This is a genomic window from Paenarthrobacter sp. NPDC090522 (assembly GCF_044769225.1).
Classification (GTDB): Bacteria; Actinomycetota; Actinomycetes; order Actinomycetales; family Micrococcaceae; genus Arthrobacter.
Genome location: NZ_JBIVXL010000008.1, coordinates 1 through 56,290, shown reverse-complemented (window position 1 = coordinate 56,290; position 56,290 = coordinate 1). Strand labels below are relative to the sequence as shown.

Below are 56,290 nucleotides of genomic sequence, written 5' to 3'. Positions count from 1 at the left end.
GAAGGATGGCTTCGTCGACCATGTTTCCTGCTGAGTCGCGGTAGGCGCCGTGGTTGGTGGCTGCGGCCGCGAGGATGTCCGCGGCCCAGTTGATTTCATCCGGTGTTGGAGCGAACACTTCGGCGGTGATTGTCACTTGGACAGGGTGGATGCAGTCCCGGCCGATGTAACCCATGCGTTTGAGATGTTCGGTGGAGTTGCGGAAGGTTTCCTGGTTGTTGATCTCGGCGCTGACCGGCCCGGCGGGTCGGACGAGTCCGGCGTGTCTGCTGGCGATGACGAGCAGGGACCGGGCGCAGAGCAATTCGGACTCATCTGATCCGGGGGTAAGTCCCAGGTCGGCGGCGAGATCCATTTCACCAATGTGGAGTTGGAAGACGGCTGAAGCGGCGGCGATCTGGTGGATGTTGACCAGGGCTGTGGCTGATTCAATCATTGGTGCCAGCGGGGTTGGGTGGCCCAGGCTTTGAAGGAGTTCATGGGCGTCGTTGACGTCCGTGGCGGTGTCGGCTTTGGGGAGGAAGAACCCGGTCAGGTGGCGGTGACCTGCCAGGGAACGGAGTTCGTGTTCCCTTCGTGGGCCGGTGTTCACCCGGACCCAGACGGGTATGTGGGTTCCGGTGAGGGAATCCAGCCAGGCGATGACGGATGCCAGTGCCTGGTCCTTGTTCTCTTCGGTCACGGCATCTTCGAGGTCGGCGATGATGGCTCCGGCGCCGCGGTTGAAGGCTTTGGCAAGGCGTTCGGGCCGGTCGCCGGGGACGTAGAGGTAGGTGGTAGGGGTGTTCATTGCTGCTCCCGCGTGGCCTTGAAGTGCGCGTCCAGGCGCAGGGCTCGATTCATTTCGTTAGTGACGATCATGAGGCCTTCGTCCACTCCCATGCCGGGTTTGGCGAGCATTTGGGTGACGCCGGTGGCGATGCCAATGTGGGTGGTGGTCCGGGCAGAACGGTCGGTTTCGGCGCAGGTTCCGCCAAGGACCGGTCCGATGCCGTGGGCGTGGCAGTCCAGGATCGCGTCCACGGTGTGGTGGATGGAGCCCAAGTCCGGGGTTTTAATCTGGATCAGGTCTGTGGCACCGGCCACGGCGAAAGCATGGATGTCTTCTGCGGTATTGGCCCATTCGTCCGCGATGAGCTGCACCCGGGATCCGCGGGAACGCAGCTCGCTGCGCAGGGCAGACATCATGCAGATTTGTTCGTCCCTGTTACCGGCGTGGATGGGGTGTTCGATACGCAGTTGGTGCGGCCCGGCAGCACGTTCGAGGCGCTGCAGGATGTCGGCGGTTCCATAGATCGTTCCCCCGGACTCGGCGCCGACCATCCCGTAAACGTCCAGATGAATCACCGGAAGATAGGAGGGCGCAGATGAAAGCTGCTTAACCCGGTCTTTGATCCACGAGACATAAACAGCGAGGACCCGCCCGCCGGGGCCTACGAGGTCGGGGGTGTTGATGAGTCCGTGGGGTATGACTGGGACTTGTTTGAGGATCATTTTGTCGACGTTGTCGTATCGGTCTTCGCCGGTTTGGGCGTAGACGGGCACTGGTGCGAGGTCGTCGGCCAGCTGCCATTCGTCCTTAATAACGCGAGCCATGATGTGGTGGCCAGCGCTGTGTGCTGCGGCGTCGAGCAGTGCCTGGGAAATGCCGTAGGCTGCGGCGCGGCCGAGTCCTTCGATGCTGTTGATTGCGGCTTCTGCCTTTTCGGCGGCGGCCCGGAAGGACGTGACTTCCAGGCCGTGCAGTAGCGGGCCGAGGTGGGTTTCGATGGTTTCGGCGAGGTCGGTGGCATGGAAGCGTGGTTCGCGGCCGCCGACGCCGGAGTACTGGACGCTGGCGCAATCACCGCTGGCGATGTAACCGTCGTCGAGGACGAGCTGGATGGAGACGGACTCGGCTGGTTCGCGCACGGCGGTGTAGCCGGGCGTGAGGGTGGTGCCGTCGTAGGCAGCTCCGTCGCGACGGGCGCCGGCTTTGATGGCTGCTTGGTCGTCAAAGAAGAAGCCGCCGAATCCTGGGGATGCGATGACGTCAACGATGGTGCGTGGTGTCTGTGGTGTGGTCATGGCCGTCGCGTTTCCGGGGTCAGGACCGCCGTGGCGGTCATGGTTTGTTTGCCGTTGCTGAAAGCTGCGAGTTCGGCAACGCCTGGTTCGTTGGTGCTGCGGTAGCGCAACTCAAGAGGGCAGTTGTCGAAGGCAGGTGCGGTGGAGCGGAAGGTGAAGCTGGTGGGCCGGTGATTGGGCAGGACCAGTGTCAGGGCGTCGGCGAGCAGGATGGCCTGCAGGGGCCCATGGACAACCAGTCCGGGGTAGCCTTCAGCGTTGACAGCGTAGTCACGGTCGTAGTGGATGCGGTGGGCGTTGTAGGTCAGGGCCGAAAACCGGAACAGCAAGGCTGGTTCGATGTCCACGGAGCGGTCCCATTCCCAAGCGGTGTCGGTTTCATCGGCCGCGGGGCGCGGCGAGGACGTTCCCGCGTTCGTCGGGGTTCGGGCCGGGGCCGGACTCTTGTAGACGATGTCATTGCGGTCACCGAGTTCACCGGTGGGGCTGGTGATGGTGTGTTCAACGGTGACGAACATCAGCTCACCGGACCGGCCGGATTTGTGCTGGACGTCGGTTACGGTTGATTTCCGGGTCAGCGGGTCCCCGATCCGTGGCGGCTTGGTCACGGTGACATGTCCTCCGGCGTACATGCGCTGCCTGCCATCAGTTGGTGGCAGGAACGAGCCGGTGACCGGGTGGCCGTCGGGGCCAAGATCGGACTGACGGGCCTGGGGCAGGAACGCGAGCCAATGCCACAGCATCGGCAGCCGGTCCCCCAGCCGTGGCGGCGTCCCGCCGGTGTCCAACAGGTCATGTAAAGCAGTAGCTGCTGCGACACTCACCGTGTCACGGCGCTCCACCATGCTTGGCATCCACTCACCGGTCACAACTGATCCAGATTGGGTTGATGTCGTAGCCATAGGCGTCTCCGAACTCATCGATGAACCGGAGTTGTCGATGTAACGTGCTCTGGACTTCATGGCTCTCCCTCACCAGCCGCGTTCTGCGAGGCGGTGGGGTTCGGGGATTTCGTCGACGTTGATGCCGACCATGGCTTCGCCGAGCCCGCGGGAGACCTTCGCGATCACGTCCGGGTCATCGTGGAACGTGGTGGCCTTGACGACGGCGGCGGCGCGCTGGGCCGGGTTGCCGGACTTGAAGATCCCGGACCCGACGAAGACACCGTCGGCGCCGAGCTGCATCATCATCGCAGCATCGGCCGGGGTCGCGATCCCACCGGCGGTGAACAGCACCACCGGAAGCTTGCCGGTCGCGGCGACTTCCTTGACCAGCTCGTACGGGGCCTGCAGTTCCTTGGCCGCGACGTACAGTTCGTCCTCGGGCAGGGAGGAGAGCTTGGCGATCTCGGCGCGGATCTTGCGCATGTGCCCTGTGGCGTTGGACACATCTCCGGTACCGGCCTCGCCCTTGGAACGGATCATCGCCGCACCCTCGTTGATGCGGCGCAGGGCCTCACCGAGGTTGGTGGCACCACAGACGAACGGGACGGTGAAGTTCCACTTGTCGATGTGGTTGATGTAGTCCGCCGGAGTCAGGACCTCGGACTCGTCGATGTAGTCCACACCGAGGGATTGCAGGACCTGGGCTTCGACGAAGTGGCCGATGCGGGCCTTCGCCATGACCGGGATCGACACCGCGGCGATGATCTGATCGATCATGTCCGGATCGGACATCCGGGACACGCCGCCCTGGGCGCGGATATCGGCCGGGACACGCTCAAGCGCCATCACGGCAACAGCACCGGCATCTTCAGCGATGCGGGCCTGCTCGACGTTAACGACGTCCATGATGACGCCGCCCTTGAGCATCTCCGCCATGCCCCGCTTCACACGGCTCGAGCCGGTTTCGGTGCGGGCCGCTTTGCTGAGGCCAGCATGTTGATTGTCTTCACTGAAGCTAAACACAGGGACTCCCGTCGAGATTCAAAAAGCCGGGCATCGTAAGCCGCCGGGCCGCTGCTGAAGGCGGGCGAGGTGCGTCCTTGGCTCGCCCGTACGCCGCGTGGACTCCCTTGTCCGGGACTTCACAGCAGCCCTCCAGTCAGCAATACATAATTCATAATACATCACATCTATTTGTTTGAGAAGGAATGCGCTCATGAAAAGCGCACCCGTCCTGTAGCGCGGCGGGCGCCGGACGGGTGCGTCATTTCGTCGGGGTTGCTGTACTCAAAACCCAAGTGGTCGCTAAGCCCGGGTGGTCGCTAGGAACGGGTAAAGACCTTGCCCGGGCTTCCTAGGGCTTCTTGGCCAGCGGTCGGTCCGCCAGGACCGGGTGTGGTCCTGTCACGCCGTTGCGCTCCGCCGCCAGTGCGAAAATGCGTTTCCTGCAGGCAAACCAGCCGATCACCAGCAGCGGTACGGCCACGGCAAGGGATCCGACCGTGATCGTCCCGGCAGGGTAGTCGAAGGCAATCAGAACCAGAATGACTGCAAGGAAGGCCAGAACGGCATAGGAGGTGTAGGGAGCACCGAACAGCCTATAAGTGGGGCGTTGGAGGAGGCCCTTCTTGGACAATGCCACCAATCGCATCTGGCAGAGGATGATCGTGCCCCAGGTGCACAGAACACAGAGGGCTGTGAAGTTCAGGACAATCTCGAAAGCCTGGTTTGGCAGTGCGGCGTTCAAAACCACCCCTAGCAGCGTCACGACGGCCGTGATCGCGATGCCGCCATAGGGAACGCCGGCTTTGTTCATGCGACCGGCGAAGCGTGGGGCGGATCCCGAAGCGGCCATTGAATGCATGATGCGCCCGACGGAATAAAGGCCGGCGTTCAGTGAGGACATGGAGGACGTCAAAACCACCAGGGTCATGATGGTGTCTGCACCATCCCAGCCGATGGAGCCGAAGAAGGTCACGAAAGGGCTGACGCCCGCCTTGTAGGCCGTGTACGGGAGCAGGAGGCTGAGGAGGAGGACCGATCCGACATAGAACACCGCGACGCGGAAGATGACGGCGTTGATGGATTTGGCAATGATCTTCGCGGGGTTTTCCGTTTCTCCGGCGGTCGTTCCGATGAGTTCGACCCCCGCGTAGGCAAAGACAACGCCCTGGATCATGATGACTGCGGGCAGGACGCCATTGGGGAACCATCCACCGTTGTCCTGAATCAGTGAGAAGCCCACGGTGTGGCCATCTACGGGTGTCCCGAAAATGACGAAGAACACCCCGACGATGAGGAACCCGACCAGCGCCACCACCTTGATCAGAGCAAACCAGAACTCCAACTCACCAAAGACCTTGACTGATACAAGGTTCAGGGCGAGCACGACTACGAGTGCTGCCAGTGCAAAGACCCATTGCGGTACGTCGCTGATCGGCGCCCAGTACCGGCCAAAAAAGTTCATGTATAGCGCAACGGCCGTGACGTCCGCAATGGCTGACATGGCCCAAGAGAACCAGTAGAGCCAGCCGGATACGAAGGCCATCTTCTCGCCATAGAATTCCCGGGCGTAAGAAACGAACGATCCTGACGATGGCCGGTGCAGGATCAGTTCGCCCAGTGCGCGGAGAATGAGAAAGACGAAAAATCCGCAAAGGGCGTAAAGAAAGGCCAGGGACGGGCCGGCTCCAAGAAGGCGGCCGCCGGCGCCCATGAACAGCCCGGTGCCGATAGCCCCTCCCAGAGCCATCATTTGAATCTGCCGAGGCTTCAAGTTCTTTTTGAATCCACTATCTTCGGCGCTGGTGGCGCCATCGGCGTCTTCCGCGTGCGTTGATCCTGCGAGCGTGCCGCTGGCCGGTTGGCTCGTTTGGCGAGTTGTCATGGGAATGGTTCCTTCAGTGATGCGTATGTTGCCGGTCGTCAGCCCGAGAGGGCCGCATCGTGCATGGCAGGGCGGAGGACCGTGAAGCGATATCGGCGGCTGCGCCCACTTCCTCATGGACCCAATAGCTGCCGGAGATCTTTCGACCCGGGTGCGTCCACGCCGCACCGTAGGACTCAGCAGTGAGTCCGCGCGCCGACGAATGAGCTGCGTTATGTTCCTTTGCCGTCGTCGATAACCAAGGATTTTCATTTGAAAGACGAACGATGGGTATCTGTGACTCACTGCACAAGACATTGCGTGTTCCATCTTACATTTTCAAACCACCAGGTCAAGCTTTCGGTAATACGTATGATCTTCAGGAGCGCGCGACACAATCTAAGATGATATGTATTATGTGAGTAACATTACAGAGCGAACCGGGGCCTTCCGGTTCGTGTTCCACGGTTGTGACCAAAAGGAGCCTGCATGGTCCAGACCACTCAGCAGCAGTTTTCGGGCGGTCAGCCCTCCTGCCTGACACGTCATGTGTGGAGTGGAGGTTGGCAATGAGCTTCTTCTCCCCCTCGCCCATGCCACGGATGGATAACTGGTTGAAGTCGGAAGAAAGACGACGGGCCTGGAGGCAAATGGTCCCCGGCGCAACCGTGAGAGTCCGGGGCTCTCAATCACCAAACGGAGTCGGAGTTGTGAAAAACAGGACTCCCAGAGGTGATGTCATTTGGATCTCCTTTGCCGATTCAACAAGCACAGAACTGTTCCTCTGTTCCGATGACGTCGACCTAGAACTCGCATAGAAAGCTCTCCGCTGCCCTGAGCCGCGTGGATAATAAGAGAGCTCTAATCCAGACGCCATTCGGCTCCGTCAGTTCGTACCCGCGCCTGTCCCTGCCCCTTGAAGCAAGAGGCAGGGAAGGCCGAATTGGCGTTAAGAACCCAGCACCGACCGGCATTCGCGGCAGGACGTGAGCAGCAAACGCAATTCCATTTGTCGGACATGAGCCATCAGGTTTCCTGCGAGGGCCGAGTGCTCATTCGAGGTGTCTCCAGGGCGGCTCCCGGACAGTGCTGGCTCGGGTCAGTGGCCGCCGAGATAGGCGGCGGTCACTTCCGGTTCGTCCAGCAGCCGGTTTGCGTCACCTTGAATCGTCAGGCGGCCGGATTCCATGACATAGGCGTAGTCGGCGATTTCAAGTGCCGCAACAGCGTTCTGTTCGACAAGCAGCACGGTAACCCCCTGCTCACGGATGCGTTCAATGGTCTCGAAGATGACATCAACGAGAACCGGTGCAAGACCCATGGAGGGTTCGTCCAGCAGGAGCAGTGTGGGATTGCCGAGCAAGGCCCGGGCAACTGCCAGCATCTGTTGCTCTCCGCCGGACATGGTGCCGGCCTTTTGGTTGACCCGTTCGCGAAGCCGGGGGAACAATTCCAGGACCCGTTCACGGTCTTCGCCGATGCTGGTGGTGTCCTTCCTGGTGAATGCCCCGAGGTCCAGGTTCTCCAGGACGGTCATCTTCTGAAAGATTTTGCGCCCTTCCGGCGAGTGGCAGATACCGAGTTTGACCACGTCGTGGCCGGGAGTTCCATTGATCGTGTTGCCTTTATAGATCACTTCCCCGTGCCTGGGCCGGAGGAGCCCGGAGATGGTGCGGAGCGTGGTTGACTTGCCTGCGCCGTTGGAGCCGATCAGCGTGACGATCTCTCCGGCGTAGACGGTCATCGAAAGATCCTGCACTGCGGCGATGTTCCCGTAGTAAACGGACAGTTCCTTTAGATCAAGGACGACGTCTTTGCCCTTCCCACGTTGGTTCGTCGGGTCAACGATTGTGCTCATGCTGGCTTGCTCCTTTTGCCTTCGCGGGTACCGGTTTTGCCCAGATAGGCTTCGATGACGGTCTGGTTGTTCCTGATGTCGTCCGGGGTTCCCTCCGCGATCTTGGCTCCGCGGTCGAGGACCGTGATCCGCTCGCTGATCTTCATGATGACGCTCATGTCATGCTCGATCAGCAGCACCGATATTCCACGCTCGTCCCGGACCCGGTAGACAAACTCGTTGAAAGTGGCTGATTCCTGGGGGTTCATTCCCGCTGTCGGTTCATCGAGCAGCAGTACCTTGGGTTGCAAGGCCAAGGCCCTGGCGATCTCCAAGCGCCGCTGGTCGCCGTAGGAGAGGTTGCGGGCCAGTTCGCCCTCCGCGTGCGGGATCCCCACGTACTCCAACAGCTCACGTGCGGTGTCCCGGGCTTGCTTCTCCTCCCGGCGCTGCTGGGGCAGACGGAGCACCGTTGAGAAGACCCCTGCCTTAAGGTGCGGATGCATTGCCACCATGATGTTCTCTTCGGCAGTCATCAGGTTGAACAGCCGGATGTTCTGAAAGGTGCGCGCGAGGCCGATTGACGCCCGGATGTGGGGCTTGGTGAGCGTGATGTCCTTGCCATCTAGGAAGACCGATCCATGGGTGGCCCGATAGAGTCCGGTAATCACGTTGAAGAAGGTCGTCTTCCCCGCACCGTTGGGACCAATAAGGCTCACGATTGACCGGGGCGGGATGGAGAACGAGACATCGTCGATTGCGACCAAGCCGCCGAATTTGATTGAGATGTGATCGGCGTACAGCACGTTCTCGGTGATGGGTCCCCCCATGCCAGGCGGGGCGGCATCGCCAGTGTCAGAGCCGGCAGCGCCTAAAATGGCGGGCCGCTCCCCAAGCTGGGTTACGTCAGGCAACGGCTGGTTCATCGGCCTTCATCCTTCGTTATATGGCCAGGGTCCTGGCTTGGCTCAGCGGCTAAAGCCGGGGTGACTGCGGCAGCGGCAGCAGCGATCTTCGCGTCTGCCTCAGGGTTTGACTGTGCAACCGCCTCGGTTTCCGCTTCGGCCTCAAGACTCTCAGCGCCCAAATCCTCGGCTTCGGTACGGCTGGGTGTACTCATCAAAGCTTTCGTTCTCTGTTCCGGCAGAAGACCTTCCCGCCTGAACAGCATCATGAGGACTAGCAGTAGGCCCAGAATCATGTAGTTGTATCGGGGAAGCACCCCGGCGAGATCCGTCCCGAACCACGTGTCGATCTGGACACCGATTTGCTTGAGCCCGTTGCTGTTCAGCCATGCGAGAAGGAAGGCCCCAACCGTGACTCCCCAGACGTTCCCCATGCCACCGAGAACGACCATGAGCAGAACCAGAACAGATTTGCCGAAGTCAAAACCGGACGGGGACACTGCGGTCGTGATTGCCGCAGCATTGGCAACGCCGCCGATTCCGCCAAAGATTGCCCCGACGGCATAGGCCAGCAGCTTTACGCGCACCAGGGGAACACCCATCATGGAGGCGGCCAGTTCGTCTTCACGCAACGCCAGCCATGCCCTTCCGAGGCGTCCCTCTCGGATCCTCAGTGAGACGAAGATGCACAAGGCGACCAGCGAACCTAGAACGAGGATCTTCCAGGTGTTCCCGGCTGCTGAGTTGGTCAGCAGATCCGGCGCGATATTGAGCGCCCCGAGGGGGCCGGTGCCAATGGGGTCGATTGAAGTGATCCCCGAATCGCCGTTGGCGACGTTCATGCCGGCGATATCGTTGGAATTCCGGAAAAACTGGGTAATTACTTCGCCAAAGCCCAAGGTGACCAAGGCGAGATAGTCACCGCGCAGACGCAGTGTCGGGGCACCGATAATCAGACCGAGGACGGCACAGACCAATCCGGCGACGAGCAGGACTAACCAGAAGTTGATATGGGTGCCGGGCGCGGAGTCCGGCACGGGAGAAAACAAGTGAAAGTCCCACTGCCAGTTGAAGGGGTAGGCCATGAGCCAGCCGGCCGTATAGCCGCCGACTGCCCAGAAGGCCACGTAGCCCAGATCCAACAGTCCGGCATAACCGACGACGATGTTCAGGCCAAGTGCCATGATCGCCCACATCAGGCATTCGTTGATGGTTGCCACGGGCAGCCATGCAATGACCGGTCCCGAGACCGACTTTCCGAGGCCTGGCAGGATCGCTTGGTAAACGAGGAACAGAAATACGATGGTCACACCGTAGCCGACGGGCCACTTATACCGTTGGAAAGAGTTCATGTCACACCTTTTCCGTCGTCGGTCGACCGAAGAGACCCTCGGGCTTGAAGACCATCAGCACGATGAGAATCAGGAAGACGACTGACTGGGACCAAGTTGAGCCCAAGCCATAAGCGCCTCCTTCATTGACCGCCTGAACGATGCCGATAGACAGCCCGCCAACTACGGCACCACTTAGACTCCCGATGCCGCCGAGCACGGCGGCCGTGAACGCTATCAGGCCGAGCTGCGTACCGGTGTCGTAGTAAGTCTGCGTTTGGCACAGGAAGTACAACACCGCTGCCGCTCCTGCCAGGCCCCCTCCTAGGGCAAAAGTAAACGAGATGGTTCTGTTGACATTGATGCCCATCAACCGCGCTCCGTCTTGGTCCTGGGCGACCGCGCGCATGGCCTTGCCCATCTTGGTGCGGGTCACAATATAGGTCATTGCCAGCAGGAGCGGGACCGTGATCACCACGACCATCAGCAGTTTGTAGACGAAGACGCCCTCCACGATTGGGCCGTGCCATACGACCGGCCAGTTCTTTTGGGCCGAGCCGTTGACATAATCCTGCTGGGCGATCCCCCGAAACAGGAACGAAAGCCCGACGGCGGTCATCAGCGGGGCAAGCTTGGGCGCTGACCGCAGCCGCCGGTAGGCAACGAATTCTGCTGTGACGTTGATCAAACTCCCGAACGCGATACACACGATCAGCGCCACGAGCAGGGGCACAATCGTGGCGACCGTTATGTCGCTGACGCCCATGACCCCAACCAACAGGCCTGCCGAAACGATGGTTGCGAGCATGAACAGGTCACCATGGGCAAAGTTGATCAGTTCAATGATGCCGTACACCATGGTGTAACCGAGTGCCACCAGTGCGTACAACAGACCATTCTGCAGACCCACCAGCAGGGAACCGAGAAACCGGTCAGGGTCCGCAGCCAAATTGGCAAACACCCAGATTCCTCCCGCCAGCACAACCACCGCTCCGAGGACACGGGACACCAACGGGCTGATCCAGGCCGTTCTTCGACGCCTGACCGCTCCCATCGTCAGGGAAACTATGGACATGGGGACTTCCTCTTCTTCTTTGACGTTGGTAATCAGCGTGCGCTTAGTCGGGCGTCAACGCTGGCTCTGCCAGGGCAGGAGTAAAACTGGAATGTGTTTGGTGAAGGTGCCGGGCCCCGGGGAACGGGGCCCGGCACCGCACGGTCACTGAACCGATTGGGTTTTCACGAAGGTTTCCTGGCCATCCTTGACCACCTCGACAGTGATGTCCCGCGCCGTCGTGTCGCCCGTGCTCGGGTCAATCTTGACTTCCCGCCCGGTGACTGACTGGTCTGCCGGAATAGCGATGCCTCCCCCGGTGAACACCGCGTCATTGACGCTCTTCCTTGTGCCGTCAGACTTGGCGATAGCGGCCAGGATGACCTGCACGGCTGCCACTCCATACAGTGGGTAGCTGCCTTCGGGGTCCTTACCGTACTTGGCCTTATAGGCCGCCAGGAGCTTGGCGCCGGCGCCGCCGTCCTTGATCAGTTGTTCCTGGGTCAGCCCGGCGAAAGTGATGTTCATGCCCGCCGACTGTGGAAGTTTGAGCAGATCGGGGAAGCCGCTGAAACCATCGGGGGCCAGCAGCTTGATCGATCCATCGTTGGCCCCAAGGACCGACACCTTATCCTTGACCAGTTGCCCGCCATTGCTCTCGTAGCTGCCGCCGAGGTAGACCATGTCCGCTCCGGAAGCCTTGACGGACTGGAACAGGGCTGTGTAGTTGGGTTGCTTAGCGTCCCAGGACTGCTGTCCCACAACCTCAATACCAAGCTTGGAAGCCGCTTCGGCAAAGGACTTCGCCACGCCCAGACCATACGTCTGGTTATCGTTCAACACGTACGCCTTCTTGACCTTCAAGTCGTTATAGGCGAACGCCGCTGCGGCCTGGCCTTGATAATCGTCCGTTGTCACGATCCGTGCAAAGTTCCGGGTGCTGGTCGGATAGTACTTGTTGGGCTCGCCTGTCTCCCAGGCTTTGGTCAGGCCAGGGTTGGTGTTTGAGTGGCTAACGATCAGCATCGGCCCGTCCGAGTCCTGGTTCAACGTCGGAACTTCGATTTTTGTGCAGCCCGAATTGAACGTGCCCATCACCGCGACTTCGTTGGTGTTCGCGACGTGGTCTGTTGCGTTCTTCGCGCAAGCAGCATCGTCCCAGTTGCCCTTGGCGGCGGTAGCGTCGTCATAGGTCTTTAGCGTGATCTCGTAGTCGCCAGCCTTATTGCCGACCTGGTCGAGGTAGAGCTGGATCATCTTATTCGTCGAGTCGCTAAGGGTTGCACTCGTTCCCTGTAGGGGCAAGTCGGTCGAGATCGTGAGCTTCTTGCTGCCAGCTTCATTGCCGCCTCCCGTGCCGCCGCCATTGCCACCGCAAGCCGTGAGTGCCAGTGTCGCCGCGATACCTATGGCGGTCGCGCGTGCGAGGGATCCTCTTGCCATCGCTTCTCCTTCTCCTGGGAAGTACGTTCTGCGCACGGTGCGCAAACGGAGTGATACGGCATGTGCGAGAGTTGCAGGCCCCGCGCCGAACGATCGCAGGTTGATCCACAGACTGGATCAAATGTGAAACTCATCACACAGAACATCATTAATAATACATAACATCAATGACGGCAAGACTCTTGATTGCGTTCCGTCACATCGACGTTCCAGCGCGTCATGGAAGAAGTCGGGGCAAACTGAGCGCGCCAAGGCTGGGTGCTGCCGGCGCAGAATGATCGCGTCGTTATTCTTGGGGGCTCCAGGTTGCCGCCGCCATGCGCGAGCTCGGGGTTCCACGCTGACTGGAGGGCCTGCTAGCCGCATGCGCGGCTGGCCCGCTCCACAATCACGTGCCCTGGCGAAGCATCCGCTACCCGAGGTGATTGAACTGGTCCACACCCCCAGCGGGAACCCGCGAGTGCGTGGATGGGCAGGCAGGATTCCGGGGGCCGGCCAGTGGGGAAGGTCGTTAGTCTGGTTACCGCGGTCAGCGGGCGCCTGCGCCCTGCCTCGGCGTCCACTACGAGAGGCTTTGGGCTGGTTTTGGCAAATGGGCGCGTTGGTCGCAGCGGACCTGTTCGGTTCCCTGTTTTGAGCACTGAGCGATGGTAAAGTCACATACTAGATATCATGTATTCAGCGTCGGAGGGACGGCCATGGCAACTGCGGACCTAGCGAGAGAGCAATGGAGCGGTATCGCCGGCCAGGTCGGCGTGCTCAAAAGCGACCGCGTCGTCGCTGTTCTGGAGCAACAGATACTTAGCGGGGCCCTGCCCACAGGCACGGTACTTCCCAAGGAAAATGATCTCTGTGAGTCGCTGGGCGTCAGCAGGACCGTTTTACGGGACGCCGTACGTGTTTTGGTAGCCCGGGGCCTTTTGTCGGTACGTCAGGGCCGGGGAACTGTTGTGACCGAGCCGAGCGACGACGCCTTTTCCGGCGCAATGGTAGCCCTTCTTGCACGTGCGAACCTCTCCATGCGTGAGGTTATGGAGTCCCGGGAAATGTTGGAGACTCTGATTGTCGGCATAGCAGCGGAGACCGGCACTGAGGACGACTGGGTTCGTCTTGAGAAGGCCTACGACGCACTCAGCGACGCCGTGGCGCAGCCCGATTCGGAAGCGGCCAACCAGGCCCACGCTGAATTCCACACGGGAATCATGGAGGCAACGCACCGCCCAGCGCTGACGTTGATGCTGTCTCCGATGAGCAAGATTGCTGTGCTCACCGGCCTTGCCTCAGTCCAAGCCGGCCCGACCGGCGGCTGGGAGGTAGAGGCACACCTGCCCATTCTGGAGGCACTTCGGAAGGGCGATGCTGCTGCCGCCCGGGAAGCCATGCGCGCACACTTTGTTGCATCGACACGGCCGGCGAGCTATCAGGACTTCCTCGATCAGCCGTTCGCCTCGACATACTTCAGCCAAAACCCGTCAGTTCTCTAACCACTACAGCCAAGGTGTGGCCCTGAAAGGATATTGCCATCCCGTCAGGGCCACACCTTTATCCGCCCGCTACTTCATCGCTTCAGTGGAAAAACCCTTGTCCAGACTTCTCGTTCCGGTCCCGCGCACCCAGTTGGAACTCACCGAACGCACAAGCGAAGGGCGTCCTTACGATTGAGCCACGAGGCCGTGGCTTGATGCACTGCCGAAAGCACCTGCCTCGGCTGCGGCCTCGTACGCGGAGTCATCGACCCCGATGACTTCCGCGAGGACGGAACGAGTGTGCTCGCCCCGCTGCGGAGCGCGGGTTGGTGTCCGCGTTGCGTTCCCGACTTTGACTGGTGAGGCAATGGTTTTTACTGTGCCATAGAGTGGGTGCTCGGCCTCGAGAACCATGCCGCGGGCATCGGTCTGAGGATCCTTGAAGGCTTGTTCGACCGTGTTCACCTCACCCACGGGAACGGCTGCGGCCTTCAGGCAGGTAACCCAGTGGTCCACGGGCCGTTCCAGGAACGTCTCGTTAAGGATGGCCAGAAGAGATTCTGAGTTTTTCTGCCGGTCGGACAGCGACTTGAAGTCGGGGTGCTCGGCCAGTTCCGGCCGACCGATGGCCTCCGCAATCCGCGTCCAGAACTTAGGTTTGGCGGCGGCGATCACAAACCAACCGTCCGAAGCCTGGAATGCCTGGAAGGGAACAATCGAGGGATGCGCAGAGTGACGGGTCCGCTTTGGTTCGAACCCGGCATTGAGGTGCCACACTCCGGGATAGGTCAACATGGCGATGCCCGTGTCGAACAAGCTGACGTCGCAGTCCATGCCGACACCGTCTCGTTTGGCCGCCCAGAGTCCGGACATCAACGCCAGCGCAGCGACGTACCCGGTTGAGAAGTCCACGATTGAAAGGCCTGACTTAGTGGGTGGGCCGTCCGGTTCGCCAGTGATGTCCATCCACCCTGTGAGACCCTGGATTACATAGTCATAGCCAGGCTCGTTCTTGCGAGGTCCTGTCATGCCGTAGCCGCTTAGAGAGCAGCAAACGATGGCCGGGTTAAGGTGTTTGAGCTGGTCGTAGGTAATGCCGATTTTCTCCGGCACATCGCCACGCATGTTTGAATAAACAGCATCGCTCTCCTGGACGAGCCGCTCGAAGATCTCCCGTCCGGCTCCGCTGTTGAGATCGAGGCTGATCGACTTCTTCCCGCGGTTGAACGACTCGAAGAACAGGGAGTCCTCACCTTGGAAGTACGGGGGAATATAGCGTCCGATGTCCCCGCGAATAGAAGGGTCCTCGATCTTGATGACCTCGGCTCCGAGGTCCGCCAGGTGGGAGGACCCGAACGGTCCTGCTCCGTACTGTTCAAGTGAGAGAATTCGGATACCTTCCAAAGGCAGTGTCACGTTCTGTTTCCTTTCACGCAGAGTTAGTTGGCCGTCTGACTGACCAGGCGAAGTTGCGTATAGGCGAGGATTCCTTCGAGGCCACCTTCGTAACCGACGCCACTGTTGCCCATGCCTCCGAGGGGAACATCGGGCAGCGAAGGTGCAAGCTGATTGATGCCGATGTTGGAGACGTTCAGCTCCGCCGTGACGCGATCCTGCACCGAAAGGGAATCCGTGAACAGATATCCCGTGAAGGAGTACGGGTTCGCGTTCGCAAGTTCCAGAGCTTCGTCGAGACCACCGACCGGAATCACCGCAGCAATCGGACCAAAGGGCTCCTCGGTCACGATGTCAGCATTCTGAGGCACATCGGCGAGGATCGTCGGTTCGAAGAAGAACCCATCCCTCTTTACCTGGTGGCCGCCCGTCACCAGGCGCGCTCCCTTCGCAACTGCGTCCTCGGTGAGCCGGACAAGGGCATCTACGCGGCCTTGATGGGCGACGGCGCCCATGGTGACGCCGTCCTCGTTGCCATGTCCGAGGACATAGGACTGTGCCTTCTTGGCGAAGGCTTCGACGAAGTCCGAATAGAGTGACTCGTGCACGTAGTAACGGCTCGGAGCCACGCAGGACTGACCGGCGCTGCCAAACTTCGCCCCGGCAGTCGTGGCAATGACGTGTTCGACATCAGCATCGTCCCACACGATTACAGGCGCATGCCCGCCGAGTTCAAGGACATGGCGGGTCAACGTCGGAGCGGCCTGTTCTGCAAGCAGTTTTCCTACATGCGTCGATCCCGTGAAGCTAAGAATCTTAACCTCAGGGCTGCTCAGCAGTTGCTGGCTCAGGGCTGCTGGGTCTCCAAACACCAAATTGATGACGCCTTCAGGCAGGCCGGCTTCCGCGAAGATCTCAACGATCAGGCGCGCAGTTGCGGGTGTGTACTCGGCAGCCTTCAAAACCACCGTGCAACCTGCAGCAAGGGCTGCACCCAACTTGCGGGTGGCAAGGACGGCAGGGAAGTTCCACGCATTGATCAGAGCAGCAACGCCGAGCGGTGCCGGTGTTGAGCTGCGCCGGCTACCAACGGCGATGCCGGGGAAGCTTCGGCCTTGGATCCGTCCTGCGGCTTCTCCGTTCCATCGCAGGGTGTCGATGGAACGCTGGATCTCACCCCGGGCATCTGCCTGTGTCTTGCCGGTTTCCAGCAGGATCGTGGCTGCGGCTTCATCAATGCGATCGCTGAGGATTTGGGAGGCTCGCTTGATGATGTCGCCGCGTGCAGACGGCAGAGTCCTGCTCCAGGACGCGAACGCCGCGTCTGCTGCGGCGATGGCTTCGGCTACCTGATGTGCCGAGGCAAGTGACACCTGACCCACAATCGAACCTGTGCCGGGGTCGACATTGTCGAGTATGCCGGCTTCTCCGGTGACCCAAGCGCCATTGATGAAAAGATCAGCACTCATTCGAGGCTCAACTGTTGACATTTCGGTGTTTTCCGTCCTGTTGCTTCGAGTATTCGTAGGTAGGCCCTTGAGGGCCAGGGATGGCCTTACCCATGTAGGCCGGCTGCGTCCGAAACTCCGTAGGCTTGCCGTTGGAACGGAAAGCCGGGAAGTCAGCACAAGTGCGGCCGACGTGATCAAACGCGTGCCCGTGCACTTCCCGGGCTCCGCAGTCGGAAGGAACAGCCCAGGACTCGGCAGATTGGCGGCACTGTCGCTGGTTAGCACAGTGTTCTAATGAGCTCTTGGGCAATATCTTCCTTGATCGGAATGATCAAAAGGGCCAGTGACCTTTCTGACCGAGCGACCTACATCTAAATCATAGATGTTATGTATGATGACTGCAATGGATGGCCAGCGGGAGAATGTCTCCCCTCACTGCTCTCTGATTCGTGACCGAACCAGGCCCTGGGGAGTGCTCAGGTATCTGACGCCTGCAGGCACCATCACCCGGGACGGACTCAGCAACGTGAAGACTCGTCCCGGATGGCTGGAAGTGTTGAGGGTAGTCCCAGGATTCTTGGCCGTCTCAGAGAAGGAATCTGACAACAATCTCACTGCTGGCGTCCCGGCAGCTCCGTGCGGATGCCCAGCTGTGGATCGCTGAGCACCCGCCCATGCCTCCGGCATCCCACTTCCGTGGCCCCGTCAGGGGATTCCCGTCCAACGCCTCGTGTAAGGAAGGAGGATTGCCTATGTCAGACTGTCTGCTCCGGAGATGTCCGCTAGGGCTCCGTGAATCAAGGGTCTGACCAGGCTATAGTTTTCGGCTACTGGGAAATGGCCGATGTCTGCGAGGATGCCGCCCCGTATCCCGGAGTTTTCCTTAAGGGTGCGCCAAGTGTCCTCGGGTGTGCAAGCGTGGTCGTATTCGCCAGTCCAAAGGTATACGGGGCAGGCTTCAGTGTCGATTTCGCCGATCCTTCCCCGAAGGTCAGAGTCCTCGGAGTAAAAGTAGGTGTCGCCGCGGTACATGCCCGGACCCCCTTGGGCGTAATGCCACCACACCGAACGCTTCGAATGCTCCGGACTCTGCGGCGCCATCAAACCATACGTCCAGGACGGGATGGACTGGTGAGCGTTGACGTCTGCATGCAATGACCAGTCCGCAAAACGTCCAGTCACCTTTGCTGCACCCGAGAAGCCGATGACGCCAGTGAACTCGTCAGGGTGGTCCAGCGCCAGATGAAGTACCAAAGAACCGGCCATCGAGCAGCCAACTACCGTGGGAGCATCGAGGTGAAGGGCCCTGCAAAACGCCCGCACGGTCTCAATGTAGAGCGACCGGGTAAGTCGGTACTCTCGAAGCCACCACTTGTCGGCGGGCATGCTCTTGCCATGACCAGGGAGGTCGAACGCGATCACCCGATACCTGCCGGTTAGCTCCGGATCCGCCATCATATCGTGGTATTGGCGGGAATCTGACCCAGCGGTGTGGAGGCAGACGACGGCGGGACCCTCTCCGGCGGATTCGTAATAGATCGTTTGGCGTTCTCCAGCGATCTCACACGTCACGTAGCGGCCCACAGGCCCGTTGTTCAGATCCGGCAGTTCCGCGCGGATATCAGCCCCTGTGCTGACACCTTCCCCTTCGAGACCCTCCCGGGCTGCGCCGCACCACCGGTTGAGCGTCCGCAGATGACGGATCGCAGCCTCGAGGTCACTGTCAATGGTGAACGTGCTGCTGTACTTGTTCAGGGCAAGCAGGCCGTTGTACTGCGGTCGGGGGGAAAGCTGAAGCAGCCCGGACCAGTCCCCCAGGCTTCCGCTCAGCGTCACCTCCTCGACATCCTGCTCCGTCTTCCCCAAATCGATGACGAACTGTTCGGCATCGATGTTGAACACCAGCCGAACCGGTGAGAAGCGTGCCAGGAGTTTGAGTTCCTCGTCTTCCTCAAGGTTCAGATCTTCGAGTCCTTGGATAAGTTGATGGGCACTGGCGAAGCTCATACTGCCTCCTTGGGTGAAAGTACGACAGCGAACGGGGCGCTCTTGAGATCAACGGGAGGATAGTTGGTCGCAACAACTGGATCGTGACCGGTTACTACATCCACGTAGGTGCCCGACTTCAGTCTGCTTTCAATCATGTCGAATACTTCGAAGCCCGTCGGGAGGTCTGTCATTGAGCAGAACGGCATCCGCTTCTCAAGGGTGTCATTGAAATGGACTGCGTCGGAGGTGAGCAGCAGAACCCCATCCTTTGTGTCGATCTCGACAATCGCTTGACCGGGCGAGTGGCCGCCAACTTCAAGGACCCGGACACCGGGTACCGGTTCGGCCGCGCCGGTAAAGAGGCGCAGTCTGCCTTGAGATTCCAAAATGTCCAAGTCCCGTCCTGCCTCGGGGTCGAAATAGGCAGAGAAGAGCTTGTTCCTGGCCAGGTCGCTGTTCCAGAACTCACGCTCGGACTTTGCGAGAATGAAGTCGGCGTTGGGGAAATCCAACAGGTTGCCGGCGTGATCCCAGTGAAGGTGGGTCATGATTACGAGGACCACGTCCTTGGCATCAACCCCCAAAGCTTCAAGGGCGGCGACGGGATGGCGGTGCATCTGCCGGTTCCGCCGTTTGCCGCCCTCGGGATAGAAACCGGTGTCGACCAGAATCGGGCCCAGCACATGTTCGATAAGCCAGAAATAGTACGTAGTGTGCTGGTCGCCGTCGGGCTCACCGTAGAGCTGGTAGCTCATGTGCACCTCGCTCTTGAGCGACTCGCGAAGGCCGAATTCAATCGCAATTACTCTTCGCACCGGGGATTGAGATTCACTCATCTCAAGAGCTCCTCTATCTCGCTGGTTGCTTTCAGCCGTTCGATCCACTGCCGCCGTCGTGGGCCTGGACGCTGGGCTCCAGGCCTTCGGCGCCAACGACTTCCTTCCAAGCGTCGAAGCCTGTCTGGAACGCCACAACGCCAGCTTCAGGAATGGCGATTTCGATTGCTTCGAGGATTTCCCGAGGGCTCAGACCAAGGTCGAGCGCCACTCGAATGTGAGACTGAATCTGGCCCTTGGATGCCCGCATCACCGTCAGCGAAACAATGAAGATCAGCTCTTTCGTTTTGCGGTCAAGCAGTCGTTGGTTCAGATAAGCGGCGGAAACGATTCCGTTGGCGGCCTTGAGAACCTCGAAATCATGCAGGGCCATCACCTTGTGGTAGTCCAGCACATAGCCGCGCTTTGCGACCATGTCGTCGACGTAAGCCTTTGCTTCAGGGTGGATTTCAACCGTGTGATCAGTCATTTCTATGTTCCTCAGTTCTGACGCAGTTTGGATGGATTTGTTCTCGTTGTCTCGCTCAGATTGCAGCGTTTACGGGAGCGCCGTCGTACCTCGCGTGCAGCGGGCGTGAGGCGACTCAACCCCTCATACATCATAGATAGTATCTATGATGTGCTTTCAAAACATGGTTCTATTGCAAAACCGGAGATGTTACGCCCGATGATTTGGGTGGTGTATGCTCCTGACGACCAATGCAGGACGGAACTACACCGGACAAGTCCGGCTAGTTAGTTTTGACAGGAGCAATCAAGCGCAGACAGGGGTGCAAGGACTAGCGATTGCGGTACCTGGGGGCGAGAAACCTATTGGGTACTTGCTGCTGCTCCCGGTGTTCTGGCCGCGGAACTGCTTGCGCGACTTTGGCGCGAAATGCCACGCGGAGGGAACGTTCGGTGGCTGCTTGGAGAGCGGGAAAGCTGTTCAGCTAGACGCGTCGCAAGAAGTCGGAGAGGACATCGACCCCGAAGGTAAGCGACTCCAGTGGGACCCGTTCATCGACATTGTGGAACATGTCCGCAAAGTTGAACTCGGGCGGCAGCATCATCGGAGCAAATCCGTAGCCGTCGATGCCGATCTGGGAGAACATTTTATTGTCGGTGCCAGCGGGCAGTATGTACGGAAGAACCATCGCATCAGGATCCTTTCCCCGCACGGATTCCGTCATTGCCGCCATAACCGATCCGGTAGCCGGTGAGCTGATACCAGGGAGGTTTGTGACTACCTCGACTTCGATGTCGGCTCCCACCAACCGCCGAACCTCAGCTATGGCCTCGAGTTCCCCTCCTGGCAAGGCGCGAACATCCACTAGTGCTTCGGCAAGTGCGGGCACGACGTTTTGCTTCATCCCGGCGCGAAGCACCGTGGTGTTGGCTGTCACGCTCAGCCCACCCTCTATAAACCCGGCAGCATGACCTAGTGAGGCCAGGGCCTCGTGGGGACCTACTGTCTCAGGAGCCCCTAACTGCTCGCGGATGGCCCTAATGAGCACGTCAGTTGCCTCAAGCATTTGAACTGGCCAAGAATGAGCCGACAAACGCGCGACGGCTTCTGCCAGGCGGGCTATGGCTGTGGCGCCGTAGGCGCGTGAGCCGTGGCCTGCAGGGCCTCTGGCGATGAGACGGAGCCATGTGAGACTCTTCTCCCCGGTCTGAACCATGTACGCGCGACGCCCGTCGATGTCCACCGAGTAGCCGCCAACTTCGCCGATCGCAGCGATCGCACCAGAAAAGAGTTCCGGCTTGGAATCCACGAGATACTGTGCACCGAGGCGTCCTCTGTCTTCTTCGTCTGCAAGGAAAGCCAGGATTACGTCACGTTGTGGCTGCTCCCCCATGGACAGCATCTCATGCGCCGATGCGAGCATCATGGCGACCATGTTCTTCATGTCCACAGCACCACGGCCCCACAGGCATCCGTCAGCGATGACGCCACCATAGGGGTCATGGGTCCATCCCGCATCATCGGCAGGAACGACGTCAAGATGTCCATGGACGAGGATCGGCGGAAGACTACTGTCTTTCCCGGGAATTCGGCTTACCAGTGATGCCCGTCCTGCTTCTGGGGTGAACATTGTCGATGAGAGCCCCATTTGGGTCAGTTGCGACTCCACGTACTGGGCGGCGACTTCTTCCCCGCGTGATTCTCCATTGCCGTAGTTGGTAGTGTCGATTTGAATCAGATCTCGTGCAAGTGCGGCCGCGTGGGAAAGTTCTGAAGGATAGTTGCTCACTGCGGTCTCCTATCCCTGGACGTATTGATGTCCGCGGCGCACGGCAAGCCAGTAGAAGACGACGCTGAGGGCAGACAGCACAGAAATGTAAACGGGGAACACCCAATAGAGGTCATTGACCCTGAAGAACAGCAGCAAGTAGGAGGCCGTGCCTCCGAATACCGCTGCGGCGATGCCTGTCCCCAGGGATACCCCGGTGGTTCGTGCTGATTTTGGCATCAGCGACGTGGCTATGTAGTTATAGAGACCCATGTTCGAGGCCACCACTGTTCCTCCTACGAACATGACCATCGCATAGCTCCAGATTCCGGGCTGTGAATACAGGAGCATTACGAAAGAAGCTGGCACCAGCAAAACACGCAGAACAGTAAACACCCGCCCCGCTCCGTAGACATCCGCCATACGTCCGACTACGGGCCCTGCGATGATGAACAAGACCCCCATGCCCACAAGGATCAGAAAGACGAGGGCGGGGTCCTCCTTGTAGACAGTATTGGCGAGATTTGGCAGGCCCACGTTCCACGAATACGTCGCCACGGTCACGCCTGCAATCACGAAGATCACCGCGAGCAGTGCGAGCCTGACTTTCCAAACGGAGGCCCAGACCAGACCAATGCGGTCGGTTACGATGTCGAGTTCACTCGTTTCGTCCTCCGCCTTCTGAGTAAGCGTCTCCGGCAGAGTGCGCCGCAACAAAATGACGACGACGCCGAAGATACCCCCAAGAATAAAGGGAATTCTCCAACCCCAGGAAGCCAGAGCGTCGGCCGGTATAGCCAGGCTGGCCACATATGAGATGACTGCGGAACCGACGATGCCGAATTGAATAAAAGTACCGGCGACGAGGCCCAAATAGCGACCGCGTTCCCCCCGTGGTGCCAGTTGTATTGCGACCGCGTTTGCTACACCAGCTTCGACACCGGTCGACAGTCCCTGAATCAGGCGTAAGCCAACCAGAATGAAGCCTGCTGCAATGCCTATGGTCTCGGCTGTGGGCAAAATGCCCATCAGGAACGAGGTCACACACATCGTGGTGACCGAAAGGATCATCACTTTCCGATGGCTGAACCGATCCGCAAGTGGCCCTAGAAGCACCGCGCCAAGAGGCCGGGCGATAAACCCCACACCAAACACAGCCAAAGCGCTCAGCGTCGACGTGACTGGGTTGTCAGAAGGGAAGAAATGAGGACCGAGGAACGCCGCCATCAAGCCATAAATATTCCAGTCATACCATTCAAGGGCGACACCACCGCCCAATCCTGCGGTTACCCGCTTAGGAGGCCGTTCTACCTTCTGTTCGGACCCAACGGAGCTCAGTGACATGACTTCCCTAACCTGTTATGTATTAGATATTATGTTTCAGATCACATCCAAACTCATTACCGCATCCGGTGTCAATACAGGTTCTGGTTTTGGTCAAGCCGATCCGCCTTCGGCAGTCTGTATACATACTTGAGCCAGGGCAGGCTCAGACGCTCCTGTCTCTGGAAGCCTGACCGTAGCGACACACACGGAGGAAGAGCGAACCCGCCCCACGCAGCAGTCATACCGCTGACTCTGTCCGGGTTTGGAGTCGTCGGCCTGCAATTCACGGAGCCGGTCCGGGCCGGGGCCTACGGGTCCACGTTGCATCAGTCCGGGGACACCACACCGAAACACTTACCACCCACGACCAGTCCCTGCCCGACAGTAACGATTGGCGACCTCGTAAGCCCATTGGGACACCTTCGAACGGACCCAAGCGCAGGTTATCGTTCAGGCGCTGCAGTCGACCACGGCAGCCCGGGAACGGTCCGTCCCGAAGCGACAGCAGTCCTCCGTAGTGACCTCGACGTCGTAACGGCCACCAAAAGCCACCTTCTAAGTCACTGGACAGAGCTGCAATAAGCGGCAGAAGCTGGCCGAAGCCGGATACGCATTTCAGCAGCCACTGGCGCGGCACTGCCCGCCGCGGATCTTATTCAAACCGGTGTCCAGGGGGTTGGGGTGTGAAACGATCAGAGCCTGCCCCAACGGCACATCAACCTTCATCCTGGACCTCCTTGCCCGAGGGATGGGACTGGATGCCGCCATCCTCGAAGTCCAGGGCCGCGGCATAGCAGAAGCAGACCCTCAGGCAGACCTCAGCGGATCGACGCTGCAACCAAAATCCGCTTACTGAGCTGTCAGCGCTGGTCGAATGTCAGCCATTTCGTGGGCGGCGGAATTCAGCGGTCGTCGCAACAATTTATGGTTCGGTCGAGGGTGAAGCCAGTGTACTCAGGTACTCGAGCGGGCTATGCCATCCGAGGACTTCTCGTGGACGCTGGTTGATCTCGGCGGCCACCATAGCGAGGTGCTCGCGGGAATGGACGCCCAGCTCCGTTCCCTTCGGGAAATTTTGCCGAAGCAAGCCATTGGTGTTCTCGTTCGAGCCGCGCTGCCAAGGACTCGCGGGGTGGCAGAAGTACACAGGGATGAGTGTCTGCCGCGTGAAATCCTGATGGCAGGCCATCTCAGTGCCCTGATCCCATGTCAGGGATCGGCGTAGGTGGGCTGGCAGCGGGTTCATGGCTTCGGCCAGTCGGTCTCGCAGGTTCTCGGCTCCGCGGTTCCCGGCCAGATGCACGAGGAGGATGAACCTGGTGGTCCGTTCGACCAGGGTGGCAATTGCAGAGCGTCCGCCCTTTCCAATGATTAAATCGCCCTCCTTACGGTGTTGTTGTGGGTGATTTCGGAGCTGTCGTAGTGTTTCGATCACCCTCGGGTGGCGGGTATGGCACTAGGTCGCCCTGCCGCTTGGACGGCTCACTGGGAATGGCCGCCCGCTGCCCGCCGATGGCTCGACCGCTGATTGAGAATTACGACATTGATCGTTGGGTAAGGACGTGCCGGCGTAGTTATCGACAGGGCCACCGTATTGGAGCTGATCGAAGGGGCCTGAACATGCCGGCATTCTGGGTAGGAATCGACTCGGGCAAAAGAGCACATCATTGCGTCGTGATCGATCAGACGGGGACCGTGCTGCTCTCGAAACGGGTCGAGAACGACGAAAACGCACTCCTCGAACTCATAGCCGCGGTCGCGGAGATCGCGGCTGACGGTGAGGCCTGTTGGGCCACTGATCTGAACTCCGGCGGAGCGGCCCTGTTGATCGAGTTGTTGGCCGCGCACGCCCAGCAGTTGCTCTATATCCCCGGGCGGATCGTGCATCACGCCGCAGCGACATATCGCGGGGATGGCAAGACCGACGCGAAAGACGCCAGGATCATCGCGGACCAGGCGCGGATGCGCACCGATCTGCAGCCCGTCCGTGGTGCGGATCAGATCAGCGCTGACCTGCGGCTCCTGAAGGCCCGCCGCACGGATCTGATCTGCGACCGGGTCCGGGCAATCAACAGGCTCCGCGCCACTTTGCTGGAATACTTTCCGGCGCTCGAGCGTGCGTTCGACTACTCCAAGAAAGCACCCCTCATCCTTCTGAGCGGCTACCAAACCCCGAGGGCATCCGGCGGGCAGGGCTGACCCGGCTCGCCAGCTGGCTCAGAAAACGCGGCTGTCGTAACAGTGCCAAGATGGCCGAGAAAGCCCTGCAAGCCGCGAACTCCCAGCACACGGTCCTGCCCACACAGGCCACAGGCTCCGCCTTGGTCGTCCGGTTGGCCGAGCAGATCAGCGCACTCGATGCAGAAATCGCGGGCATCGATGCCCAGATCACTGAGCTGTTTCGGCAGCATGACAGCGCCGATATTCTGCTCACCATGCCCGGGTTCGGCCCTGTGCTCGCAGCAACGTTCCTCGCTAACATCGGCGGCAACCTGGACACGTTCGACTCCGTCGACCGGCTCGCAAGCGTCGCGGGCCTGGCACCGGTCCCACGTGATTCCGGACGCATTAGCGGGAACCTGCACCGGCCACGTCGCTTCAACCGCAGACTCTTGCGAACCTGTTACCTCGCCGCCCTCTCCAGCCTGAAAAACAGCCCCGCCTCGCGAATCTACTACGACCGGAAGCGCGGAGAAGGAAAGTCACATAAACAAGCCCTCATCGCCCTGGCCAGGCGCCGCATCAACGTCCTCTGGGCCATGCTCCGCGACCATACGGCCTACCAGGAACCAATCACAAGAATCAGCGCTCAAGCGGCTTGACAGAAACATTGAGATTCCCAATGCCCGGGAACTAACCTGCCGGCGACTTCTGCAGGCCTGTCCCGAATCATGACCATGTCCGGGAAGCGCCTGGTCCGGTATTCCTTCCGGCGACGGGGGCGGCGTCCGGTCCTTCCGCTGCGCAGAGAGGCTGCGGGATCAAAGGCTAGATCCAGGCTTCCGTTGCTCTTGACGAAGTTCCCGTGCACGATCCCCTCCATCAAATCGTGGGACCAGAAAGGGCAATGGTATTCGCTTCCTCCGAGACAGGAAACATTGTCATTCAGGGAGGACGCTTCAGTCCGTTAGGGGCTGCTAGTTCGTTGCTGACGGACGTCTCGAACCTCGTACAGGCAAACGCGGTTGGCTTCATCTGAATCAAGTCGGACTGACCTCGCGCAGCGAGGCGCCAGCTATCCGCACCGCCAGCTGCCCTGATGAGCTGTCGAGCTAGGGTGGAGATGGCGCTGGGACTACGTCTGGCTTGGAAATCTCGATTGGGTCGGCGCAGAGATACCTTACGCGGCTGCCCTTGAGAATCAGTCCTGCGTCCATACCGGCAGGCATGACTCCTGGGAAAGGAGTACATCCTTCGCTCGGCATACGGGGATTGGGTTGGCGTCCGAGGGAAACCAACGATCACGATTGCTGCGGCACCGACGTCATGCGACGACAACCTCCAGAGAGATGCTCGTGTGCAGCGCCCGGCACAACCGCATGCTCATCTGACCTACACCCCCAACCTGACGTGTAGGCAGTTTGACGAGGGACGACTCAATCAGTGAACATGGCTCCGACCTTGCTCTCGAAGCGCACATCTTGCCGTGTGCCGGTGTCGGCATCAAAGGACACACGGATGGAGTGGGCACCTATCGTCACCCTTGGTCTTGGCACTGTCCGCGTTTTGTGAACACGCCAGGTCATTAGCTGGCGCGGTCGCCAAGTCACTTCGGAGCAGCCTCGTGACGATCTCCCTCCCAAGAGCTAATGCGTCTGATCAGGCATATGTGGGCGACCGGGCCGGTGCTGGGCAGTCGTGGCCATTGTCGCCGCTCACGAAGGTTCCTTGGGATGTGTGTGGGGCGGGCTGACGGGGACGGCCTCCGGGCCGTGAGGACTGGTTTGCTGGGCTTTACGCGGGAGTGAGTGCGAAGTCGTACTGTTCAATGAAGCGGGGCCGTGCGTCCAGGGCCGTGGCTGCGTTGTTCACCCAGGAGGGGTCTCGAAGGAGAGCCCTGCCGAGGAAGATAGCTTCCACGGCTTCGCTGGCTACCAATTCGCGGGCCCACGCCGGATCAGCTACGCGTCCGACGGCAGCGACGGGGACATGTGTCTCGGATTGCACCCGTGCCGCGTTGCTGACTTGGTAGTCCCTGGTATTCGGGATCCTCGCGGGGATCAGGCCACCGGATGAGCAATCCACTAGGTCGATGCCGTGTTCGTGCGCCCACTTGGTCAGTTGTACGGTGTCTTCAACGGACCATCCGGACCGGTGGTCGTTGGGGTCCTCACTGACCCAGTCCGTGGAGGACACCCGCAGGAACACGGGACGGTCTTCGGGCCATTCTTTGCGCACGGCGTCGATGACCTCGAGGACCAGTCGGGCGCGGTTTTCCAAGCTTCCGCCATACTCATCCCCGCGCTGGTTGGAGATGGGCGAGAGGAAGGAGTGCAGCAAATAGCCGTGCGCCGCGTGGACTTCAACGACCTCGAAACCGGCGCGAAGGGCGAGCCTTGCCGAACGCGCAAAGGAGTCAACGACGTCGGAGATCTGCGCCCGGGTGAGCTGTGCAGGCACTGGATTCCCGGGGAATTCCACAGCAGATGGGCCAAGCGGCTGCCAACCCCCTTCGGCCTCGCCAAGAGGTTCCCCACCCAGCCATGGCCTGTCCGTGGAGGCCTTCCGTCCTGCGTGCGCCAGTTGAATTCCGGGTACAGCCCCGCCCTGCCCAATGATGTTGACCAACCGCGCGAAGTCCCCCACCTGTTCCTCGGACCACAGCCCCAGGTCAAACGGGGTAATCCGGCCTTCGGGAACAACACCGGTCGCCTCAATCATGACCAGTCCCACCCCTCCGGCGGCCCGCGAGGCATAGTGGCCCAGATGGAAATCGTGGGGACGGCCGATCCGGTCGCCCTCGGCGTCCGCCGAATAGGTGCACATCGGCGACATCCACGCGCGGTTCGGGATGGTGAGGCCCCGGAACGTAACGGGGTCGAAAATATCAGCCATGCTGGCCTCCTCCAGAGCAGGATCATTGTTCGACAACTAACGTAGTACGATGATTGTCGTATTACCAAGTGCGTAGAACTGGAGCCAAGTCTTGGATAATCGACTCATGCGCACCCTCGAGCACCCGTCAGCCGATCAGATCAGGATCGATGACGTCCTTTCGGCGCTGGCCGATCCCATGCGTCGGCGGATCGTGACCCAACTGGCAAATGGCCATGACGACCAGGCCTGCATCGCCTTCGAGCTGCCCATCAGCAAGTCCACCTCAACGCACCACTTCCGCGTACTGCGCGAAGCTGGCGTCATCGAGCAGCGTTACCAAGGAACGGCCATCATGAACAGGCTGCGCTGCGACACTTTGGATGAGCTGTTTCCAGGGCTCTTGCGAGCCGTCCTCCTTGCCGGGCGCACCGCGCCCACCGCAGTTGACTGAATGTCCTGCGCGCCAGTTAACTGAACCGGATCCGACCGCTGGAAACGCTTCTCGCGGTCGCCCGCATGCATTCTCCCGCCCTGGAAGGCCCCCTCGTGGAGCATGACCAGAGCACGCGCAGCGCGATCGGGACGGGGATGCCCCGTGTGCGCGAGATCGCCCGTGGGCTCGCCCCGACGGCCAGGTGCGCTGATCGTCAACGGTGGCCCACACTGGGTGGGTGCGGATTGGGTATTCTTCAACGGCTTGGAGATAGCGATGACAAGGCCGCCGGCGTTCCGCTGGTTCATCCGTGGTCTGCCACACCCGCCAACACCAGGAGTCCGGGCCAGCCCGGAAATACCACCTGTATCGTCTGGGGCAGCATTCCGCACATCGTCGACCCGAGCATCATCCAGCGGCACATCGGATCCCTTGGTGGAAGGATTTAGCGAATCTGCATGGTAACTGTCGGCCGACCGTTGCAGTGTCCGGCGTCGGCTTTGACGCAACAGGAGCAATCATTTTGGTGACGCGTTCGAACCTGCGCGAGTCCAGATTTCGTCCGCCCTCTCAGCGTGGACGTCATCGGCCGCGCTTTCCGGACGCCTGCCTGCTGATTCGGGCCCATGTGGGGCATGGCCGGTGAATTCGCTCACTTTCGCCCGCTGGAGGGTCTTTCGGTTTTGAAGTTAGCCTCGCCTTGCAAGTACAGTCAAAAGGCAATTAGGAAACACATTTGTGACTTATTAGTGAGTGGGTACTGGCGTGAAAAAGAGGCTGTCGAGCTACATTGGGGCACTGGCTGCAGGGGCGGCCTTGCTGACCGTGACAGCCTGCGGAGGAGGCGCAACTGCGTCCTCGCAGCCGGAAGAGGCCAGCACCATTACCGTCGAGCACGCCCAGGGCTCCACCTCCAACGTTCCCGTGAACCCGGCCAAGGTTGTCACGTTCGATCTCGGTGTCCTGGACACCATGAACGCTCTGGGCGTCGAGCCCACCGGTGTCCCCGAAGCCAGCTACCCGGACGCGCTGAAGAAGTTCTCCGAAGCCAAGTACGCCAAGGTTGGCTCGCTTAAGGAGCCCGACTTTGAAGCCGTCAGCTCGGCAGCCCCGGACCTCATTATCATTTCCGGCCGTACCTCCGGCGCCTATGAGGAACTGAGCAAGATCGCTCCCACCATTGACCTCTCCGTAGATGCCGCCAAGCCCATGGAAAGCTTCAAGGCGCAGGCTGAGAAGCTCGGCAAGATCTTCAACAAGGAAGACGAAGTCGCCTCCAAGCTCGCCGAAGTGGACAAGACCGTCGCCGAGACGAAGGCCAAGGCAGCTGCCGCCGGCAAGGGTTTGATCGTCCTCACCTCCGGCGGCGAAGTCACCGCTTACGGCACCGGTTCCCGATTCGGCATCATCCACGACGTCCTGGGCGTCCCGACGGCGGCCGAGGTCAAGTCCGAGGGCGCCCACGGTGAAGCCGTTTCGTTCGAATACATCAAGGAAACCAACCCGGACATTCTCTATGTCATCAACCGCGACACCGCCATCGGCACCGCAGGCTCCACGGCCAACCTGATCCTGGACAACGAGCTCGTGAAGTCCACCAACGCAGCCAAGAACAACAAGATCGTCAACCTCGATCCCGCTGGCTGGTACATCGTGGGCTATGGCTTGAACAATGTCCAGGCCATGGTCACCGCGGTGGCCGACTCCGTCGCCTGACCCTGACATGACCGCAACAGCCGTGCGCGCCACGGCACCAGCACGCCGCAACCGGACGGGCGAAACCGCCCGCCTGGTTGCGGCTGCTGCCGTTGTGCTGGTGTTCGCCGTTGGCAGTATCTTTGTGGGCGTCAGCGATGTCTCGCTGCCGGCCCTGTGGGCGAACGACGCCGGGACCTGGGAAATCTTCTGGGTCTCGAGGGTGCCGCGCACCTTGGCTGTAGTCCTGGCCGGGATGGCCGTCGCCGTTGCCGGGCTGATCATGCAACTCATGGCCCGGAACCGGTTCGTGGAACCCTCCACCGTGGGGACCGTGGAATCGGCCACGCTCGGGATCCTGGTGGTGACGGTGCTGGCTCCGGAGTCCCCGATCCTCACCAAGATGATCGTGGCTTCTGTATTTGCCGTGCTCGGCACCGCGCTCTTCCTGGCGATCCTCCGCAGGCTCCCGGCCCGCAACACCCTGCTGGTCCCCCTGGTGGGCATCATGCTGGGCGGTGTCATCGGTGCCGTCACCACTTTCTTTGCCTACCGTTTCGACCTTCTACAGACCCTGAGCAACTGGATGATCGGCGACTTCTCCGGCGTGCTGCGAGGCCGGTACGAGCTGCTGTGGATCGTGGCTGTCCTTGTTTTGGTGGGCCTCTTTGCCGCGGACCGGTTCACCGTTGCCGGCATGGGGCAGGACTTCACCACCAACCTGGGCCTGAACTATGCACGCACCATGCGGCTCGGCCTGATGATCGTCTCCCTGATCTCGGCTGTTGTTGTCACAACAGTTGGCGCCGTGCCGTTTCTGGGGCTCGTGGTCCCCAACATCGTGTCACTGCTGTTCGGTGACAATCTTCGCCGCGCCGTGCCCTGGACCGCCGTCTTCGGCGCCGCGTTCGTGCTGGTCTGCGACATCATCGGACGGACCATCCGCTTCCCTTACGAGGTGCCGGTGGGCATGGTCATGTCCGTTCTGGGTGCCGTGCTGTTCCTCTTCCTGCTCCTGAGGAAACGCAATGCCTGAAACCCCTGTGTCACCGGCCGTGACGTCGTCCGGCACCCAGACAGCGGACGACGGCGCCAAGCCAGGCCGGCGGTCATGGTCGCCTACACGCTGGCGCGAGGCCATCCGAAGTACCTCGCCGGGACTGGTGATCGGCATCCTGGCGGTGACCGCCGTCGTGCTTGTTACTGTTTTCCTGACCATCGACCTCAAGGGCAGCATCGCCTACATCCTGCCGCGCCGGGCCATCAAGGTCTCCGCGATGCTGCTGGTGGCCGTCGCGGTGGGAGTCTCCACCCTTCTGTTCCAGACCGTAACGGCCAACCGGATCCTGACGCCATCCATCATGGGCTTCGATTCGCTCTACATCCTCGTGCAGACCGCCCTGGCGTTCGTGGCCGGTGCTGCCACGCTGGCCACGGCTCCATCGACGCTCAAATTCGCCCTCGAAATCCTGCTGATGGTGGGTTTCAGCGCTTTCCTGTATCGGTGGATGTTCACCGGAGCTACCCGTTCGCTGCACCTGTTGCTGTTGGTGGGGATCGTGCTCGGCACGCTGTTCCGCGGGGTTTCCTCGCTCCTGCAGCGGCTCATGGAACCCAGCGAATTCATCATCCTCCAGGACCTGTTCTTCGCAAGCTTCAACAACGTCGACCCGGGGCTCCTGGGTGTTTCCGCCGTGTTCGTGGCTGCCGTGTGCCTTGCTGTGTGGCGGATGAGGCACACCCTGGACGTGCTGGCGCTCGGCCGTGAGGTAGCTATCAACGTCGGTGTGGACCACAAGCGAGTGGTGATGCGCATGCTGCTGGCATGCTCGTTGCTGGTGGCCATTTCCACAGCGCTGGTGGGTCCGGTGACGTTCTTCGGGCTCCTGGTGGTCAGTCTCGGCTACCAGCTCTGCCGCGGATTCCGGCACGCGCGGCTGCTGCCGATCGTGGTGCTCATCGGTGCGATTGCCTTGGTGGGTGGCCAGTTACTGCTGGAACGGGTGTTCGGTTTCGCCACCGCGCTGAGCGTCATCATCGAGTTCACCGGCGGCCTTCTCTTCCTCTACCTCTTGCTGAAAGGTTCGCTGAAATGACCGGGGTCCGTCCATGATCGCCGTCCGGAACGTCACCAAGCGCTACGGCCGCTCCACCGTGCTGGACGAGGTCAGGTGCGATATTCCCCGCGGCGGCATCACGTCCATCATCGGCCCCAACGGTGCGGGCAAATCCACGCTGCTGGCGATGATCAGCCGACTGCAGCCCATGGATGGCGGGGGCGTGTCGGTGGCGGGCCTGGACGTCACGGCGACGCCCAGCAAGGACCTGGCCAAGACCATGGCCATCCTGCGGCAGGAAAACCACCTGACCATGCGGCTCACGGTCCGCGACCTGGTGGCGTTTGGGCGTTTCCCGCACAGCGGCGGCCGGCCGACGGTGGAGGACCTTGTACATGTGGACCAGGCCATCGGGCGGCTGGACCTTGCCTCCATGGCGGACAAGTTTGTGGATGAGCTGTCCGGCGGGCAGCGCCAGCGGGCCTACATCGCGATGGTCCTGGCGCAGGACACCGAATACCTGCTGCTCGATGAACCCCTCAACAACCTGGACATGAAGCACTCCGTGGAGATGATGCGCCTGCTGCGGCGTCTGGCCGACGAGCTTGGCAAGACCATCGTCCTGGTGGTCCACGACATCAACTTCGCTTCCTGCTACTCGGATACCATCCTGGCCATGAAGGACGGAAAGGTCATTCACCAGGGCACACCAGCGGAGATCATGAGCGCCGGAATGCTGCACGACGTTTACGGCATCGACATCCGCATCGAGGAAATCGACGGCAACCGCATCGGCGTCTACTTCACCTAAAAAGGAGCCTTCGGCTGGTACGAGTTCACCTGCTGGCATGGCGTCCCCATCCACCAGCGCCTTGACAGAACCAGAACCCTGCCCTTCACTCCGAGGCACATAGGTACCCGTTCCCGACCCGTGCAGACTTTTTCGTCAGGTGTTCTCGGTGGGTGGCGGAGACCAACCACGCGAGGGGCGGCTCTCCGAGGAAACCAACGTGTTCCGTTTTGAGCCCTTACCGCTGGGGTTGCCCGTGTGCAGCGGCTGCCTGAACGCCAGATCGGGCAGCGCGAAGGACCAGCCGAGCGCGTTCGACCCGCTGCCCGAATATATGCTTCCTGCCCAACAGAAAGGGACATATTCTTCACGTTGAACGTGTGAACCGGTTCCTGCGTGGTGGACCGGCTGAATGGATGGACTGTGAGGGTCTGCGCCTGGGACATGGGCCGGCCGCCCAAACCGCAAGTACGTTTAGACGATTTCTCCGGAGGGCGACTTCAGCCGAGTCGATGCGTTGACGGCCAGACGAACTTTCTCTGATTCGCCGTGGGGGACAAACTCAACGAACTGGTTGGACTCACCGGAAGCCGCCGCATCGATGCGTTTCTGGATGTACGGCACTTCATAACTGGGGACCGGGTAGGTCCTGTCGTTGTCGATCAGGGTCCACGTCTGCACGGTCATCGATTAAGGCTACGTCGCGCCGAACGGGCCTGCAACCGGATGCCCTGCGCGCTTTGGTGCCGGGCATTGCCCGCCGAGCAGTGGGACCTTCAGCGGCCCTAACCGGAACTCTCCGCACGCCCATGAGACCATCCCGACGTGCGCGACAGTCCTCCACCGATCGATACACGTTGACAGGGTTCCCCAAACCACCTCGCATTCTCTGGCTTCTTCGTTGAATCCCGCCCAGTTCTGATTGCGAGAGCACAATTTGTGTCTGATCACCGGCGCCCTGCCCATCGTTTCCTTCAGTCAACAGCGGTAAAGATCGTTGGCTGCAAAGAACAGCTATCTCTCCACCCGGTAAAGGCTCACAACCAAGCGTGCAGGGCTTCCACTCGCAACAAATGTCCCCTCGCCTTCAACGGATCTGAAAGCTAGAAGTACACCCCAACCTGACGTCAAGCACCAAGCCTTGAAGCCGTCAGGCTAGGGTGCCGAAGCGACTTTCTGGGCAGCACTTGGTGGGAGTCTTAGAGTTCAACCTGACACTCCTCGCCCACGAGTCGGCGCAGCAGTTCCTCAGCAACGGCTTCAATCTGCGACTGTCGCGAACGGGCCGCTCGGCTGCCAACACCTAACCCCCGCCAACAGCCCGCCGGTACCCACTCGGCGTGAATCCCAGATACTTCCGGAAGTCATTCGTGAGATGGGCATGGTCGGCGTAGCCAAGCTCAGCAGCGATCGCCGCCAGATCCGCTGAAGCGTCCAACCGTGCCCGCTCAGCCGCGTCCTGCAAACGACGTCGCCGGATCAGCGCCGCCGGGCTAAGTCCGATGTACTTCCGCGCCACCCGCTGCAACGTCCGTGGCGAAACGGCCAGCTCCGCAGCTGCATCCTCCAAACGGAGAACAGACGGGTCGGAAGCCAAGAGATCCATCATCCGGTTGGCGAGCAGCGCCTCCTCGGACACCCCGGCCCCGGCAAACAAGGCCAACCAGTGAGCAAACGCGTCCACCGCGCGCTCCCGGCGAGCGCCGCCGTCGTCCGCGTCCAAAGGCGAAGGCGACATCGCCGCCGTGACAGTAAGGTGAAGTTCGACGGCGGCAAAGGCCACTTCCGCGTCGCGGACTCCACGGGGGTCGTCCGTGAAAAGCGGGACGGCAGCGGGCCGCAGCAGCGCGCCTACCGCCCATCCACGCCCGGAGAGGTCTTGGTGTCCCACCCGCGTGGTCGGGCCAGCGAAATCCACGCGCTCAAGTCCCACCACAAGGTTGCAGGCAGGGTAGGCGATCACGTGCTGCCGTGAAGTACGGCCGGGCTCGATGTCCCACTCCGGAATCCAGAACCACTGGACCAGGTGCTCCACCGCGGAAGGTGCGGGGAGCCGGTGGAACGTGGGCAAGCGGGCGGGATACAGGACTCCTTTGAATGAATGATCCATACCCACCCTCGAACAAGAGTTGTCGCAAATCTCCAAGCGATGCCAACGCGCCAAGGCGTAGCGTCAAGACATGACCGATACTACAAGCACCGAATCAACCACGGCCGCCCACGGGGAGCACACCGTCCACGGAGTTCCCAAGGGCCTCACCAGCCTCACCCCGTTCCTCGCAGTCAGGAACGCAAAGGCGGCCATCGACTTCTATAAAGACGTGTTCGGCGCGCGCGTCGTGGGCACCACGGAGATGGGTGGCGTGGTGGTCCATGCCGAACTCGACTTCGGCAACGGCCACCTGCAGCTCGGGGAGCCGAGCCCCGATTACCACCTTGTCCCCGCGCCGGAAGGCGAGGACGACTGCTATTCCATGGGCCTCTATTGCGCGGACGCTGACGGCTTGGTCCAGCGCGCGGAGCAAGCCGGCGCCACGGTGCGCGAACCGCTCAGCACGTTCGTTTCAGGCGACCGCTACGCCAGCATCCGCGATCCGTTCGGCGTGCGCTGGTCCATCATGACGCGCGTCGAGGACTTGTCCGAAGAGGAAAGCAACCGCCGCGTCGAGGAATGGGCCGCGAAACAAGGCTAAACAACAAGACCAAAAAAGGGCCCGGTACTGCCGAACGCAGTACCGGGCCCTCCGCGCAAGCAACTAGGAAACGCACAAACAGAACGGATGCCCGGCAGGGTCCAGGAACACCCGGAACGTCTTGCCCGGCTGGTGGTCGTGCTTCGTGGCGCCGATGGCCAGGACGGCCTTCTCGGCCTCATCCAGGTCCTCCACGATCACGTCGAAGTGCATTTGCTGCGGAATTGTCTGCCCGGGCCACACGGGCGCTTGGTAAACGTCCACTTGCTGGAAGGAGATGCAGTTGCTGCCATCGGCGGGGCGTACATCCGCCCAGTCGCCGTCGTCGCGGGTGACCTCCCAGCCGAGAAGTTCTCCGTAGAAGGCCGCCAGGGCGCGGGCATCCGGACAGTCGATAACGACGCTGGGGTACTTCGCAATGGCCATTCGCTACACCTCGTCTGCAGTTTTCTTCATGCGGGCCAGGGCGCTCTTCGTGCCGCGCTGGGTCAGGACGTGCACCACGGCACCAACCGCGGCAGAGACTACGGCGAACACCAGCACGCCGGGCAAGGAATCATCCAAGTCGGTGCCGTCTTTCGGAGCGGGCTTTCCTGTCTTCTTTTCCCAGAGCCCCTCAAGGGTCTTGTTTGCCAGCGCGCCGGCTCCGAGGCTCACGGCCAGGCCGAACAGTTTCACCAGTAAGTTCACGGTTGCCCCCCCTTTCACATCGATGACCATCACTGCCAACAACAAGGCAGGGCCGCTGCAACCAGCGGCCCTGCCCGATTCCTAGTCCTTCTTGAAGGCGTCCTTCACCTTCTCGCCGGCGTTCTTGAGGTCGGCCTTGGACTGCTCGCCCTTGCCTTCGGCTTCGAGGCGCTCGTTGCCGGTCAGCTTTCCAGCCGCTTCCTTGGCCTTGCCTGCAATCTTTTCGCCGGCATTCTGTGCCTTGTCATCTGCACCCATGTTGCACCTCTTTCGTTGTGAACCTGTATCTCTACAACATCACTAATCAGGATACTTATCAATATTTTGGGCGAAAACGATTGGACTCAGAGCTCCCCGAAGCCCTCCTCCACCAGCCTGCCCACGTAATCCACGGCCTTCTGCGCATCCGCGCCATGGGCCTCCACGTGCAGGTTCGTTCCCTGGCCAGCGGCGAGCGCCATCAGTTCCATCATGGACGCCCCGTCGACGCCGTTGATGGTCACCTCGGCGTCCAGGCCAGAGAGGCCACCGGCAATCCTGGCTGCCGGCCGGGCATGGATGCCCATGGGGTTGATGAGCTCGAATTCGGCCGTGGCATCCGGCTCACCCCGCACCGCGGGACCGGCATCCGGCGCCACACCTCCCGCGGCTTCCGCGGCTTGGCGTACGTCCCCGACGGCGGCACCTCCTTGGGCGGCGACGGCCGCGGCCACCAACCCCTCCACCAAGGGCGCATCGGCCAGCTGGACAGCGTCGGGATCACTGGCGAACTCCACGGCGGATTCCGCCGTCATCACGGCCGAGCCCAGGTCCGTCAGCACCACCACCCCGTCACCACCAGCGTCCGCAAGGGACTGCTCGACGGCGGCCAGCACCTTTTCGAGGCTGGTGCCGATCCGCCCGTCGTCGGTTCCCCCGGCGGCGACGAGTCCGACGTCGGGCGCCATCTGGGCGGCGAGTTCCACGGCCCCTTCAGCGATCTTGCTGCTGTGCGAGACCACCACGATCCCAACCGTCATGCGGCGGTGCCCCCGGAAGCAGCGGCCGCAGCCGCAGCAGCCCGAAGGAGCAGTGCCGTGGACTGCGCGCCGGGATCGCGGTGGCCGGCACTCCGTTCGCCCAGGTAACTGGCCCGGCCCTTGCGGGCAACAAGGGGTTCGGTGGCAACGGCTCCGGACTCAGCGGCTTCCGCGGCGGCCTCCAAGGCTGCGAGCGCGTCGCCGCCGTCGTCGGCCACCTTTAGTGCCGCCTCCACCGCAGGGGTCCACGCATCAATCATGGTCTTGTCCCCGGGTTCGGCTTTACCGCGGGCCACAACGCCATCGCGCGCCGCAACCAGGGCGGACAGCACGGCTGCGGCATCGAGGTCCGTGGCATCACCCAGGGCAGTTGCCGCCCGGAGGTACGCCGTCCCATAGAGGGGCCCCGCCGCTCCGCCAACCTTGGACATGAGCGCCATGGCGGCGGCCTTCAGTGCCGCGCCGGGTGTTTCCGGTGGCGATTCGTCGAGCTTCTGGAGTACGGCCTGGAAGCCACGGTCCATGTTCTCGCCGTGATCGGAATCGCCGATTGCGCGGTCCAGTTCGATGAGTTCAGTGCGGTGTTCTGCCATGGCCTCTGCCGAGAGTTTCAGCCAGCCCACGGCCCAGTCAACGCCCAATCCCATGCTCACACTCCCCAACGAAGGGCCGCAGTGTGGACGGGAGCGTCCCACAGCGTGGTCATCTCATCGTCCAGTCGCAGCACCGACACGGAACAGCCCTGCATCTCCAAGGAAGTCACGTAGTTTCCCACCAGGGAACGCTCCACCGTGGCACCGCGCTCTGCCAGCACGTTCGCGGCCCGGCGGTAGACGATGTACAGCTCACTCAGCGGAGTGCCGCCCATGCCGTTGACGAACAGCAACACTTTGTCCCCGGAGCCGATGGACAGGTCCTCAAGGACCGGTTCCAGGAGGCGGTCGGTAATCCCATCCGCACCTTCCATGCGGATCCGGTGCCGCCCGGGTTCACCGTGGATGCCGATGCCAATCTCGATCTCGTCGTCGGCCAGTTCAAAGCTCGGAGTTCCGGCGTGCGGCACGGTGCAGCCGGAGAGAGCAACGCCCATGGTCCGCACGTTGGCCACCACGCGCTCGGCGATGCCGGCCACGGCGTCCAGGCCGTCACCCCGTTCAGCAGCGGCGCCCGCGATCTTCTCCACAAGGACGGTGCCGCCCACCCCGCGCCGGCCGGCCGTGTACAGCGAGTCCTCCACGGCGACATCGTCGTTCACGAGTACCGAACGGACAGCCACGCCTTCGGCTTGGGCCATCTCTGCGGCAGTTTCGAAGTTCAGGACGTCACCGGTGTAGTTCTTCACGATATGTACGACGCCGGCACCCGAGTCCACTGCCGTGGTGGCGGGAATGATCTGGTCCGGTGCGGGCGAGGTGAAGACTGCGCCGGGAACAGCAGCATCCAGCATGCCAAGCCCCACGAATCCTGCGTGGAGTGGTTCGTGGCCGCTGCCACCGCCGGAAACCAAGGCAACCTTGCCCGCCACCGGCGCACCTTTGCGGACGACGAATTTCGGGTCGGGGTGGACGTCCACGAGGTCGGCATGTGCCATGCCGAAACCCTCGACGGATTCGTCCACCACCGCACGTGGATCATTGATGAGCTTTTTCATGGGATGCTCCTGAGCCTGCAGTGGTGTGGTGCTCTGACCCTACTACCGGCGGCAGGGACCACGGTAGGCCCGGAGTATCCCCCGTTGGCAGCCTTCGGCTATCCGCCGTCGCCCGCCGCTTTCGCCGGCGCCTCATGGCTCACCTGGACGTCCGGCCAGAAGTCGCCGGAAATCTCGTGGTGCGGGTGTCCGGCCCCGGACCACTCAGTATCGTGCGGCCAGGAGCCGTGCGGGATATCAATCTGGAACGCCGAGAAGTCCGGAAACATGGCGGGTTCCTAGTTGCTCAGCACGGCGTCGCCGCCGGCAGTGACAACGTCTTCGAGCAGCACGGTCTGGTCGATCACCGGCAAGCCAACCACGTGGCCGAAGCTGAACATGTTCTTCGGATCCAGCTCCGCCTTGGCCTTCCGCAGCCGTTCGCGGACGGTCGGAGTCCAGGGCCGTTCCCTGTCCTCAGCGTCCACGAAGTGGCCATGCAAGTTCACGAACGTCCCGCCATTGGAGGCGTCGCGCAGGTCCTCACGAACGGCGTCGTACACCACGGGCAGCAGCTCAGCGAGAGGCGGGACTGCCATCCCTGCCATGAAGAAGCTGAAGGCCGCATCGCGGCCGCCCACGCTATCCTCACCGTCGGCGCACGTTGCCAGCGCCCCACCCAGCAGACGGAGCTCAGCCAGCAGGACGGGACTTTCGACGCCGTGACCGAAGTGCCGCAGGATGGCTTCCTTCGCGGGATCGTCGAGGCGGTCCAACAGGAACCCACGCTCGCGGACCGGAACGGGCTGGTCCGGATCCTGGTGGATGGTGTCGAACTGCGTCGACTCCAGCGGCCCGGTGGCGTCCATCATGAACGGCGCACTCCGGCGCATGGGCTCCAGCAGGCGCGTGGCCACGTCGGCGTCACCTTGGTAGGCGTAGCGCAGGTGGACCACGAACTTACCGCGCAGCGGTTCGGGAATGATGTCCATGTCCGGCAAACGCAGGAAAGCCAACGACGCCGATGCTTCAGTGGGGAGCGACGGCACCCATTCGCTGAACTGCTGGAGCACGGTGGCTGCGTGGACGCCGGCGAAGTAAAGCCCGCCGGCGAAAATATCCTGGTTTGGGAAAAGGTGGAATTCCATGGCTGTGACAATGCCGAGATTGCCTTTACCTCCACGGAGGAGGAAAAAGAGTTCGGGGTCTTCGTCTTTAGTGACCCGCCTTTGCGTGCCATCGGCAGTGACCAACTCGAAGGCGATCACGTGGTCCGAAGCGAAACCGTACTTGCGGCCCATGATCGGCAGTCCGCCGCCAAGGGTGTAGCCCACGACGCCCACGTCGGTGGTGGAACCGCAGAGACCCATGAGGCCGAAGGTCGATGCGAGCTCGACCACCGCCTTCCAGCGAACGCCCGCCCCTACCCGGGCGGTCTTTTCGACGGGGTCGATGCTGAGTTCCAGCATGCGGCGGGTACTGATGAGCAGGCCGCCTTCAACGGCGTTGGTGGCGCCGTGGCCGGTGGACTGGACGGCCACTGGCATGCCGCGCTCAGCAGCCCATTTCACTGCCGCCGAGACGTCCTCTGCATCGAGGGCGCCGAAGGCGACATCCGGCTGGTGTTGGGTGGAAAGGTTGAATGCGGCGACTTCGTCTGCGAAGCCTGGGTCAGCGGGTGTGAACACTGGACCGCGCACGCTGAGCTGTAGTTCTGAAATGCTTGAAATGCCTGAAAAGGACGCGTGGGACTGCATGATCTTCTCTCGATATAACCGATGTGGCGGAAGCTCCCCAGCAAGCCTCAACCAGTTTATCCATCAACTTTAGATAAAAGAAGGGTGTTTAAATCACGCATAATTCCTGGACTTTTGCTGGACTGTTGCAGATGTGGCTAGAGGTGCTTGATCATGCGGGTGTTGCCCAAGGTGTTGGGCTTGACGCGGGCCAAATCCAGGAATTCGGCAACGCCTTCGTCATGCGAGCGCAGGAGTTCCGAGTAGACCTCGGGATCCACGGCGCTTTGGTCCGCCATCACTTCGAAGCCGTGGCGGACAAAGAAGTCCACTTCGAAGGTCAGGCAGAAGACCCTGCTGACACCCACCTCGCGGGCTTTGTCAATGAGGCTCTCCACCAGCTTGTGGCCTACCCCTTTACCGCGCCAGGAGTCGGCGGCAGCAAGTGTGCGGATTTCGGCAAGGTCCTCCCACATGACGTGGAGGGCACCGCAGCCAATGACCTCCCCTTCGGAGGATTCGGCGATCTGGAATTCCTGCAGGCTCTCGTAGTAGGCGACGGTTTCCTTGGAAATCAGGATCCGCTCGTCGGCCAGGCGCGCCACCAGCCTCTTGATCGCCGCAACGTCGCTGGTGCGGGCAGGGCGAAGGCTGAAGGCAGAATCCACTCCCCCATCCTAGCCAGCCGCGGGTGCGGTTTCGTCCTTCGTGACTGCCGGCCATCCCTATCAGGCGGGCCATCGCTATCAGGCGGTGAGCGCGATCTTCCCGCGGGCGTGGCCGCCCTCCATGTACCGCAGGGCATCGGCCGCTTGGTTGAGCTTGAACGTACGGTCCAGGGGCGGGGTGATCTTGCCGGCTTCGATCAGCTCCGCGAGCTCGTGCAACTCTCCGGCGCGGACCACCCCGAAGAACATCGTCAGCCGCTGCTTGATGAAGGGCGAGAGCATGATGGCGCCCACCTGCCGTTCCAGCCCGCCAGCGAAGGATCCGCCACCTTCACCGCCCGTAATCACGGCCGTTCCCGTGGCGGTCAGGGCCCGGCGCATGCGGCGGATCCTGGGATTGCCTGCGATATCGAGGATGAGGTGGAAGGGACCCGAATCCACGAAGTCCTCACTGGCGTAATCAATTACCCGGTCCGCGCCCAGGCTGCGCACAAAGTCCATTTTGCCGGAGCTGCATGTCCCCACAACCTCGGCGCCAAAGGCCTTGGCCAACTGGACCGCGTAGCTTCCGACGCCGCCGGATGCGCCGGTAATGAGGACTTTCTGGCGGGCCTTCACCCGCCCGGCACGCAAGCCCTGGAGTGCCGTGACTGCTGAGACCGGCACAATCGCAGCCTGCTCGAAGGTGATACCCGCGGGCTTGGAAGCCAACTTCGCCTCCGGGGCCACGGCATATTCGGCGAACGCCCCGCGCCCGGACCCGAACACCGTATCACCCACGCTGAACGTGGTGACGCCAGGCCCAACCGCCTCCACAATGCCGGCGAGATCCATGCCCAGGCCCGGATCCCGCGGTTTGCCGATACCGAAGGCAATCCGCCCCAAGTACGGCAGGCCAGTCATCATGTGCCAGGCGCCGCGGTCCACTCCGGCTGCACAGACCCTGACCAGCACTTCCTTGGCCCCGGCTTCCGGCCTCGGGAGGCGCTTCTCCCCCAGGACGTCAGGATCGCCATACGCTTCCCGGACCACAGCCCGCATGCCGACGGACTGCTGGGCTCCGGGATGTGCGCGCTGTGGGGATTTCATGGCTGGACCTTCCTCCAAACACAATTCGTACGCTGTACGAAAGCGACTCTACAGTACACTGTACGAAACCGGAAGAGCCACCATGGAGGAACCTCATGGCCGCAACCGCAGGCGCCGCAAAGCGGCCTGGACTCAGCCGCGGCAAAGTGCTGCAGAAAGCGCTTGAATTGGCAGATGCCGACGGCATCGCCGCGTTGTCCATCCGTTCGCTCGCCCAGAGCATGGGCACCAAACCCATGTCCCTGTACTACTACGTAGCCAGCAAAGACGAGATCCTGGACGGACTCGTGGACCTGGTCTTCGACGAAATCCACACTCCGGAGGCCGGTGGCGAGTGGAAGGAGCAGATGCGCACGCGCGCCCATTCGGCCCGCGAGGTGCTCCGGCACCACCCTTGGGCGATCGGGCTCCTGGAATCACGGAAGGCACCCGGCCCGGCGACGCTGAAACACCACGAGGCAACCCTGGCCACCCTAAGGGCCGCCGGGTTTACCGTGCAGCAGACGGCCCGCGCCTACTCCCTGCTGGACAGCTACATCTATGGATTCGCCCTCCAGGAAGCCGCGCTCCCCATCGCGGGAGGAGAGCCCATGGCAGACGTCGCCTCGCCCATCATGGAACGCTTTGCCACCGGCGAGTACCCGCACATGGTGGAGGTCGCCACGGAACTCGTCATGCAGCCCGGATACGACTACGGCAACGAGTTCAGCCACGGACTCGAGCTGATCCTCGACGCCCTGGAGCGCTCCCGGTAACGACCTCAACTGCGGGACAATCCGAGCCTTACCAACACTTATGCGGCTAAATGTTGGTAAGCAGCAGTAGTAGGTAACACTTATGGTGCTAAGTGTTAGTAAACTGGATTCGTGCCAACACCTCCCGATGCCCGCATTCCCATCGAACCAATCTCATTCGAGACCCTCGACTGGCAGCCCCGCGCACCTGAGATGTACTCACGAGCCGAGGTGAACAGGCAAACCGGGCCCTACCAGGCCAGCATTACAGCCCCCATCGCAGAGTGGACACCCGAGGTCTCAGGCGAAGACTCCGCCGACGTCGAGGATGCCACCCGCCAACTGGTCGCATTCGACAAACACGCCCAGCGCAGATTGGGAACCAACAATCCAGCGCTCGGACCGATGACGGCAATCCTGCTGCGGACAGAGTCGGCTTCCAGTTCGCAGATCGAACAGCTGACCACGTCAGCAAAGCAGCTCGCCCTCGCCGAGATCCATGAGGGCGACAACGCAAACGCACTGACCGTCGTCGGCAATGTCCGCGCCATGGAGGCAGCGCTTCGGCTCGCAGACGAAATCAATGAAGACTCCATCTTGGCCATGCACAGAGCATTGATGCTTCACCAGCGCGGGTTCGACCCTGCCGGTGCCGGGCAATTTCGGAATGAGCAGGTGTGGATAGGGCCTGGTCAAGCGGGACCACGGATGGCTGAGTTCGTCGCACCGCACCACCACCGCATTCGCGACGCGATAGGCGATCTGGTTACCTTCGTAGGCCGGCACGACGTCTCCGTCCTCGTCCAGGTAGCGGTCAGCCATGCGCAGTTCGAGACCATCCACCCGTTCCCCGACGGGAATGGCCGGACCGGGCGCGCCCTGGCTCAGTCCATCCTTCGCAACAAGGGACTCGTCGGCTCCACCGCGGTGCCGATCTCCGCAGGGCTCCTCGTCCACACGGATCGCTACTTCGCAGCCTTGGGCTCCTTCCGTGAGGGCGACGCCGGACCGATTGTCCGGGAGTTCGCCATGGCGAGCAGGATCGCCTCGACCACCGGGGCACGGCTCGTGGACGACCTCGTCGAACAGCTTGAGGAGTCCCGGGGGAAGTTGGCAGGGCTTCGCGCGGATGCCGCGGCGTGGCGCCTTCTTCCCACCTTGATCGGACAGCCTGCGGTGAACACGAGATACCTCATGGCCCAGCTTGGGCTTGGCGAGATGGCAGCACTGCGCGCGCTCGATGCTCTGACCGAGCGCGGCGTGCTGAGTGAATCCACAGGCCGAGACCGCAAACGCGTGTGGCAGCACCGCGGCATCCTTGATGTCCTGGACGCCTACGCCGCGGGCATCCGCCGAATGTCTGCAGGCTAAACCCCCAGCTCCTCCGGCAGTTCCACATCCTTCCCCAGAACCTGCTTCGCCAGGAAGTGCTCCACCACCCCGTACCAGATCTTCGCGTGCTGCGGCTGGAGTACCCAATGGTTCTCGTCCGGGAAATAGAGGAAACGGTGCGGGCTCTGTCCGCTCTCATCCGCAGGAAGCCCCGAGGAAGACAACAGCTCGTACCAGAGCCGCAATCCTTCGCCGATGGGCACGCGGTAGTCCTTGTCTCCGTGGATCACCAGCATGGGCGTCTTGATGTTGCCTACGTTGAGGTGCGGCGAGTTCTCCATGGCCATCTCCGCCGTCATTTCCTTCAGCCAATACTGCGCGGCGTCCGTCGTCGGGCCGAACTGGTCCAGCGCCCACAGGCTGGCGTGCGTGACGATCGCCTTGAAACGGCCGGTCTGCCCGGCCACCCAGTTGGCCATGTACCCGCCGAAGGAACCACCCATCGCGGCGGTCCGGGTCTCGTCAATGTCCGCGCGCGCAACCACGGCGTCGGTCACGGCCATCAGATCCGAGAACGGTTTCTTGCCCCACTCACCCCAACCGCGCTGGATGAACTCCTGGCCGTAGCCCGTGGAGAGTGCAGGGTCCGGCAGCAGGACGGCATAGCCCTTGGCAACCAACAGCCACGGGTTCCAACGCCACGTCCAGGCGTTCCACGAGCCGAGGGGTCCGCCATGGATCCAGAGCAGGAGCGGGGCAGGTGCCTCGACGGACGCTCCGGAAGGAACAGCCAGGTACGCCGGTACACGCACACCATCCGCAGTCGTCGTTTCCACCCGCTCCAAGCGACCGCTGTACACGGGACGCTCGGCCGGCGCCGGGAGCCGTTCCACGTCTCCCGTCAACAGATCGATGCGCACAGCCTCCGAGGGGAACTCATACGAACTCCGCAGGGCGTACGCTGTGCGCCCGTCCCGCGCAACCACGACGTCGGTGTACGCCGCTGCGTCTTTCGTCACCCTGGCGACCCCACCGTCGGGGACGTCCACCCGGAAAACCGGCGACGCGCCGTCGTCGTCCGCTGTGACCAAAAGGCCGCTGCCGTCCGGGAGCCAGGCAACCGGCGTGGCCCAGCGGTCCCAGTCATGAGCCAGCGGCACGAGCCCGGCGGCTTCCCCGCCCGAAACATCCAGCAGGTGCAGCTTGACCAGCGGCGCCTGGGTGGGAGCGGTGTCGCTTTCGCTCTGCACCACCAGCGTGCGGTTGTCCGGGCTCACGGGGCCGGGGAAGTAGCTCATGCCTTCGTGGTCCAGCAGAACTTTGACAGCGCCGGTAGCAACGTCGACGGCGGCGAGCACCTCCCGGCTGTCGGCCTTCGCTAGCGCCTTGCTGAGGCTCGTATAGATGGTCTTGCCGTCGGGGCTCACCACGGTTTTGGCTTCCCGCAGCGAACCTCCGACGCCGGGAGTCAGGTTCCGCAGCGAGACCGGCGGTTCCGCGTCAACAGTGGCCGGCCTGCCAGGCTCGTCGGCCGGCCCGGCTTCGACCGCGAAGATGCGGGGCTCCGAGGGACCAAGATCCGCATCCCAAAACCTGACCGGGTAGCCACTGTGCAGGATGGCAGAGACCTTGTTGTCCTTGCGGGCTTTGCGTCGCTCTTCATCGTTCTCCTCGCCGGTGGACCCGGCCAGGACGTCGGCCACCAGGAAGGTTGCCCGGGCATCCGTGGCAGCCAGGACGGAACCAACGCCACCTGCGCGGGAGTGCGCAATGCGGGCCTCTCCGCCATTGGCAGGAAGCACCCACAACGCGCTGACGGGATCCTCGTCGGGCTTTTCCGGGTCCGGCCGCGCCGAGGTGAAGTAGAGGTTGCCATCGGCGGCGAACACGGCACCGGACTCGCCCTTGGCACTCCGGGTGATCCGGCGGGCCTGTTCCCGGCCCGTGGGGTCCAGCTCCCACAGGGCCGTCATGAACTCTGTGCCCTTGCTGTTCAAGGTGGAGACAGTGGTGACCAGTCGTGTGCCGTTTGGGCTGAGGGTGAGTCCACTGACCCGTGGGATGGCCAGGTAGTGGTCAAGATCGTGGAAGGGAGTTTCGGGTTGCGGGGTATGCGAGCCAGTCGAATCCATGGTCCGATTCAACACGGAATGTGCCGTCGATCACAGGGTGGTTCACTAAGAGTGAAACACTACTTTCACATCGTCCCAACTAGGTCGCATTAGTGCGCGTTTTGAGGCCTCTAAACGCGCACTAATGCGACCTAGTTGGGATGTTGCGGAGGGCGTGGAGCACGGGGGCCACGCCGTCCTCACCGGCGATCGCTGCTGCCACAGCTTTCGCCCGGGCAGCATAGGACGGCGAGCTGACCGCCGCCTTAATGGCCTGCCCCAACCGCGCCGCGGTGAGTTGCTTGTAAGGAACCGGTTCCGGCCCGGCTCCCAGCGCCTCCACGCGGGATGCCCACAAAGGCTGGTCCGTGAAGACGGGAACGCATACGGCAGGCACCCCCGCACGGAGGCCGGCCGCCGTCGTTCCTGAACCGGCGTGATGTACCACGGCAGCCATCCGGGGAAAGAGCCACTCGTGCGGGACCTCGCCGATGCCGATTGCATCGTCGCTGTGAACGCGTCCGCCCTGGATGACGGCACGAACTCCGGCAATCCGCGCCGCCGCCACGGCGAGCTCCTCATCGACTGCCGCGCCGCTGCCAAAACCAATGAAGACCGGGGCCGGACCAGCCGCCAGGAAATCCGCCAACGCCCGGTCGGGCTGCCAGTTTCGTTCCCCCGGCGGCCACCAGTACCCCGCCATGACAAGCCCCGCGTGCCAGTCCTTCGGACGGGGCAGCACCGTGGGACTGATGCCATGGAGGGTGGTCGCCTTGTTACGCCGACGACGGCGGTCGGCAGCTTGGCGGGACAGCGTGGGCAAGCCCAGCCCGCGGCGAAGCCTGGCACCCGGAGCATCGTAAGGGGCTGGTCCGGCGAGAACCCTCCTGCCGATCACTTTGTTGCCCACGGCGCCGAGGTCACGGCCGGAACCGAGCAGCACAGGCGGATATGCTCCGCTCGGCTCCACGGGTTGCAGGTGGGCGCCGATGGCAGGAAGTTCCAGTGCTTCGGCGATGTCGTAGGCAAAGGGCGCCACCGAATTCGCCAAGATGACGTCCGCCCCTGCCTGGGCCGCGGCCAGTGTTCCCCTCGCCGCCTGTTCCATGTAGCCGCCGAGGGCCTGCCACGAGTGCCGGACATCCCTGAATGAGGGCCTCTCCGCCGAGTCGGTTCGTTGGATGATGCGGGTGAGGTCCCCCGGGAGCGCCCTGAATTCACAGCCGGCCGACACAACGAGCGGGCCATAGGCAGGGTTCGCAGCTATGGCCACCTCAAAACCGTGTTCCTGCAGCGCCGATCCCAGCCCAGCCATGGGCGCCACGTCTCCGCGCGTACCAGGAGCCACCATCAAAATCCGCATTCAATCCTCGCTTCCGGAAACACGAATGCCCCGCACACTCCTAGGAGAATGTGCGGGGCACTCTGCTTATGAGGCCTCTGCCTTACGCGGTGGGAGCAATCTCCGGGATCCGCGGCTTGGCGTTGCCTTCGAACGTGAACTTGGCTTCGTCACCTTCACCCTCGACGTCAACCACAACGATGTCGCCGGTGTGGATGTCGCCGAACAGGATCTTCTCGGACAGCTGGTCCTCGATCTCGCGCTGGATGGTGCGGCGCAGCGGCCGGGCACCCATGGCGGGGTCGTAACCACGGGTGGCGAGCAGGACCTTGGCGGCCTTGGTGAGCTCGATGCCCATGTCCTTGTCCTTCAGGCGGCGCTCCAGACGGGTCACAAAGAGATCCACGATCTCGATGATCTCGTCCTGCGTCAGCTGCGGGAACACCACGACGTCGTCAACACGGTTGAGGAACTCGGGGCGGAAGTGCTGCTTGAGCTCTTCCGTCACCCGGGCACGCATCCGGTTGTAGCCGGTCTGGGTGTCCGTGCCGGACTGGAAGCCGGTAGCGACGCTCTTGGAGATGTCGCGGGTACCCAGGTTGGTAGTCATGATGATCACGGTGTTCTTGAAGTCCACCACGCGGCCCTGGGAGTCGGTCAGTCGGCCGTCTTCCAGGATCTGCAGCAGCGAGTTGAAGAGATCGGCGTGCGCCTTCTCGACTTCGTCGAACAGGACCACGGAGAACGGACGGCGGCGAACCTTCTCGGTCAACTGCCCGCCTTCCTCGTAGCCGACGTAGCCCGGAGGGGCACCGAAGAGACGCGAAACCGTGTGCTTCTCGGAGTACTCGGACATGTCCAGCGTGATGAGGGCGTCCTCTTCACCGAACAGGAACTCTGCCAGGGCCTTGGCGAGCTCGGTCTTTCCGACGCCGGTGGGGCCGGCGAAGATGAACGAGCCACCCGGACGCTTGGGGTCCTTCAGGCCGGCACGCGTACGGCGGATAGCCTGCGACAGGGCCTTGATGGCCTCGTCCTGGCCGACCACGCGCTTGTGGAGTTCCTCTTCCATCTTGAGCAGGCGGGAGGACTCTTCTTCGGTGAGCTTGAAGACCGGGATACCCGTGGAGTTCGCGAGGACTTCTGCAATCAGGTCCTCGTCAACCTCGGAGATGTCATCCATGCCCCCGGACTTCCAGTTGCGTTCCTTCTCTGCGCGCTCGGCAATGAGCTTCTGCTCCTTGTCGCGCAGCGAAGCGGCACCTTCAAAGTCCTGGGCGTCAATCGCCGATTCCTTCTCCAGCTTCACGTCAGCGATGCGCTCGTCCATGGCCTTGAGCTCCGGCGGAGCGGTCATGCGGCGGATGCGCAGGCGGGCACCGGCTTCATCGATGAGGTCGATCGCCTTGTCAGGCAGGAAGCGGTCCGAGATGTAGCGTTCGGCCAGCTGCGCGGCTGAGGCGAGGGCGCCGTCGGTAATCGTCACGCGGTGGTGTGCCTCGTAACGGTCCCGCAGGCCCTTCAGGATCTCGATCGCGTGGGCGACCGAGGGTTCCTTGACCTGGATCGGCTGGAAACGGCGCTCAAGGGCGGCGTCCTTCTCGATGTGCTTGCGGTACTCGTCCAGCGTGGTGGCACCAATGGTCTGGAGCTCGCCACGGGCCAGCATCGGCTTCAGGATCGACGCGGCGTCGATGGCACCTTCGGCAGCACCTGCACCTACCAGGGTGTGGATCTCATCAATGAAGAGGATGATGTCCCCACGGGTGCGGATTTCCTTGAGGACCTTCTTCAGGCGCTCTTCGAAGTCACCACGGTAACGGGAGCCGGCGACCAGCGAGCCAAGGTCAAGCGTGTACAGCTGCTTGTCCTTGATGGTCTCCGGGACATCGCCGCGAACGATCGCCTGGGCGAGGCCTTCGACGACGGCAGTCTTACCGACACCGGGCTCACCGATGAGCACGGGGTTGTTCTTGGTACGGCGGGAGAGGACCTGCATGACGCGTTCCATCTCCTGCTCGCGCCCGATCACAGGATCGAGCTTGTTTTCGCGGGCAGCCTGGGTGAGGTTGCGGCCGAACTGGTCCAGCACCACGGAACCGGCGGGGGTTCCTTCCTGCTGGCCCTGGCCCGAACCCGATCCTGCGGTTTCCTTGCCCTGGTAGCCGGACAGCAACTGGATGACCTGTTGGCGGACCCGGTTGAGGTCGGCGCCAAGCTTCACCAGGACCTGGGCAGCAACGCCCTCGCCCTCACGAATGAGGCCGAGGAGGATGTGCTCGGTGCCGATGTAGTTATGGCCGAGCTGAAGAGCCTCGCGAAGGGAAAGCTCAAGTACCTTCTTGGCGCGCGGGGTGAAGGGGATGTGACCGGAAGGAGCCTGCTGGCCCTGGCCGATGATCTCCTGAACCTGTTCGCGGACGCCGTCGAGCGAGATGCTCAGAGACTCAAGAGCCTTGGCGGCAACGCCTTCACCCTCATGGATCAGACCCAAGAGGATGTGTTCTGTACCGATGTAGTTGTGATTGAGCATCCGTGCCTCTTCTTGGGCAAGGACGACCACGCGACGGGCACGGTCCGTAAATCTCTCAAACATTTCGCCACACTCCTAGCTACGACGTACTTTGATGCTACGTGCCGGGGCGGGACTTTTGGAGCGTGTTCGCCACAGGGGAAACATGACGTACTTGCGGAATAAATATCATCGTGCCTGCCCGGTTCCCCAACCCGCCCTGCCCCGGAGCAGCACGCGCCGCCCTGCACACGGGCCATCGGACCAATCCGGGTGCTTGGTGTTCCTGCGCCCTGCATTCAACGTACCCAAATGATCCCGGGGTGAAGCGCCACCGGAGGCCTCCGGAATATTGCTGCCCGGCAAAAGGTGGCACGCCGTATGCCTATTAGGTCTTTAAACACCAAAGCCCCGGCACTGAGGCCGGGGCTTAGAGGCGGTGAATCAGGAATTCGCCTTCTGGTACGCTTCCTGAATTTCAGCTTGAATACGTCCACGGCTGTTGACCGTGTAACCGTTATCCCGTGCCCACTGGCGGATCTGAGCCGAATCCTGGCTCCGCGCAGCCGTAGCGCGGCCCCGGGTGGCACGGCCGGAAGAGGAAGTCTTCCGGGCTTTGGCGACGTAAGGCTCAAGCGCCTGACGCAGGGAAGCTGCGTTTGCGGTGGACAAGTCCATCTCGTAGCTCACACCGTCAAGGCCAAAACGGACAGTTTCATCGGCTGCCCCTTCATCCAAGTCGTCAACCAGGATGATTTTTACTTTTTGTGCCATGAGTAGCCTCTCTTTTGGAGGGTTGATATTCAGAAATCCCCATGTTGCTATTCCTGATTATCGTTCACGGCACGCACACACGTCAAAGGCATATGTGGATTACTGCTTTGGACCGCCAATTTCCGGGCTATTTAGCGGCGGGCCCGTCCGCTTCGGGACCTGAATTGCGCAGATTCGCCTCAGCCTGCGCACGGGCTTCCGCCTGGCGCTCGGATTTGTCCGCATTGAATATGGCCTTCATGGCAAACCAGAAGATCAAACCAACAACTACTGACGGCGCCAGGACGGCGATGTACTCCATGATCAGTGACCTTCTGGCTTGAGTAGTGGGAAGAGAATGGTTTCGCGGATACCGGCACCGGTAAAGAGCATGACAAGACGGTCAATGCCCAATCCAATACCACCCATGGGCGGCGCGCCGTATTCCAAGGCACGGAGGAAGTCCTCGTCCAACTGCATGGCCTCGTCATCGCCGGCTGCGGAACGGCGGGACTGCTCCGTCAGCCGTTCCCTCTGGATCACGGGGTCAATCAGCTCGGAGAACGCCGTCCCACGCTCCATACCGCCAATGATCAGGTCCCAGGCCTCAATCAGCCGGCCGTCCTCGCGGTGCGGGCGGGCCAGCGGCTGTGCGGACGGCGGGTAGTCGTAGACGAACGTGGGGTTAAGCAACGTGGGTTCCACAATCTCGCCGAACAATTCCACAACCAGCTTCTCGGCGTCCCACTTGGGATCCACTTTGACCTCATGCTTGGCGGCAATGGCCAGCAATTCGTCCACCGTGGTGTCCGGAGTAATTTCAACGCCCACGGCTTCGGAAAGTCCCGGATATACCGCAATCCACGCCCATTCGCCGTCGAGGTTAATCTCGCCCGCATCCGTTTGGATGGTGCGCGTGCCCACAACGTCAGCCACATTCAGGATGATTTCCTTCATGCGCTCGGCCATAACGAACTGGTCCGCCCACGCCTCATAGCATTCAAGCGTGGTGAATTCGGGGCTGTGGGTGGAGTCGACGCCCTCATTGCGGAACACCCGGCCCATATCGTAAACGCGGTCGATTCCGCCCACCACTGCCCGCTTGAGGAAGAGTTCGGTGGCAATGCGCAGGGTCATCTTCTGGTCAAAGGCGTTCATGTGGGTCTCGAACGGACGGGCCGTCGCGCCGCCGTGGACCAATTGCAGGATGGGTGTTTCCACCTCCACGTAGCCGTGGCGGTCCAAGGTATCGCGGACCGAACGGGTGATGGCAGCGCGCTTGTACACCATTTCGCGGGCTTCATCGCGGACCATGAGGTCCACGTACCGCTGGCGGACGCGGGTTTCCTCGTTGAGCTCAGCGTGGAGAACGGGGAGCGGGCGCAGGGCCTTGGAGGCCATGGACCACGAATCGGCCATGACGGACAGCTCACCGCGGCGGGAGGAAATAACCTCGCCCTTGATGAACACGTGGTCGCCGAGGTCCACCAGTGCCTTCCATTCGGCAAGCGCTTCGTCGCCGACGTTGGCCAGGCTCAGCATTGCCTGCAGCCGGACGCCCTTGCCGTCCACGCCGCCTTCCTGCAGGGTGGCGAAGCAGAGCTTGCCGGTGTTGCGCACAAACACGACGCGACCCGTAACGCCCACCACGTCGCCAGTGGTCTGGTCAGCTTCAAGGTGTGCGTACTTCTCGCGGATTTCGCCCAGCGAATGCGTCCGCTCAACGCCCACCGGATAGGCCTCCGCACCGCGCTCGATCAGCTTGGCACGCTTGTCCATGCGGATGCGCATCTGCTCGCTGGCGTCGACAGGCTCGGCGGAGGTGTTCGGGGCGGAGGTGTTTGCGGAAGTCACAATCCTTAAGTTTACCGCCGATTACGGACCGCTACTTCCGGTCATAGACTCGGGCTGTGGAGACGTGGACTGTTGAAACGGACGACGCCGGCGGGCAGCTGGAGGTGCATACCTTCCGTCCGCTCTCCGCGGCCTCCCTTCCAGGCCCGAAGGCACCTGCCGAACCAGCCGGCGTCGTCATGGTGCATGGCACTCTGGTGACCGATTCGCTGTACTGGCCCTTCGCCCGGAACCTCAGCCACATGCTGGGGCGGCCCGTCCACTGCTACAACCGCCGTGGCCGCGGACAGTCGGCCCCCCAGCCCCCGGGCTATTCGGTTGAAACGGAAGTAGCGGACCTCGCCGCAGTGCTGCGAAAAACCGGCTCGGCCGACGTCGTGGCCCACAGCTATGGCGGCTTCGTCGCCCTCAACGCCGCGCGAAGCACCAGGATCAACCGGCTGGTGACCTACGACGCCGCGGTTTCCCTGTCCGGGAGCCTCCACGGCCGCTGGCGCCCGGAGCTGGAAGAAGCGGTCACGGCAGGCCAACTCGATCACGCCTGGGCCCACCTGGTCCAAGGGCTGGGAACAGCGGGACCCATCTCCTACCTGCCCATGGGCGCCTTGCGCGTGCTGAGCATCATCTCCGCCCAGACCCGGCTGGGTTTGGAGATGCGTTCCCTGTTGCCCACGGCTGTCACCGAGATGCGGGCAGTCCTTGCCGCCGATGCCACGCTGCACGATTTCATTGCCCTGCAAACGCCCACCCTTATGCTCAGCGGCGGCTGGAGTCCGTCCTACTTTGCCGAAACCGGCCGCATCCTCGCCGGCGCTGTACCGGCCATCGACTTCGCCATTGTGCCGTTGCAATTCCACGAGGGGCCCCTGCGTCCCGGAAAGCGCCTCGCGACGCGAATCGCCCGCTTCCTGTCCGGTGACCACGTTAACGCGGCCGTCGGCACCTAGGATGATCCGGTGAGGGAACGCGACATCAAGACGCACGACGGCGGCAAACTCGCCTTGTATACGTACGGCGACGAAGACGCTCCCGGGGAACGCCGGGTCATGGTCATCGGCGGAGCCTTCCTGACCGCCTTGATCTACCGTCCGTTCTCGATTGCGCTGGCGAAGGGCCTCGGAGACGGCTGGGCCGTGGATGTCTACGATCGGCGCGGACGCGGCAAGTCCACCGACCAGCCGCACAACTACTCCATGGCTACCGAGATAGCGGACGTGCGCACCATCATGGATGCCACGGACGGACGGAACATCCTTGGCCACAGCCTGGGTGGATCCGTAGCCCTCAACGCTGCAATGGCCTTCGCCGGAACACACCACGAGCCTGCCAAGCTTGCTGTCTATGACGCTGCCGTCAACATCGACGGCAGCATGAGCACCGATTGGCTGGCGGGATTTGCCGACGCCGTGGACGCAGGTGACGTGAGCCGGGCGATGGCTAGGATGAAGCGTGGCATGCAGCCCGGAACAGCGCTGGCACGCGTTCCCGAGCCGATCCTGGCAGGGCTCATGGCGGTTGTTTCGCGGACCAAGGTCAACAAGCTCTTCCGTGAACTGCTGCCTTCCGGCGTGGGCGAGCTGAAAGCCGCCTTCGAGGCCGATGCCACGCCCAGGGACTTTTCCGTGCTGCCATCCACCACGCACTTCATGGTGGGCAAGAGAAGCCCGCAGTTCTACAAGGTCACTGCTGCACGGCTGAACCGTGCGGTAGCCGGCAGCACCCTCGAAGTCTCTCCGCGGGGGTTCCATGGCTCCGTTCCGGCAGCTGTCAAAGAGCTGGTCCATGACATTTCGGACTACTTCAAGCGCTGATCCCCGACGTATCCGGCCGTCGTTCAGGTGGCTCGGCTAGGCTCAAGTCATGACGCGCGAGATCATCACCACAGCTGACGGCGGACACCTCGAGGTACTCACTACGGGAGGTGACCGAAAGGACGCCGGTTCCGGCGTCGTCGTCGTGCCTGCCTCCATGGTGACAGCATCCGACTACACCCGTTTCGCGCAGAAACTCAGTGAAGCGCTGGGCCGCCCCGTTCACACCTTCAACCGTCGCGGACGCGGTGACTCCTCACCGCAGGCAGAAGACTACTCACTGGAGGCCGATATCCGCGACCTCGATGCTGTCATGAAGCACACCTCCAGCACCGATGTGTTCGGACACAGCTTTGGCGGCGCGGTCGCACTGCACGCGGCACGCACGCTGCCCGTCGAGCGCCTTGCCGTGTACGACCCCGCCGTTTCCGTCAACCAGAGCGTCAAGGCGGACTGGACGGACGAATACGAACGCGCGACGGCGGCGGGAGACTACGATCGCGGACTCGCCGTCCTGATCAAGGGGGTCGAGACAGGCGGCGCTTTCGCGCGCATGCCGCTCTCCATGCTTACCCTCGCCACGAAACTCACGGCCGGCACACCCCTGGGCAAGCAGATGCGTGAGCTCATGACGTGCGGCGTCCGGGAGATCAAGGCCGTGATCGCCGCTGACATGCCGGCCGAGCCGTTCCTGGCGCTGCCTCTTGAGACTCTGATTGTGGTGGGCGAAAAGAGCCCTGCATACTTCGGCGTGGCTTGCGGACAGATCCACGACGTTCTCTCCGGCTCGAGTTACACCATCCTGCCGGGCTTCGGCCACGACGGGCCCAACAAGGCTCCGGACAAGCTGATCGCGGAGCTGTCAGAGTTCTTCTCCGGGTAGGTTACCCAGGCGGCTCCACGATTCCAGGGTCCCGTTGTGGGGGCCATCCGCGGTTTGGCCGCTCGCGGACTCCGTGCCGGGCTTCTTGTTGTGGGGGCCATCCACGGTTTGGCCGCTCGCGGGCCGCTCGGCAGACTCCCGCGCCGTTGAGGGTCCGCATTGCTTGTTGTGGGGCCTGTGGTGCGTGTTTTTTGGCGTGAGGTAGTTGGGGTGTTAAAGGTGTGGAGCCCCGACCGTCGTGGTCGGGGCTCCTGTTAAGTGTTGTCCGGCGGTGTCCTACTCTCCCACACCCTCCCGGGTGCAGTACCATCGGCGCTGTGGGTCTTAGCTTCCGGGTTCGGAATGGGACCGGGCG

50 protein-coding genes, 1 rRNA gene and 3 pseudogenes (1 of these 54 cut by a window edge) are annotated in these 56,290 nt (G+C 61.9%); 15 read left to right on the top strand and 39 right to left on the bottom strand.

Annotated features, from left to right (window positions below; all coding sequences use genetic code 11):
- From ACIQT2_RS11960 to ACIQT2_RS11915, 10 genes are all read right to left on the bottom strand, one after another.
- Positions 1-790 carry the 5' portion of an HpcH/HpaI aldolase/citrate lyase family protein gene (locus tag ACIQT2_RS11960; protein WP_402946575.1) on the bottom strand. The gene continues 38 nt to the left of window position 1, outside the view, so 790 of the gene's 828 nt are visible here — the first part of the coding sequence; it begins with the start codon at positions 788-790; its stop codon lies beyond the left edge, outside the window.
- Positions 787-2,067 (bottom strand): methylaspartate ammonia-lyase, encoded by a 1,281-nt coding sequence (locus tag ACIQT2_RS11955; RefSeq protein ID WP_402946573.1) that lies wholly within the window; start codon positions 2,065-2,067, stop codon positions 787-789. Before ACIQT2_RS11955 ends, ACIQT2_RS11960 begins: the two co-directional genes overlap by 4 nt.
- Positions 2,064-3,029 carry a MaoC family dehydratase N-terminal domain-containing protein gene (locus ACIQT2_RS11950; protein ID WP_402946571.1) on the bottom strand — a complete coding sequence of 322 codons (966 nt, stop codon included), beginning with the start codon at positions 3,027-3,029 and terminating at the stop codon, positions 2,064-2,066. The genes ACIQT2_RS11955 and ACIQT2_RS11950 overlap by 4 nt, the downstream gene beginning before the upstream one ends.
- Positions 3,030-3,038: 9 nt before the next feature.
- Positions 3,039-3,974, bottom strand: a complete 936-nt coding sequence (pdxS, locus tag ACIQT2_RS11945) for a pyridoxal 5'-phosphate synthase lyase subunit PdxS (protein WP_402946569.1) — start codon at positions 3,972-3,974, stop codon at positions 3,039-3,041.
- Between the two features lie 331 nt (positions 3,975-4,305).
- Positions 4,306-5,838, bottom strand: a complete 1,533-nt coding sequence (locus ACIQT2_RS11940) for an amino acid permease (protein WP_402946568.1) — start codon at positions 5,836-5,838, stop codon at positions 4,306-4,308.
- 1,078 nt (positions 5,839-6,916) lie between these two features.
- Complete coding sequence (locus ACIQT2_RS11935; RefSeq protein ID WP_402946566.1) at positions 6,917-7,675, bottom strand: ABC transporter ATP-binding protein; 759 nt, start codon at positions 7,673-7,675, stop codon at positions 6,917-6,919.
- Complete coding sequence (locus ACIQT2_RS11930; protein WP_402946564.1) at positions 7,672-8,580, bottom strand: ABC transporter ATP-binding protein; 909 nt, start codon at positions 8,578-8,580, stop codon at positions 7,672-7,674. The genes ACIQT2_RS11935 and ACIQT2_RS11930 overlap by 4 nt, the downstream gene beginning before the upstream one ends.
- Positions 8,577-9,911: a branched-chain amino acid ABC transporter permease gene (locus tag ACIQT2_RS11925; RefSeq protein WP_402946562.1), complete on the bottom strand. Its 1,335-nt coding sequence runs from the start codon at positions 9,909-9,911 to the stop codon at positions 8,577-8,579. The genes ACIQT2_RS11930 and ACIQT2_RS11925 overlap by 4 nt, the downstream gene beginning before the upstream one ends.
- 1 nt (position 9,912) lies before the next feature.
- Complete coding sequence (locus ACIQT2_RS11920) at positions 9,913-10,965, bottom strand: branched-chain amino acid ABC transporter permease (protein ID WP_402946560.1); 1,053 nt, start codon at positions 10,963-10,965, stop codon at positions 9,913-9,915.
- Positions 10,966-11,109: 144 nt separating this feature from the next.
- Positions 11,110-12,423: a branched-chain amino acid ABC transporter substrate-binding protein gene (locus tag ACIQT2_RS11915; RefSeq protein WP_402946558.1), complete on the bottom strand. Its 1,314-nt coding sequence runs from the start codon at positions 12,421-12,423 to the stop codon at positions 11,110-11,112.
- Between the two features lie 662 nt (positions 12,424-13,085).
- Here ACIQT2_RS11915 and ACIQT2_RS11910 point away from each other — a divergent pair.
- The gene (locus ACIQT2_RS11910) at positions 13,086-13,871 is read left to right on the top strand and encodes a FadR/GntR family transcriptional regulator (RefSeq protein WP_402946556.1); all 786 of its coding nucleotides are present in this window, start codon (positions 13,086-13,088) and stop codon (positions 13,869-13,871) included.
- Positions 13,872-14,039: 168 nt separating this feature from the next.
- Here the strand turns inward: ACIQT2_RS11910 and ACIQT2_RS11905 are convergent, their stop codons facing one another.
- From ACIQT2_RS11905 to ACIQT2_RS11875, 7 genes are all read right to left on the bottom strand, one after another.
- Positions 14,040-15,269: a CaiB/BaiF CoA transferase family protein gene (locus ACIQT2_RS11905; protein WP_402946554.1), complete on the bottom strand. Its 1,230-nt coding sequence runs from the start codon at positions 15,267-15,269 to the stop codon at positions 14,040-14,042.
- Between the two features lie 23 nt (positions 15,270-15,292).
- Positions 15,293-16,717 carry an NAD-dependent succinate-semialdehyde dehydrogenase gene (locus ACIQT2_RS11900; RefSeq protein WP_402946552.1) on the bottom strand — a complete coding sequence of 475 codons (1,425 nt, stop codon included), beginning with the start codon at positions 16,715-16,717 and terminating at the stop codon, positions 15,293-15,295.
- A 732-nt stretch (positions 16,718-17,449) separates the two neighbouring features.
- Positions 17,450-18,706: an alpha/beta fold hydrolase gene (locus ACIQT2_RS11895; RefSeq protein WP_402946550.1), complete on the bottom strand. Its 1,257-nt coding sequence runs from the start codon at positions 18,704-18,706 to the stop codon at positions 17,450-17,452.
- A complete protein-coding gene (locus ACIQT2_RS11890) occupies positions 18,703-19,524 on the bottom strand; it encodes an N-acyl homoserine lactonase family protein (RefSeq protein WP_402946548.1) in 822 nt (273 codons plus the stop codon). Before ACIQT2_RS11890 ends, ACIQT2_RS11895 begins: the two co-directional genes overlap by 4 nt.
- Before the next feature lie 31 nt (positions 19,525-19,555).
- Complete coding sequence (locus ACIQT2_RS11885) at positions 19,556-19,993, bottom strand: carboxymuconolactone decarboxylase family protein (protein ID WP_402946546.1); 438 nt, start codon at positions 19,991-19,993, stop codon at positions 19,556-19,558.
- A gap of 463 nt (positions 19,994-20,456) precedes the next feature.
- Positions 20,457-21,761 (bottom strand): M20/M25/M40 family metallo-hydrolase, encoded by a 1,305-nt coding sequence (locus ACIQT2_RS11880; protein WP_402946544.1) that lies wholly within the window; start codon positions 21,759-21,761, stop codon positions 20,457-20,459.
- A 9-nt stretch (positions 21,762-21,770) separates the two neighbouring features.
- Entirely contained in the window at positions 21,771-23,084 is a 1,314-nt protein-coding gene (locus tag ACIQT2_RS11875) for an MFS transporter (protein ID WP_402946542.1), read from the bottom strand.
- Positions 23,085-23,730: 646 nt separating this feature from the next.
- On the opposite strand from ACIQT2_RS11875, the gene ACIQT2_RS11870 reads away from it, so the two are divergent.
- The gene (locus tag ACIQT2_RS11870; protein WP_402946540.1) at positions 23,731-23,922 is read left to right on the top strand and encodes a hypothetical protein; all 192 of its coding nucleotides are present in this window, start codon (positions 23,731-23,733) and stop codon (positions 23,920-23,922) included.
- A gap of 66 nt (positions 23,923-23,988) precedes the next feature.
- Here ACIQT2_RS11870 and ACIQT2_RS11865 read toward each other — a convergent pair.
- Positions 23,989-24,450, bottom strand: a pseudogene (locus tag ACIQT2_RS11865) (IS30 family transposase); the annotation flags it as partial.
- 236 nt (positions 24,451-24,686) lie between these two features.
- Between ACIQT2_RS11865 and ACIQT2_RS11860 the strand changes: the two are divergent.
- Positions 24,687-25,888 (top strand): annotated as a pseudogene (locus tag ACIQT2_RS11860) (IS110 family transposase).
- 14 nt (positions 25,889-25,902) lie between these two features.
- Here the strand turns inward: ACIQT2_RS11860 and ACIQT2_RS11855 are convergent.
- Positions 25,903-26,034, bottom strand: a pseudogene (locus ACIQT2_RS11855) (IS30 family transposase); the annotation flags it as partial.
- Positions 26,035-26,091: 57 nt separating this feature from the next.
- On the opposite strand from ACIQT2_RS11855, the gene ACIQT2_RS11850 reads away from it, so the two are divergent.
- On the top strand, positions 26,092-26,265 hold the full coding sequence (locus tag ACIQT2_RS11850) for a hypothetical protein (protein WP_402946538.1): 174 nt from the start codon (positions 26,092-26,094) through the stop codon (positions 26,263-26,265).
- A 755-nt stretch (positions 26,266-27,020) separates the two neighbouring features.
- On the opposite strand, the gene ACIQT2_RS11845 is transcribed toward ACIQT2_RS11850, so the two are convergent.
- A complete protein-coding gene (locus ACIQT2_RS11845; protein WP_402946536.1) occupies positions 27,021-28,121 on the bottom strand; it encodes an NADH:flavin oxidoreductase/NADH oxidase in 1,101 nt (366 codons plus the stop codon).
- A gap of 106 nt (positions 28,122-28,227) precedes the next feature.
- On the opposite strand from ACIQT2_RS11845, the gene ACIQT2_RS11840 reads away from it, so the two are divergent.
- The 5 genes from ACIQT2_RS11840 to ACIQT2_RS11820 all read left to right on the top strand — a co-directional run bounded on the left by ACIQT2_RS11840 (position 28,228) and on the right by ACIQT2_RS11820 (position 33,099).
- Positions 28,228-28,554, top strand: coding sequence for an ArsR/SmtB family transcription factor (locus tag ACIQT2_RS11840; protein WP_402946534.1), 327 nt, complete (start codon positions 28,228-28,230; stop codon positions 28,552-28,554).
- Positions 28,555-29,301: 747 nt separating this feature from the next.
- Positions 29,302-30,252, top strand: a complete 951-nt coding sequence (locus tag ACIQT2_RS11835) for a siderophore ABC transporter substrate-binding protein (protein ID WP_402946532.1) — start codon at positions 29,302-29,304, stop codon at positions 30,250-30,252.
- A 7-nt stretch (positions 30,253-30,259) separates the two neighbouring features.
- Entirely contained in the window at positions 30,260-31,267 is a 1,008-nt protein-coding gene (locus ACIQT2_RS11830; protein WP_402946530.1) for an ABC transporter permease, read from the top strand.
- Positions 31,260-32,327 carry an iron chelate uptake ABC transporter family permease subunit gene (locus ACIQT2_RS11825; RefSeq protein ID WP_402946528.1) on the top strand — a complete coding sequence of 356 codons (1,068 nt, stop codon included), beginning with the start codon at positions 31,260-31,262 and terminating at the stop codon, positions 32,325-32,327. The genes ACIQT2_RS11830 and ACIQT2_RS11825 overlap by 8 nt, the downstream gene beginning before the upstream one ends.
- Positions 32,328-32,340: 13 nt before the next feature.
- Complete coding sequence (locus tag ACIQT2_RS11820) at positions 32,341-33,099, top strand: ABC transporter ATP-binding protein (RefSeq protein ID WP_402946526.1); 759 nt, start codon at positions 32,341-32,343, stop codon at positions 33,097-33,099.
- A 453-nt stretch (positions 33,100-33,552) separates the two neighbouring features.
- On the opposite strand, the gene ACIQT2_RS11815 is transcribed toward ACIQT2_RS11820, so the two are convergent.
- Positions 33,553-33,765: a hypothetical protein gene (locus ACIQT2_RS11815; RefSeq protein WP_402946524.1), complete on the bottom strand. Its 213-nt coding sequence runs from the start codon at positions 33,763-33,765 to the stop codon at positions 33,553-33,555.
- 616 nt (positions 33,766-34,381) lie between these two features.
- Positions 34,382-35,188, bottom strand: coding sequence for a helix-turn-helix domain-containing protein (locus ACIQT2_RS11810; protein ID WP_402946522.1), 807 nt, complete (start codon positions 35,186-35,188; stop codon positions 34,382-34,384).
- Between the two features lie 70 nt (positions 35,189-35,258).
- Here ACIQT2_RS11810 and ACIQT2_RS11805 point away from each other — a divergent pair, with 70 nt between their 5' ends.
- A complete protein-coding gene (locus ACIQT2_RS11805; RefSeq protein ID WP_402946520.1) occupies positions 35,259-35,771 on the top strand; it encodes a VOC family protein in 513 nt (170 codons plus the stop codon).
- Between the two features lie 63 nt (positions 35,772-35,834).
- Here ACIQT2_RS11805 and ACIQT2_RS11800 read toward each other — a convergent pair whose 3' ends face one another.
- The 10 genes from ACIQT2_RS11800 to ACIQT2_RS11755 form a co-directional block, all read right to left on the bottom strand.
- Positions 35,835-36,197 (bottom strand): VOC family protein, encoded by a 363-nt coding sequence (locus ACIQT2_RS11800; RefSeq protein WP_402946518.1) that lies wholly within the window; start codon positions 36,195-36,197, stop codon positions 35,835-35,837.
- A 3-nt stretch (positions 36,198-36,200) separates the two neighbouring features.
- On the bottom strand, positions 36,201-36,461 hold the full coding sequence (locus ACIQT2_RS11795; protein WP_397325461.1) for a DUF4235 domain-containing protein: 261 nt from the start codon (positions 36,459-36,461) through the stop codon (positions 36,201-36,203).
- A gap of 81 nt (positions 36,462-36,542) precedes the next feature.
- Positions 36,543-36,719, bottom strand: a complete 177-nt coding sequence (locus ACIQT2_RS11790) for a CsbD family protein (RefSeq protein ID WP_402946516.1) — start codon at positions 36,717-36,719, stop codon at positions 36,543-36,545.
- 86 nt (positions 36,720-36,805) lie between these two features.
- Positions 36,806-37,480 carry a dihydroxyacetone kinase phosphoryl donor subunit DhaM gene (gene dhaM, locus ACIQT2_RS11785; RefSeq protein WP_402946514.1) on the bottom strand — a complete coding sequence of 225 codons (675 nt, stop codon included), beginning with the start codon at positions 37,478-37,480 and terminating at the stop codon, positions 36,806-36,808.
- Positions 37,477-38,127, bottom strand: a complete 651-nt coding sequence (dhaL, locus tag ACIQT2_RS11780) for a dihydroxyacetone kinase subunit DhaL (protein WP_402946512.1) — start codon at positions 38,125-38,127, stop codon at positions 37,477-37,479. The genes dhaM and dhaL overlap by 4 nt, the downstream gene beginning before the upstream one ends.
- Positions 38,128-38,129: 2 nt before the next feature.
- Complete coding sequence (gene dhaK, locus ACIQT2_RS11775) at positions 38,130-39,131, bottom strand: dihydroxyacetone kinase subunit DhaK (RefSeq protein ID WP_402946510.1); 1,002 nt, start codon at positions 39,129-39,131, stop codon at positions 38,130-38,132.
- A gap of 98 nt (positions 39,132-39,229) precedes the next feature.
- A complete protein-coding gene (locus ACIQT2_RS11770) occupies positions 39,230-39,400 on the bottom strand; it encodes a hypothetical protein (RefSeq protein WP_400335097.1) in 171 nt (56 codons plus the stop codon).
- A gap of 9 nt (positions 39,401-39,409) precedes the next feature.
- Positions 39,410-40,798: an FAD-binding oxidoreductase gene (locus tag ACIQT2_RS11765; protein WP_402946507.1), complete on the bottom strand. Its 1,389-nt coding sequence runs from the start codon at positions 40,796-40,798 to the stop codon at positions 39,410-39,412.
- 206 nt (positions 40,799-41,004) lie between these two features.
- Positions 41,005-41,514, bottom strand: coding sequence for an amino-acid N-acetyltransferase (locus ACIQT2_RS11760; protein ID WP_400335094.1), 510 nt, complete (start codon positions 41,512-41,514; stop codon positions 41,005-41,007).
- Between the two features lie 78 nt (positions 41,515-41,592).
- Positions 41,593-42,603, bottom strand: coding sequence for an NAD(P)-dependent alcohol dehydrogenase (locus ACIQT2_RS11755; RefSeq protein WP_402946505.1), 1,011 nt, complete (start codon positions 42,601-42,603; stop codon positions 41,593-41,595).
- 95 nt (positions 42,604-42,698) lie between these two features.
- Between ACIQT2_RS11755 and ACIQT2_RS11750 the strand changes: the two genes are divergently transcribed.
- Together ACIQT2_RS11750 and ACIQT2_RS11745 are read left to right on the top strand one after the other, a co-directional pair.
- Positions 42,699-43,358, top strand: coding sequence for a TetR/AcrR family transcriptional regulator (locus ACIQT2_RS11750; protein WP_402946503.1), 660 nt, complete (start codon positions 42,699-42,701; stop codon positions 43,356-43,358).
- 111 nt (positions 43,359-43,469) lie between these two features.
- Positions 43,470-44,708: a Fic family protein gene (locus tag ACIQT2_RS11745; protein WP_402946501.1), complete on the top strand. Its 1,239-nt coding sequence runs from the start codon at positions 43,470-43,472 to the stop codon at positions 44,706-44,708.
- Here the strand turns inward: ACIQT2_RS11745 and ACIQT2_RS11740 are convergent.
- The 6 genes from ACIQT2_RS11740 to lysS all read right to left on the bottom strand — a co-directional run bounded on the left by ACIQT2_RS11740 (position 44,705) and on the right by lysS (position 53,241).
- On the bottom strand, positions 44,705-46,801 hold the full coding sequence (locus ACIQT2_RS11740) for an alpha/beta fold hydrolase (RefSeq protein WP_402946499.1): 2,097 nt from the start codon (positions 46,799-46,801) through the stop codon (positions 44,705-44,707). The genes ACIQT2_RS11745 and ACIQT2_RS11740 overlap by 4 nt on opposite strands.
- Positions 46,802-46,922: 121 nt before the next feature.
- Positions 46,923-48,143 (bottom strand): glycosyltransferase, encoded by a 1,221-nt coding sequence (locus ACIQT2_RS11735; RefSeq protein WP_402946498.1) that lies wholly within the window; start codon positions 48,141-48,143, stop codon positions 46,923-46,925.
- A gap of 82 nt (positions 48,144-48,225) precedes the next feature.
- On the bottom strand, positions 48,226-50,718 hold the full coding sequence (locus ACIQT2_RS11730; protein ID WP_397325474.1) for an ATP-dependent Clp protease ATP-binding subunit: 2,493 nt from the start codon (positions 50,716-50,718) through the stop codon (positions 48,226-48,228).
- Between the two features lie 360 nt (positions 50,719-51,078).
- Positions 51,079-51,408 (bottom strand): Lsr2 family protein, encoded by a 330-nt coding sequence (locus ACIQT2_RS11725; protein WP_387439078.1) that lies wholly within the window; start codon positions 51,406-51,408, stop codon positions 51,079-51,081.
- 127 nt (positions 51,409-51,535) lie between these two features.
- Positions 51,536-51,709: a hypothetical protein gene (locus ACIQT2_RS11720; protein ID WP_397325475.1), complete on the bottom strand. Its 174-nt coding sequence runs from the start codon at positions 51,707-51,709 to the stop codon at positions 51,536-51,538.
- A gap of 2 nt (positions 51,710-51,711) precedes the next feature.
- A complete protein-coding gene (gene lysS / locus ACIQT2_RS11715; protein WP_400335084.1) occupies positions 51,712-53,241 on the bottom strand; it encodes a lysine--tRNA ligase in 1,530 nt (509 codons plus the stop codon).
- 56 nt (positions 53,242-53,297) lie between these two features.
- On the opposite strand from lysS, the gene ACIQT2_RS11710 reads away from it, so the two are divergent.
- From ACIQT2_RS11710 to ACIQT2_RS11700, 3 genes are read left to right on the top strand one after another with little or no spacing between them, the layout of a single operon-like run.
- Positions 53,298-54,188 (top strand): alpha/beta fold hydrolase, encoded by an 891-nt coding sequence (locus tag ACIQT2_RS11710; RefSeq protein WP_402946495.1) that lies wholly within the window; start codon positions 53,298-53,300, stop codon positions 54,186-54,188.
- A gap of 9 nt (positions 54,189-54,197) precedes the next feature.
- Positions 54,198-55,052, top strand: coding sequence for an alpha/beta fold hydrolase (locus tag ACIQT2_RS11705; RefSeq protein WP_400335080.1), 855 nt, complete (start codon positions 54,198-54,200; stop codon positions 55,050-55,052).
- Positions 55,053-55,101: 49 nt separating this feature from the next.
- A complete protein-coding gene (locus ACIQT2_RS11700) occupies positions 55,102-55,935 on the top strand; it encodes an alpha/beta fold hydrolase (RefSeq protein WP_400335078.1) in 834 nt (277 codons plus the stop codon).
- 263 nt (positions 55,936-56,198) lie between these two features.
- On the opposite strand, the gene rrf is transcribed toward ACIQT2_RS11700, so the two are convergent.
- Positions 56,199-56,290, bottom strand: a 5S ribosomal RNA gene (gene rrf, locus ACIQT2_RS11695); the annotation flags it as partial.

Excerpts from the sequence above, each read along its gene's own strand:
- ACIQT2_RS11740 (WP_402946499.1), bottom strand. The coding sequence starts at position 46,801 with ATGGATTCGACTGGCTCGCATACCCCGCAACCCGAAACTCCCTTCCAC.
- ACIQT2_RS11895 (WP_402946550.1), bottom strand. The coding sequence starts at position 18,706 with ATGAGCTTCGCCAGTGCCCATCAACTTATCCAAGGACTCGAAGATCTG.
- ACIQT2_RS11735 (WP_402946498.1), bottom strand. The coding sequence starts at position 48,143 with ATGCGGATTTTGATGGTGGCTCCTGGTACGCGCGGAGACGTGGCGCCC.
- ACIQT2_RS11950 (WP_402946571.1), bottom strand. The coding sequence starts at position 3,029 with ATGAAGTCCAGAGCACGTTACATCGACAACTCCGGTTCATCGATGAGT.
- ACIQT2_RS11900 (WP_402946552.1), bottom strand. The coding sequence starts at position 16,717 with ATGAGTGCTGATCTTTTCATCAATGGCGCTTGGGTCACCGGAGAAGCC.
- ACIQT2_RS11815 (WP_402946524.1), bottom strand. The coding sequence starts at position 33,765 with ATGACCGTGCAGACGTGGACCCTGATCGACAACGACAGGACCTACCCG.
- ACIQT2_RS11730 (WP_397325474.1), bottom strand. The coding sequence starts at position 50,718 with ATGTTTGAGAGATTTACGGACCGTGCCCGTCGCGTGGTCGTCCTTGCC.
- ACIQT2_RS11840 (WP_402946534.1), top strand. The coding sequence starts at position 28,228 with ATGCGCACCCTCGAGCACCCGTCAGCCGATCAGATCAGGATCGATGAC.
- ACIQT2_RS11925 (WP_402946562.1), bottom strand. The coding sequence starts at position 9,911 with ATGAACTCTTTCCAACGGTATAAGTGGCCCGTCGGCTACGGTGTGACC.
- ACIQT2_RS11890 (WP_402946548.1), bottom strand. The coding sequence starts at position 19,524 with ATGAGTGAATCTCAATCCCCGGTGCGAAGAGTAATTGCGATTGAATTC.
- dhaK (WP_402946510.1), bottom strand. The coding sequence starts at position 39,131 with ATGAAAAAGCTCATCAATGATCCACGTGCGGTGGTGGACGAATCCGTC.
- ACIQT2_RS11700 (WP_400335078.1), top strand. The coding sequence starts at position 55,102 with ATGACGCGCGAGATCATCACCACAGCTGACGGCGGACACCTCGAGGTA.
- ACIQT2_RS11955 (WP_402946573.1), bottom strand. The coding sequence starts at position 2,067 with ATGACCACACCACAGACACCACGCACCATCGTTGACGTCATCGCATCC.
- ACIQT2_RS11930 (WP_402946564.1), bottom strand. The coding sequence starts at position 8,580 with ATGAACCAGCCGTTGCCTGACGTAACCCAGCTTGGGGAGCGGCCCGCC.
- ACIQT2_RS11800 (WP_402946518.1), bottom strand. The coding sequence starts at position 36,197 with ATGGCCATTGCGAAGTACCCCAGCGTCGTTATCGACTGTCCGGATGCC.
- ACIQT2_RS11805 (WP_402946520.1), top strand. The coding sequence starts at position 35,259 with ATGACCGATACTACAAGCACCGAATCAACCACGGCCGCCCACGGGGAG.
- ACIQT2_RS11725 (WP_387439078.1), bottom strand. The coding sequence starts at position 51,408 with ATGGCACAAAAAGTAAAAATCATCCTGGTTGACGACTTGGATGAAGGG.
- ACIQT2_RS11810 (WP_402946522.1), bottom strand. The coding sequence starts at position 35,188 with ATGGATCATTCATTCAAAGGAGTCCTGTATCCCGCCCGCTTGCCCACG.
- dhaM (WP_402946514.1), bottom strand. The coding sequence starts at position 37,480 with ATGACGGTTGGGATCGTGGTGGTCTCGCACAGCAGCAAGATCGCTGAA.
- ACIQT2_RS11770 (WP_400335097.1), bottom strand. The coding sequence starts at position 39,400 with ATGTTTCCGGACTTCTCGGCGTTCCAGATTGATATCCCGCACGGCTCC.
- ACIQT2_RS11940 (WP_402946568.1), bottom strand. The coding sequence starts at position 5,838 with ATGACAACTCGCCAAACGAGCCAACCGGCCAGCGGCACGCTCGCAGGA.
- ACIQT2_RS11750 (WP_402946503.1), top strand. The coding sequence starts at position 42,699 with ATGGCCGCAACCGCAGGCGCCGCAAAGCGGCCTGGACTCAGCCGCGGC.
- ACIQT2_RS11755 (WP_402946505.1), bottom strand. The coding sequence starts at position 42,603 with ATGAAATCCCCACAGCGCGCACATCCCGGAGCCCAGCAGTCCGTCGGC.
- dhaL (WP_402946512.1), bottom strand. The coding sequence starts at position 38,127 with ATGGGATTGGGCGTTGACTGGGCCGTGGGCTGGCTGAAACTCTCGGCA.
- ACIQT2_RS11830 (WP_402946530.1), top strand. The coding sequence starts at position 30,260 with ATGACCGCAACAGCCGTGCGCGCCACGGCACCAGCACGCCGCAACCGG.
- ACIQT2_RS11885 (WP_402946546.1), bottom strand. The coding sequence starts at position 19,993 with ATGACTGATCACACGGTTGAAATCCACCCTGAAGCAAAGGCTTACGTC.
- ACIQT2_RS11920 (WP_402946560.1), bottom strand. The coding sequence starts at position 10,965 with ATGTCCATAGTTTCCCTGACGATGGGAGCGGTCAGGCGTCGAAGAACG.
- ACIQT2_RS11875 (WP_402946542.1), bottom strand. The coding sequence starts at position 23,084 with ATGTCACTGAGCTCCGTTGGGTCCGAACAGAAGGTAGAACGGCCTCCT.
- ACIQT2_RS11825 (WP_402946528.1), top strand. The coding sequence starts at position 31,260 with ATGCCTGAAACCCCTGTGTCACCGGCCGTGACGTCGTCCGGCACCCAG.
- ACIQT2_RS11910 (WP_402946556.1), top strand. The coding sequence starts at position 13,086 with ATGGCAACTGCGGACCTAGCGAGAGAGCAATGGAGCGGTATCGCCGGC.
- ACIQT2_RS11820 (WP_402946526.1), top strand. The coding sequence starts at position 32,341 with ATGATCGCCGTCCGGAACGTCACCAAGCGCTACGGCCGCTCCACCGTG.
- ACIQT2_RS11790 (WP_402946516.1), bottom strand. The coding sequence starts at position 36,719 with ATGGGTGCAGATGACAAGGCACAGAATGCCGGCGAAAAGATTGCAGGC.
- ACIQT2_RS11935 (WP_402946566.1), bottom strand. The coding sequence starts at position 7,675 with ATGAGCACAATCGTTGACCCGACGAACCAACGTGGGAAGGGCAAAGAC.
- ACIQT2_RS11845 (WP_402946536.1), bottom strand. The coding sequence starts at position 28,121 with ATGGCTGATATTTTCGACCCCGTTACGTTCCGGGGCCTCACCATCCCG.
- ACIQT2_RS11720 (WP_397325475.1), bottom strand. The coding sequence starts at position 51,709 with ATGGAGTACATCGCCGTCCTGGCGCCGTCAGTAGTTGTTGGTTTGATC.